The sequence below is a fragment of the Actinomadura vinacea genome (genome assembly GCF_039532545.1).
Taxonomy (GTDB): domain Bacteria; phylum Actinomycetota; class Actinomycetes; order Streptosporangiales; family Streptosporangiaceae; genus Spirillospora; species Spirillospora vinacea.
Genome location: NZ_BAAARW010000020.1, coordinates 622,815 through 677,393, shown reverse-complemented (window position 1 = coordinate 677,393; position 54,579 = coordinate 622,815). Strand labels below are relative to the sequence as shown.

The following is a 54,579-nucleotide window of genomic DNA, read 5'->3' as shown; positions in this document are numbered from 1 at the left end:
CCCGGGGGACGGCACGAGGTAGGGCTCGACCAGTTCGGCCGCGGTGATCGCCCACCAGGCGGCCAGCAGGGCCAGCAGCAGGGCGACCGGCCGCCAGGAACGTTCGAGGGCGTCGCGGGCGCGCTCGCCCGCGGTGGGGCCGCCGCGTTCGGCGACCCCCGCGGCCGGCTTGGCCGGTGCCGCGGTGGTGGTGCCCTGACTCACCATGGGACCTCCGTGGTCGTGGGCGTGGTCTCACACTCAGAAAGCGCATTCTGAAAGCGCTTTCTGATGTACCGTAAGAACAGCGCACGGCGCGGTCAAGAGGGGGGAGCCCCCCAAATGACCGGGAACAGCGGCTCGATCGAGAGGGCGGCGCATGACAGCGGACGACTCACTACCGTCCGACCCGGTACCGGACCGGGCGTCAGGACGCGCGTCACGCGGCCCGGACCGGGCGCACGTGACCCTGCAGGACGTGGCGAAGGAGGCCGGCGTCTCGCTGGCCACCGCCTCCCGCGTCCTGAACGGCACCGCGCAGGTCCGCGCCGACCTGCGCGCACGCGTACTGGCCACGGCCGGCGAGCTGGCCTACACGCCCAACGCGCACGCCCAGGCCCTGGCCAGCTCCAGCAGCAAGGCCATCGGCGTCATCTGCCACGACGTCAGCGACCCCTACTTCGCCGCGATCGCCCGCGGCGTCATGCGCACCGCCGCCGACCACGAACTGCTGGTCATGCTGGCCAGCACGTTCCGCGACCCGGCCCGCGAGATCGAGTACATCGCGATGCTGCGCGCCCAGCGGGCCCGCGCCATCCTGCTGATCGGCTCCGGCTTCGAGGACCGCGACTGGGAGCGCTCGATGGGCGCCGAGCTGGAGCCCTACCAGCGGGCCGGCGGCCGGGTCGCGGTGGTGAGCCGGCACCGCAGCCTCCGGGTCGACACCGTGCTGCCGCAGAACCGCGAGGGCGCGGCGGCACTGGCCCGCGCGCTGCTCGACCTCGGCCACCGCGACTTCGGCGTCCTGACCGGGCCGCGTGAGCTCACCACCGTCAGCGACCGGTTCGCCGGCTTCGCCGACACGCTCGCCGACGCCGGGGTGCCGCTGCGCGCGGACCGGGTGGCCGAGTCGGGCTTCACCCGCGACGGCGGCTACGCGGCCGCCACCGAGCTGATCCAGCGCGGCGACCTGCCCAGCTGCGTGTTCGCCGTCACCGACGTGATGGCGATAGGCGCGCTGGCGGCCTTCCGCGACAGCGGGGTGGACGTGCCCGGCGAGCTGTCGCTGGCCGGCTTCGACGACATCCCGATCGTCCGCGACCTGACCCCGCCGCTCACCACCGTGTCGCTGCCGCTCGACCTGATGGGCGAGCGCGTCATGCAGCTGGCCGTGCGCGAGCCCGCCCCCAAACGCAGCCGCGTGGAACGCATCGAGGGCAAGGTCGTCCTACGCTCCAGCACCGCCGCCCCCCACCCCTCCCACGCCAAATGAGCGGCGTGATTCTGGGCGGGCTTGAGATCGAGCGTGTTGAGACGTTCGCTGTGGCGTTGCCGACGCTGCGGTCGTTCGGTGTCGCGGGCGGGGCGGTCGCCGTGGCGGGGCGGCCCAGCCTGCGCGTGCTGGTCAAGGTGAGTGCCGGCGGAGTGAGCGGCTGGGGCGAGGCGACCCCGATCCCCGCCTGGACGTACGAGACCGCCGAGTCGATCGTCACCACCATCGACCGTTACCTGGCGCCCGCCGTGCTGGGCCGTCCCGCCTGGGACCTCGACGGTGTCGCCGCAGCTTTCGAGCGGGCGGTCAACCGGGGCTTCAGCATCGGCGCGCCGCTTGCCAAGGGCGCGGTCGACATCGCGCTGCACGACCTGCTCGGCCGGGCCGCGGGGGTGCCGGTGGGCGTGCTGTGGGGCGCGCGACGCACGGAGCGGATCGAGCTGGGCTGGATCGTTTCCGGGCAGTCACCGGCGGAGGTCGGCGACAGCGTGGCCGAGGGGCGCGAGCTCGGGTACGGCGCGTTCAAGGTCAAGATCGGCCTGCACGACGAGGCCACCGACGCGGCGGTCGTCGAGGCCGTGCGCGAGCACGCGGGCGCGGCCGCGCCGCTGTGGGTCGACGCCAACCAGGGCTACACCGCGCACGCCGCGCTGCGCATGGCCAGGCGCCTGGACGGGCTCGGCGTCACCGCGTTCGAGCAGCCGCTTCCGGCCAACGACGTCGCGGGGCTGCGCCGGCTGCGCGAGGTCTGCCCCATTCCGGTCGCCCTGGACGAGAGCCTGCGCCACCCGTCCGACCTGGCGACCTTCGTCCGGCTGGAGGCGATCGACATCGCGATCGCCAAGGTGCAGCGCAACGCCGGGCTCACGCTCTCGCGCCGGTTGTGCGCGCTGGCGGAGGACTGCGGGGTCCAGCTGATGGGCTCCGGGCTGACCGACTCCGACCTCGGGCTGGCCGCGTCCCTGCACCTGTTCGCCGCGCACGGGATCGGCACGCCGGTGGATCTGAACGGCCGCCAGTTCGTGGAATCGCCGTACGCCGGTCCGACCGTGCGGGTCGAGGGCGGTACGGCGCACGTCCCGGACGGTCCGGGGCTGGGTGTGGAGGTCGACGAGACCGTCGTCCGCCGCCTCGCCGTGAACGTCCTCGACGCGGGGTCCCCTAAAGCGCGGCGGGAGGGGGTCTAGAGGGGCTGGAGACTGTGTCCCGACCGGCTCAGTCACCGGCCGGAGGTCAGCACTCGCAGGTCCCGCACAGCCGGACGTTCCCGCCGTTCGACCGGGACGGCTCGCAAGACGGCCTTCCCGGTTTCGATGATCATGTGGCTCCGCTGGGCCGGTGGCAGCGCGGCGATGATGTCGACGGCCTGCCGGGTGCCGGTGTCGGCCCCGCCGTTGGCCACGGCGCAAACGGCCTCGTGAAGCCGGACATTGGCGGCGTACTGGTAGTCGGGAGTCCGGGCCAGGACTTGTTCCCGGGCGGTGCCCGCCTTGGCCTCGTCCCCCGCATGCGCGTACACCCAGCTCTGGGCGAAGTAGGTCTGATCGATGTTCCAGAGGGTGGGGAGGATGCTGGTACGGGCGCCATCCCCATCGTGGCCGAGGTAGGTGTTCAGCGCCTGCCTGGCGTCATCATGCCTGCCGAGCAGGGACAGTGCCTTGGCCCGGGTGCCTGCGAGGTCGGCCACCCAGAAAGACAGCGAATCGCCCGCGATCCGTTCCGCAGCTTCGATGAGACGGAGCACGGTCGCCAGGTCGCGTTGTCCGTACACTCCGAACCCTGCCTCCTCCGCGCGGACCAGTAGGCGCAGGTCGAGGTCACCGGAGACGTCGGCGGCGGTGCGCGCGGTACGCCACCAGTGGATCGCGGCTCCGTGGTCGCCCAGTCGGGTAAGCGCGTTGGCGTGGATGGTGGACAGCGCGGCTATCACGCGTTGCAGCTCGGTCGCTTCGTCGGCGTCAGCATCCTGTAGTTGACGCTGGACTGCGATCAGATCGACCACCAGGCCGTCACGGACCTGCGCCGGCGGCCGGGTACGGATCGCGTGCAGGTGGTCGGACAGGGTCAGATGCCAGTCATCGAGGTCACGGGGTTCGCTGTTCAGCGCCAAGTCCAGCAGCTGGCGGACCGGTTCACCGGTCGAGCCGAGTGCGCCGGCGCCCATCCCCAGTGCGGCCAGTTGCAGCAGCGTGCGGCGCTCCAAGTCGTCGCCCCTTGCTTGTGGAGGTGCCGTTGTTCCCACGCTAACGCTCGGAATGACGGATGCGTCCTGCGCGCCGAACAACTCTTGCCAGGTCATGGCGAAAGCCGTGACGTAGGCATCGGCCCAATCGCGCGGAAAATGGTCGCCCTTCTCCCAGTCGAGTATCTGTCGAGCGCGGTTTCGCACGTCTCCGTGCTCGTAGCCCCGGGCCTCCATGAGGCGGCGGGCCATCTCCCACTTGCTCCAGCCGTGGGCTTCCCGTTCGGCCTGGATCCGGGCCGCCCACAGGGGGCGTGGATTCTCAGTCATCAGCGTGGGCCTTCGCTGGACGGCAGGGGAGGTGGAGAGCAGAGTCTCCACCTGTCTCTCCACCCATTCTCCACTCGTCTGTGGCGCGTGACCTGGATTCACTTACATGCGACGGACGTGCGTCGGCACGGTGGGCCGAGCGGGCGCACGTCCCGGCCAAAAGACAGGACGGCCCCAGGACCGGCACGCCCGCCGGATCCCAGGGCCTTGATCCGACAGGAGGCGTCGGACCCGTGGAGGGCGTCGGCAACAGCTGCTGCCCGCCCAACTGCGGAAACTCCGCCCGGCCCTGGTAGAGGAGACACATGACGCGCACCGACCGGACCCGGCTTCCCAGTATCGTCCGGGAAGCGATCGAGGCCCACACCGGCCCGATCAAGAGCATTGAACCGGCGCCGACGGGCAACCATGCCGACATCGCTTCCACGTTCCACACGGCGCGCGGGCCGATGTTCGTCAAGGCCGCCAGGAAGCTGCCCGACGCCGATGGCCCCGAGGTCCGGTCACTGCGCAACGAGGCCGCCGTCAACCCGCACGTGACCGGGTTCGCCCCCCGGCTTCTGTGGCAGGCCGAGGCCGGGGGGTGGCTGGCACTCGGGTTCGAGCAGGTCGACGGCCGCCACGCGGACTTCACGCCCGGGTCTGATGATCTGGAGATCCTCGCCAAGACCGTCCAGGCGTTGCAGGCCGCCCCGTGCCCGGACGTGGTGCGTATGCGAGTCGAGCGGCGGTGGGCGTCGGTCACCGAGGACGTGACCCCGATGGCCGGGGACGCGCTGCTGCACACCGACCTGAACGCCGACAACCTGCTCATCACCCCCGACGGGCAGGCCCGCGTGGTGGATTGGGCATTCGCCGCCCGCGGCGCCGCCTGGGTCGAGTTCGGTCTGCTGATCCCGTGGCTGCTCAAGGGCGGCCACACTCCCGCCCAGGCTGCGGACTGGGTTGCGCAGTTCCCTTCCTGGGCGGGCGCCGACCCTGCGCACATCGATCTGTTCTCCGAGGCGTTCGCGGCACGGTGGCGCCGGCACGCCGCCCGTGAGAACCCTGAGGACTGGGTGACCCTGCACGCCGATCTGACACGGCAATGGGCCGAGTACCGCGCTGGGTGATGCTGTGACCGCATGGACGCAGACGCACCCGACGCAGACGGTGACGACACCGGGCGGGCAGCGGGTCGACATCGACGTTGAGATGGTGACACAGTTGTGGCGGCTCGGGTACGACACTGTGCTGGCCTGCCAGGACGCCGGGGAAGCGATCCTCGGCGGCGGCACCCGTGTTCCGCCGGCCGAGCGGGAGCAGCGCGCCGTCGCGTCGATGGGCCGGGCTTGGCTGAAGATCCGCATGAAGGACGGATCTCGGCTATTGGAGGCGTTGCGTCCGCTGAGCAGCGCCGAGGGCTGGATCCTGCACGCCGGGGAAGCGCGCGGCCGGCCTTGGGTGTCGCTCACCTTCCCCAGACGGGACATCAGCGAAGCGGCCCAACTGGTGGAGCGCGTACAGACATGACTTAAGGGCTGGGGCCGCGGTGGTGCGCGCTGGGCGCCCGCCGCGGCCCCCAGGTCAATGCGCCGTGCCCTGATCGTCGGTCGCGGACGGGGAGGGGTCGGCGGGGACCGCCGGTTCCGGCCGCTGGTCCGGGTGCTCCTGGCTCCGGCTGGGCCAGGAGGCGAGCTGGGTACGACGGGGATTGGCCAGTGAGGTGCTCACGGTGGTAGCCGTCCTCCTTAGAACGATGGGTGCGCGTTGAAACGCGGTCCGGAGGAGTAGATCTTCCCGGATGACCCGCCCCTTTTCGCAAAATGGTCTAGACCGGACGCTCTGGCCGGGTGCGGACGCGGTTCCCTGTCCCCTTGATCTAGCCAGCGTTTGCTGGTGAGGTTTTCGTCTACGGGGCCTTCCGCATCGACCGAGGAGTCGTCCGTGGCCGAACGTCCGAACACCTCCAGTCATCCGTCCCGAAGGCGCGCGATCGGCATGGCGCTGGGCACCGGAGCCGCGCTGGCCGGCGCCGGCGTCCTCGCCCCGCCTGCCGCGGCCGCGGCACCGTCCGGTACGTGGCGGAACGTGCCTGTCCCGGACGGCACGGCACCGCAGATGTGGGCCGTCTCCGCCCCCACCCGCCGCACGGCCTTCGCCATCGGCCAGCACTCCTGGTCCCAGCTGGACGTCACGAGCGTCCTGCACTGGAACGGCCGGGCCTGGAGGCCCGAGCCCGTGCCGCCCATGAAGTGGAACTGGTACATGGACCTCGCCGCGGCGAGCCCGCGCGCCGCCTGGATCGTGGGGTTGGGCCTGAACGACCAGGCCCCCGCCTCGCTCTACTGGAACGGCGTGCGGTGGCGGGTCGCGCCCCTCCCCGTCGACGACTTCGGCCCGCTCTTTCCCAGCGTCACCGCCGAACCCGGCGGCACGGCCTGGACGATCGTCAACGGCGCCCGCGGTGTGTCCGGCTCGACCGCCCTGCTCCGCTTCGAACGGGGCGCCTGGGTTCGCAAGAGCGCACCGCTGGCCGACGGCGATTTCCTCCATGCGGTCGCGGCACGTTCGAGGCGGGACGTCTGGCTCGCCGTCGTCGCCGCGAACAGCCAGACCTTCACCCTCAACTGGAACGGCGTGAAATGGCGCCGCCACGACCTCGACGGGATGTACAACCCCGACAGGGTGAGCCTCCTGCCGGTCTCGCGGACGAGCGTCTGGGCGTATCTGGAGGAGCAGCTGTGGCATTGGGACGGCGCCGCCTGGTCCAAGGTCACGAACGTGCCCCGGCACGGGTGGCTCGTCATGCCGTACTCCGGGTCGCTGGTCTCCGACGGGCACGGCGGCCTATGGCTCGGCCATCTCGCCGAGGCCACTTCGGGTTACGCGGGTTACCTGCACTGGGACGGCAGCACCTGGACGACGTTCCTGGGCCCCGCGCGCGAGTACAACGGGCGGTCTGAGTGGGCGCAGGTCACCGACATCGCCCCCATTCCGGGGACCCGTTCCATGTGGGCGGTCGGGTACGTAGGGACCGGCTTGAGTCCGTTCATCGAACGCTTCGGCTGACGTCAGTCCTGCTCGGTGGCGTGGTCGATGGCCAGCCAGGCGTGGAGCAGCATGTGGAACTCCAGGCGTTGCGCCGGGTCGTAGATGTCGTCGCCGAAGAAGGTCTCCAGCTGCCGGACCCGGTAGCGGATGGTCTGCGCGTGCACCTGGAGCCGGCCCGACACCTGGGTGGCGTTGAACCCGCATTCGAGCGACACCAGCAGGGTCTGGGCGAGCCGGTGGCGCTGCGCCGGTCGGAGCTTCATCAGGGGCGCCAGCCGCCGTGCCGCGGCGCGTTCGAGCAGATCCCGGTCCTGCGTCATCAGCAGGATCGGGATGTGCCGCTCGGACGTCACCAGGCCGTCGTGGACGATCACTCCGGTCGCCGCCAGGTCGAGGGCCTGCCGGGCCCAGCGCAGCGACCTGCCCAGTTCGGTCAGCGCGACGGTCGGGCCGAGCGCGCCGACCCGGTCGCGCAGGATGGAGCGCAGCAGCTGCTGCCGTCCGGGCCCGGACGGATCGGGGACGATCAGGCACGGCCGGTCAAGGTGCAGCCCTGGCAGGATCTCGTCGGGCAGTGAGGGCGGGGGCGCGTCCGGATGCGGTTCCCCGAGCGCCAGCGCGGCGACCGTGCGGGGCAGGTGCCATTCCGCGCGGCGGGCGGGTTCGCGCAGGTCGGCCGGGCGGGGCGCGGGTTCGGCGAGCAGCAGGTCCAGCAGCGCGCGGCGCCGGTTGTGCCGCTCGCCCACCGCCCGCGCCGCGATCTCGGCGTGCCCTTCGGCGACGACGGCGGCCAGCTGGTCGAGGTAGGACAGCACGGCCTGCGCCACCTGGGCGATCATGCCGGCGGTGACGGGATGGCTGGTGCGTTCCGAGGCCTCGGTGAGCCGCCGTACCGCCACGCCCGCGCCGGTGCGCAGCGCGGTCTGCAGCGGGTCGAGGCCGCGGCCCTCGCGGGCCTCGCCCACCCCGATCTCCCGGAAGAACGCCATGATCTCGGCGGACGGGGGGCCGGGGTCGGCGATGAGGTCGATGAAGTGCCCGATCGACCATTCGACGGCCTGCGCCAGCACCTCCGAGTAGCGGGCGTCGTGCGGGCGGGCGTATTCCGGGACCCCGCGCTCGATCTCCGCCACCGCCTCCTTGACGATCTCCGGCACGTGTTCGCGCAGCGACCTGGCCAGGTCGGGCGTCGCGCCGTCGGGGAAGCGCGACCGGAGGTCGAGCAGTTGGTCGGAAACCTCCATATGCCCCCGCCTTCTCGGAAATATCTATCGAACCACTTGTAACCCATCCCACAGGCGATTGTCGTGGAAGCCGCCGAAGTGTCCCGGGCGGTCGCCGAGGTGTTCATCCCTCTCTTCCGGGTAAAGGCCGGTGCATGGCCGAGTCAGCCGAGGAGAACCTGGCCCTCGCGCGTTCCGTGGTGGACGCCGCGCAGCGTGAGGTGCGGGGCAAGGCGCGGCAGCGCGTGCCCGCGATGCGGTTCGGTGCCGTGGCGGGCACGCTGGGCGTGTTCGCGATGGCCGCCACGTACCGGCTCAACGTGCTGCTGCTGGAGCGCAAGCTGCCGCCGGAGGCCGCGGCGTTCGTCGCCGCCGCGGCGTACACGGGCGGCGCCGGTTGCGCCGCGGTGGTCGCCGCGCGGCGGTGGCGCGGGCTGCCCGCCCCGCTGCCCACCGAGACGGCCCGGCAGGTCGTCGATATCATCGGCGACTCCGCGCGGGACTGATGGGGGCTGACGCGACCCGCGTCCCGTCCGACAAGCCGAGACTTACCCGGAATATCCCGGGTAGGGACGCGTCCATGGAGAGCCCTGAACTCTCGGCGGCCGCGCGCCCGGCCCACGCCGAGATCACCTTGACTGTGAACGGCGGCGCGCACCGGATCCGCGTCGACACCCGCTCTTCCCTGCTGGACGTGCTGCGCGAGCGGCTCGGGCTGACCGGCTCCAAGAAGGGGTGCGACCACGGCCAGTGCGGCGCCTGCACGATCCTGCTGGACGGGCGCCGCGTGAACGGGTGCCTGGCCCTGGCCGTCGCCCATGACGGCGCCGACATCGTGACCGTGGAGGGCCTGGCGGAGGACGGCGAGCGGCTCGCGCCGTTGCAGGAGGCGTTCGCCGATTGCGACGCGTTCCAGTGCGGCTACTGCACGCCCGGCCAGCTGTGCTCGGCGACCGGGATGCTGGACGAGATCGCCGCCGGCGCCCCGAGCGCCGTCACCCCGGATCCGGCCGGGACGCCGGAGCCGACCGAGGCTGAGATCCGCGAGCGGATGAGCGGCAACCTGTGCCGGTGCGGCGCGTACGTCAACATCGTCGCCGCGATCGGCCGGGTCGCCGCCGAGCGGGTGTCCGAGGCCGCCGCCGGAGACCGTGCGGAAGCGGGGGCGCGGGCATGAGGCCGTTCACCTACGAGCGCGCGACCGGCGCCCAGGACGCCCTGGCCCGCCACGGCGGCGACGCCCTCTACCTCGGCGGCGGCACCAACCTGGTCGATCTGATGCGGCTGGGCGTGGTCGAGGCCGAACGCCTCGTGGACGTCACGCGCCTCCCGTACGGCGCGATCAGGGAGGAGCCCGGCGGCGGGCTGGCCATCGGCGCGGCGGTCCGCAACAGCGACCTGGCGGCGCATCGCGCCGTCCGTGAGCGGTTCCCGGTGCTCGCGCAGGCGGTGCTGGCCGGCGCGTCCGGGCAGATCCGGAACATGGCCACGGTCGGCGGGAACCTGCTGCAGCGCACCCGGTGCCCGTACTTCCAGGACATCGCCAAGCCGTGCAACAAGCGGAGCCCTGGCACCGGCTGCCCGGCCCGCGAGGGCGAGCACCGCAACCTCGCGATCCTCGGGCACTCGCCGGAGTGCGTGGCCACGCACCCGTCCGACATGGCGGTCGCGCTGGCGGCGCTCGGCGCGCGGGTGCGCGTCACGGGCCGGTCGGGCGAGCGCGAGATCCCGCTGGTGGGGCCGGGACAGGAGGCGCTCTACCGGCTGCCCGGCGCGCACCCGGAGCGCGACACGACTCTGGAGCCGGGTGACCTGATCACCGAGGTGGTGGTGCCGCCGCCCGGCATGCCGTCCCGGTACCGCAAGGTCAGGGAGCGGGCGTCGTTCGCGTTCGCGCTGGTGTCGGTCGCCGCCGCCGTGGACGTGGCGGCCGACGGCACCGTCCGGGACTGCCGGATCGCGCTGGGCGGCGTCGCCCACCAGCCGTGGCGGGCGTGGCGCGCGGAGGAGCGGCTGCGCGGCGCCGAGGCGACCGAGGAGAACGTCATCCGCGCCGCCGAGGCCGAGCTGGAGAACGCCGAGCCGCTGCGCGACAACGCCTACAAGGTGCGGCTCGCGCACAATCTGATCGTTCGGACCCTGGCCGAGCTGGCGGGCACGAGGAGGGACGCATGACGGCGCTGGAACGCATCGAGGCCCACGACAAGCTCACCGGCGCGGCCCGCTACGCGTTCGAGTACCCGGTCGAGGGCGTGGCGTACGCCTACGCCGTCCAGGCGGCCGCGGGCAAGGGGACGATCAGGTCGGTGGCCGCGAGCGAGGCGATGGCGCTGCCCGGGGTGGTGGCCGTGCTGTCGTGCGAGAACGCGCCCGCGCTGAAGCCGGTCGACGACGGCGAGCTGGCCCTCTTCCAGTCCCGCAGGGTCTCCTATCGCGGGCAGCTCGTCGCGGCCGTCGTGGCGGAGACGCTGGAGACGGCCCAGGAGGCGGCGCGCCTGCTCCGCGTCGAGTACGACGCCGAGCCGCACGACGTGCGGCTCGACGTGGACCATCCGACCCTCTACAAGCCGGACAAGGTGAACCCCGTGTTCCCGACCGACACCGAGAAGGGCGACCCCGAGGGCGCCTTCTCGGCGTGCGCCGTCCAGCTCGACGCGACGTACACGACCCCGGCGCAGCACAACAACCCCATGGAGCCGCACGCGTCGCTGGCGCTTTGGGACGACGGGCGCCTGGTGGTCTACGACTCCAACCAGGGCTCCTCGGCGGTGCGGGACACCCTCGCCGAGCTCTTCGACGTGGAGCCGTCCAGGGTGCGCGTGGTGGCCCCGCACGTCGGCGGCGGTTTCGGGTCGAAGGGGACGCCGCGGCCGAACGTCGTCCTCGCCGCGATGGCGGCGCGGGTGACGGGCCGTCCGGTCAAGTACGCGGTGCCGCGCCAGCAGATGTTCGCCACGACCGGGTACCGGACGCCGACGATCCAGCGGGTGCGGCTGGGCGCCGACGCGGAGGGCCGGCTCGACGCCGTACTGCACGAGGTGGTCGAGCAGACCTCGACCGTGCGGGAGTTCGCCGAGCAGACGGCCACGCCGACCCGCGTCATGTACCGGGCACCCAACCTGCTCACCTCGCACCGGCTGAACCGGCTGGACGTGCCCTCGCCGTCGTGGATGCGCGCCCCCGGGGAGACGCCGGGCATGTTCGCGCTGGAGTGCGCGATGGACGAGCTGGCGTTCGCGATCGGTGTCGACCCGGTCGAGCTGCGGATCCGCAATGAGCCCGCCACCGCGCCGGAGAGCGGCCTGCCGTTCAGCTCCCGCAACCTGGTGGCCTGCCTGCGCGAGGGCGCCGCCCGCTTCGGCTGGGAAGGCCGCGTCCCGGCGCCGCACGCCTCCGCCCCCGCCGGACGGCACGGGCTCGGCGGCCGCGAGATGCGGGGCATGGGCGTGGCCGCGGCCACCTATCCGGGCTACCGCTCGGCCAACCGGGCGGCGGCGCGCCGCGAGCCGGACGGCCGGTTCACCGTGCGGATCGCCGCCGCCGACATCGGCACCGGCGCCCGCACCACGCTGACGATCATCGCCGCGGAGGCGCTGGGGGTGGACCCGTCCCGGGTCACCGTGGAGATCGGCGACAGCGACCTGCCCAAGGCGTCGGTCGCGGGCGGCTCCTCGGGCACCGCGGGGTGGGGCACCGCCGTCTTCCGCGCCTGCCAGGCCGTGCTGGCGGCGCCCGAGGGCGTCGAGGTCACCGTTGACACGGCCGAGGAGGTCCGGGCGCAGGACGACTACGCCCGGCACGCGTTCGGCGCCCAGTTCGCCGAGGTCGCGGTGGACGCCGACACCGGCGAGATCCGGGTGCGGCGGATGCTGGGCGTCTTCGCCGCGGGCCGGATCATCAACCCCCGGACGGCCCGGTCCCAGTTCATCGGGGGCATGACGATGGGCCTGGGCATGGCGCTGATGGAGGAGAGCGTCATGGACGAGCGGTTCGGCGACTTCCTGAACCGCGACCTGGCCCAGTACCACGTGGCCGCCTGCGCGGACGTCCTCGACATCGACGCGGTCTGGATCGCGGAGGACGATCCGCACCTCAACCCGATGGGCTCCAAGGGCATCGGCGAGATCGGCATCGTCGGCGCGGCGGCGGCCATCGCCAACGCCGTCCACCACGCCACCGGAGTCCGGGTGCGGGACCTCCCGATCACCCCGGCGAAACTCCTCCCCGCACTGTGAGGGATCTTGCGGTGCGCAAGATCGCGGCGGTGCACGACGGCGTGCGGACCGGACGGTTCCTCCGCGGCCCCGAGGTCAGGGGGCCGGGACCGGGGTGACCAGCCGCCCCTCCTCCAGGAAGCGGCGCAGGTTCCGGAAGGCCAGCTCGCCCATCGCCTCGCGGGTCTCGCGGGTGGCGCTCGCGATGTGCGGGAGGAGCAGCACCGAGTCCAGGTCGAGCAGGGCGGACGGCACGTTCGGCTCGTCGGCGAACACGTCCAGCGCCGCGCCCGCGAGCCGCCCGCCGGTCAGCGCCGCGACCAGGGCGGGCTCGTCGACGACGCTGCCGCGTGCGACGTTCACCAGGTAGCCGTCCGGGCCGAGCGCCTCCAGGACCGCCGCCGACACCAGGCCGCGGGTGCCCGCGCCGCCTGCCGTCGCGACGATCAGCGCGTCGCTCCACGCGGCGAGCTTCTCCGCCGACTCGGCGTACACGTACGACACGCCCTCGACCGGCCTGCGCGAATGGTAGGCGATCTCGGTGTCGAAGCCCGCCACGCGGTGCGCGATGGCCCGCCCGATCCGGCCGAGGCCCAGGATCCCGATCCGCTTGCCGCTGACCTTGGCCGCCAGCGGGAACTGGCCGCGGGTCCAGTCGCCGCGCCGCACGAACCGGTCGGCCGCCGAGAACCGCCGCATCACGTCGATCAGCCCGCCGACGGCGGTGTCGGCGACGCAGTCGGTCAGCACGTCGGGGGTGTTGCTGACGGCGATCCCGCGCTCGGCCGCCGCCACGACGTCGGTGGTGTCGTAGCCGACGCCGAAGTTCACGATCACGCGGAGCCGGGGCAGCCGGTCCATCAGCGCCCGGTCCACCCCGACCCGGGCGGTGGTGACGACGGCCTCGAACTCGGCGCCGTGCCGGTCGAGGAAGCCGTCCGGCCGGTCGTCGAGCAGCACGGCGTCATAGTGCTCGCGCAGATTCCGCTCAAGGGACGGCAGCAGCGGCCCGACCTGAAGCACACGATTCAAGACTGCTTACTCCTTTTCATTACGGTCCAGGGCGGGTCGTTTGGGGTCGAAGGTCCAGTCGGGGACCAGGTACCGCATCGCCGCGGCGTCATTTCGGGCGCCCAGCCCTTCGGCACGGTACAGGCGGTGCGCCTCCTCCAGCCGGTCGGGGTCCACCTCCACGCCCAGGCCGGGACGGTCCGGCACCGCTATATGGCCGTCGGCGATCTCGAACGGGGCGGTGGTCAGGCGCTGCCCGTCCTGCCAGATCCAGTGCGTGTCGACCGCCGTGATCTCGCCGGGCGCGGCGGCGGCGACGTGGGTGAACATCGCCAGCGAGACGTCGAAGTGGTTGTTGGAGTGCGAGCCCCAGGTCAGCCCCCACGCGTCGCAGAGCTGCGCGACCCGGACCGAGCCGTCCATCGTCCAGAAGTGCGGGTCGGCCAGCGGGATGTCGACCGCGCCCGCGGTGATCGCGTGGCCCAGCTCCCGCCAGTCCGTGGCGATCATGTTGGTGGCGGTGCGCAGCCCGGTCGCGCGCCGGAACTCGGCCATGACCTCGCGCCCCGAGTAGCCGCCCTCGGCGCCGCACGGGTCCTCGGCGTAGGCGAGCACGTCCCGCAGCCCGCCGTCGCGGGCCAGCTCGACCGCCTGGGCCAGCGACCACGCGCCGTTGGGGTCGAGGGTGACGCGGGCGCGGGGGAAGCGCTCGGCGAGCGCGATGACCGCCGCGGCCTCGTCCGGGCCGGGCAGCACCCCGCCCTTCAGCTTGAAGTCGGTGAAGCCGTACCGGTCCTGCGCGGCCTCGGCGAGCGCGACGATCGCCTCGGGCGTCAGCGCCTCCTCGTCCCGCAGCCGGGACCAGGCGTCGCCGTCCTGGCCGGACCGGTAGTCCAGGTCGGTGCGGCGGCGGTCGCCGATGAAGAAGAGGTAGCCGAGCACCGGGACGCGGTCGCGCTGCCGTCCCGAGCCGAGCAGGTCCGCGACCGGCACCTCCAGGTACTGCCCCAGCAGGTCCAGCAGCGCCGACTCGAGCGCGGTGACGGCGTGCACGGTGGTGCGCAGGTCGAAGGTCTGCGCGCCGCGTCCAGCCGAGTCGCGATGCGCGAACCGGTTCCGCACCTCTTGCAGCACCGCGTTGTACGAGGCGACCGGACGGCCCACGACCAGGTCGCGGGACTCCTCCAGGGTGCGGGTGATCGCCTCGCCGCCCGGCACCTCGCCCACGCCGGTGCGGCCGTCGGCGTCGGTGAGCAGGACGATGTTGCGGGTGAAGAACGGGGCGTGCGCGCCGCTGAGGTTGAGCAGCATGCTGTCGCGCCCGGCGACGGGCACCACGCGCAGTCCGGTGACGACGGGGGAGCCGGTCACGTCAGCCGCTCCCTTCCGGCGCGCCGTCGATCCGCCGCGGGACGCCGAGCGGGTCGCCGTCGCGCAGTTCCTCCGGCAGCAGCCCGGCCGGGACGTTCTGGTAGCTGACCGAGCGCAGGAAGCGTTCGATCGCCCGGGTGCCGACCGAGGTGGTGGCGGGCGCGGACGTGGCCGGGTACGGGCCGCCGTGCACCACCGCGTGACCGACCTCGACACCGGTCGGCCAGCCGTTGACCAGCACCCGTCCGGCGATCAGTTCCAGCTCGGGGAGCAGCTCGGCGGCCAGGGCCTGGTCGCCGGGGTCGTCCGGCGCGGCGTGCAGGGTGGCGGTCAGCTGGCCTTCGAGGGAGCCGACGATCGCGTCCAGCCGGTCCCGGTCGCGGCCCCGGACGATCAGCGAGGCGGCGCCGAAGATCTCGTCCTGGAGGGACGGTTCGGCGAGGAAGGTCTCGTCGTCGGTGAGGTAGAGGCCGGGCAGGCACGGGACGGCGATGTCCGGGTCCTCGACACCGCGGGCGAGCTCCCTGACCCCTTCGATGGCGGCCAGGCGGTCGACGCCCGAGTCGTAGGCGGCGCCGATCCCGGTGGTGAGCATCGGCGCGGCCGGGGTGGCGGCGACGGCGGCGACGGCCGCGTCCGTGAACGCCTCGAAGCCGGGGCCGTCCAGCGCGAAGACCAGGCCGGGACTCGTGCACAGCTGCCCGGCGCCGGTGGTGAAGGAGGCGGCGAACGCGCCGCCCAGCTCGGCCCCGGAGTCGCGGAGCGCGCCGGGCAGCACGAACACCGGGTTCACGCTCGACATCTCCGCGAACACCGGGATCGGCACGGGACGGGCGGCGGCGGCCGCGACCAGCGACAGCCCGCCGCCGCGCGAGCCGGTGAACCCGACGGCCTTGATGTGCGGATCGGTGACCAGGGCCGTCCCGAGGTCGTGGCCGTGGCCGAGGAGGACGGCGAAGGTGCCCTCGGGCAGCCCGTGCTCGGCGACCGCCTCGCGGACGGCGCGGCCGACCAGCTCGCTCGTGCCGGGGTGCGCCGGGTGGGCCTTGACCACGACCGGGGCGCCGGCGGCCAGCGCGGAGGCGGTGTCGCCGCCCGCGACGGAGAAGGCCAGCGGGAAGTTGCTCGCCGCGAACACCGCGACCGGCCCCAGCGGGATCCGGCGCTGCCGCAGGTCGGGACGGGGCAGCGGGGTGCGGCCGGGCAGGGCGGGGTCGATCCGGGCGCCGAGCCAGCCGCCGTCCCGGACGACCGAGGCGAACAGCCGCAGCTGCCCGGTGGTGCGGGCGCGCTCGCTCTCGACCCGGGCGCGGGGGAGGCCGGTCTCGGCCATGACCCGGTCGACCAGGGTCTCGCCGAGGGCCTCGATCCGGTCGGCGATGGTGTCGAGGAACGCGGCGCGGGTCTTCAGGCCGGTGCGGCGGTAGGCGCCGAACGCCTCCCAGGCCAGCGCGCAGGCGCGGGCGGCGTCGTCCGGGCCCGCGACGGGGTAGGCCGGTTCGAGCCGGGCGCCGGTGCGCGGGTCGAACCCGTGCAGTTCGGTGGCGCTCATAGGCTCACCTTCTTGATCAGGTCGGTGAGGTCGGCCAGTTCGGCCTCGGTGAGGTCGGTCAGCGGCGGGCGGACCGGGCCGGCGGGACGGCCGATCGCGGTCATCCCGGCCTTGACGATCGACACCGCGTACCCGGCGCTCCGGTTGCGGATGTCGAGGTAGGGCAGCACGAACTCGGCGAGCCTGCCGTACACGCCGGCCCGGTCGCGGGCCTGGACGGCCTCGTAGAAGGCGAGCGCGAACTCGGGGACGAAGTTGAACATCGCCGAGGAGTAGGTGGTGACGCCCAGTTCGAGGTAGGGCAGCGCGAACGTCTCGGCGGTGGGCAGCCCGCCGACGTACAGCAGCGAGTCGCCGAGGGTGGCGTACATCCGGGACATCAGCTCGATGTCGCCGACGCCGTCCTTGAAGCCGATCAGGTTCGGGCACTCCGCGGCGAGCCGCGCGACGGTCTCCACCTCGAACGCGGCGTTGGCGCGGTGGTAGACGATCACGCCCAGCGAGGTGGCCGCGCACACCGCGCGGACGTGCGCGGCCAGGCCGTCCTGGCTCGCCTCGGTGAGGTAGGGCGGCAGCAGCAGGATCGCGTCGGCGCCGGCGGCCTCGGCGTCCCGGGCCAGCTCGCAGGCCAGCGCGGTGCCGTACCCGGCGGGCGCGATGATCGGCATGCCGCCGGGGGCCTCGCCGACGGCCGCGCGCACGACCTGCCCCACCTCGGCGGGGGTGAGGGAGAAGAACTCGCCGGTGCCGCCCGCCGCGAACAGCCCGGCGGCGGGGCGCTCCCCGAGCCAGCCGATGTGCTCGCGGTACGCCCGCTCGTCGAAGGCGAGGCCGGCCGTCATGTGGGTCACCGGGAACGACAGCAGCCCGGCGCCGAGCCCGGACCTCAGCTCGTCGTGGGTGAATCGCGTCATCTGCTCTGAACTCCAGGGTCGGGGGCGGGGGGCTTCCGCTCTGCAGGCTAAGGAGCGGGCATGATGCCTGTCCAAGTTGTATTTGGCATGCGCTGATACCTTTCGTGCATGTACACGCTCGACCAGCTGCGCGGGTTCGTCGCCGTCGCCGAGGAACGACATTTCGGACGGGCCGCCGAGCGGTTGCGGATGACCCAGCCGCCGCTCAGCCGCCAGATCCAGAAGCTGGAACGGGCCGTGGGCGTCACGCTGCTGGAGCGCACCGCGCACGGGGCGGCGCCGACCCCGGCGGGCCGGGCGTTCCTCGCCGAGGCGCGCCGGCTGCTCAGCCAGGCGGACGCGGCGGTGCTGGTCGCGCGGCGCAGCGCGGAGGGCACCACCGGCACGGTCCGGGTCGCCTTCACCGCGATGTCCGCGCTGGCCGTCCTCGGCCAGTGGATCGCCGCCGCCCGCGAGCACCTGCCCGACGTCGACCTGGTGCTGACCGAGATGGTCACCCGGGCCCAGGTGGACGCGCTGCTCGCGGGCGAGATCGACGTGGGGCTGGCGCGCGGGGTGCCGCGTTCGGACGTGCTGAGCGCCCGGCCGGTGCACGCCGAGCCGCTGGTGCTGGCGGTGTCGCGCGGGCACCCGCTCGCCGCGCTCGGCCGCGCGCCCCGTCCCGCCGACATCGCCGCGCACGACCTGGTCACCTACGCGCCGGTCGAGGCCCGCTACCTGTACGAGCTGGTCCTCACCGTCTTCCGGGACGCGGGCGCGGTGCCGCGCTACGTCCAGCAGATGGGGCAGGTGCACAGCCTGCTGGCGCTGGTGGACGCGGGCGTGGGGGCCGCGCTGGTGCCGCGGTCGGCGTCGGTGCTGCGCCTGCCGAACCTGGAGTTCCTCGACGTCGACGGCCTCGCGCCAGACCTTGTGGAAGCGCACGCCGTCTGGCGCACCGGCAACGACGACCCGGCGCTGCACGCCCTGCTGCGCCTGGTCGGGGAGGGTTCCATTTCGGTGCTCGCACGACCCTTGACGGAGGAAGAGCGGTCACTCTAAGGTCCGTCTACCCATAGAGATGACTTTCTTCCTCGTAGACGAGCGTCCGTGAAATTCGCCCGCCCGATCGCGGCCTGCCCGCACGTCTCGCGCTCCGACACGCCCCGTCTGGAGAGGCAATGCCCCCATTCCCACCCTTCACCTCGCCACGGGGCCCCGCATCGCGTGCGGCGGCCCCGGCGGCGGCCCTCCTGGCCGGCCTGCTTGCCGCCACCGGCTGCACCGTCGCCAACAGCGACTCGCTGACCGGCGGCGCCGACGGCGCGCTGCAGATCGTCCTGCAGCAGGAGCCGCCCACCCTCGAACCGTGCGAGTCCTCGCTGACCTCGACCGGCGTCGTGGTGCGCTCCAACATCACCGAGCCGCTGATCGAGCGCGACCCGACCAGCGGCGCGCTGAAGCCGCTGCTGGCGACCCAGTGGAAGGCCACCGACGACCGCACCTGGACGTTCACCGTCCGTGACGGCGTGCGCTTCCACGACGGCTCGGCCTTTGACGCCCAGGACGCCGCGTTCTCCATCACCCGCGCGGTCGGCTCCAAGCTCGGCTGCAACATCGACGGGTACGTCTTCGCCGACAGCAAGCTGGAGGTGTCCGCGCCGGACGCCCGCACGCTCACGGTGAAGACGGCCGAGCCCGACCCGATCCTGCCGCTGCGGATGTCGTTCCTGGAGATCGTCCCGTCCGGGACCAACACACAGGCCAAGGTGCGCGAACCAGTCGGCACCGGCCCGTACAAGATCGAGGACTGGGATGCCGGGATCAGTCTCCGGCTCGGCCGCCACCCCGGCTACTGGGGCACCAAGCCCGACTATCCGGCCGTCAGGTACGTGTGGCGCGCCGAGAACAGCATCCGCGCCGCCATGGTCACCAGCGGCGAGGCCGGCATCGCCACCGGGCTCGGCCCCGAGGACGGCGCCGGCGACCTCGGCGTCCCCTTCCCCAACAACGAGACCACCGCGCTGCGGATGGACGCCAACGTCGCCCCGCTCAACGACGTCCGGATCCGCCGCGCGATCAACTACGCCATCGACAAGAGCGGCATCGTCCAGTCGCTGTTCCTCAAGCTCGGCGAGCCGGCCGGGCAGCTGGTCGCCAACGGCGTCGTCGGGCACGATCCGGCGATCAAGCCCTGGCCGTACGACCCGGCCCGGGCCAAGGCGCTGGTAGCCGAGGCCCGTGCCGCCGGGACGCCGGTGCAGACCCCGATCACGCTGATCGCCCGGAACGCGCAGTTCCCCAAGGTCGCCGAGACCGCCGAGGTGATCCAGGAGGCGCTCGGCCAGGCCGGGCTGAACGTGAAGATCAAGATGCTGGACACCGCCGCGCACCTGGAGTACCAGCTGCGGCCCTTCGTCCGCGACGCCGGGCCCACGCTGCTGCTGATCATGCACGGCAACCAGGCGGGCGACGCCGCGTTCACCACCAGCCAGTACCTGGCGAGCGACGGCCCGCAGAGCCAGTACGGCACGCCGCAACTGGACCAGATGATCGACGACGCCGGGCAGAAGACGGGCGCCGAGCGCGCCCGCGCCTTCGGGCAGGTGCTCGCCTACCAGAACGAGAACGTCGTGCAGTACGCGCACATCGCGCACATGCGCGGCATGCTCGGCATCGCGAGCAACGTCCGGTACAAGCCGGACTCGGCGACCACCGACGAGCTGCGGCTCGCCGACGTCCACCGGGCCAAGTGAGGGAGCGGGGATGCTGACCTTCGTCCGCAAGCGCGTGGTCTCCAGCGCGCTGCCCCTGGTCGTGGTGATCCTGGGCGTGTTCTGCCTGGCCCGGCTCACCGGCGACCCGGCCAAGCTCTACCTGCCGCTCAGCGCGACGCCGCAGATGCGGGAGGACTTCCTGGCCCGCAACGGGTTCGACCGGCCGCTGTGGGAGCAGCTGCTGGACTACCTCGGCGGGGTGTTCACCCTCGACTTCGGGGAGTCGCTCCGTACCGGGCAGGACGCCGCCGGGATGGCGCTGCGCGCCTTCCCCGCCACGCTCCAGCTCGCCGGGGCCACGATGCTGCTGGCCATCATCGGCGCCGTCATCATCGGCAGCTGGGCCGCCTACAGGCCCAACTCGCTCGCCGACCGGCTCTCCGGCTTCCTGTCCATGACCGCCGCCAGCATGCCGGACTTCTGGTTCGCGATCATGGGCGTGCTGGTGTTCGCGGTGACGCTGGGCTGGCTGCCCACCTCCGGCGTCGTCGGCGGCCCCGAGGTGTGGGTGCTGCCGCTGCTCACGCTGCTGATCCGGCCGTTCGGCGTGCTGGTGCAGGTGGTGCGGGGCGCGATGGTGTCGACGCTGTCGGCACCGTACGTGAAGGTCGCCCGGAGCAAGGGCGCCAGCGAGCCGCGGGTGGTGTTCGGGCACGCGCTGCGCAACGCCGCGCCGCCGGTGCTGACCGTCGCCGGCGACCTCACCGTGGGCCTGGTGAACGGCGCCGTGGTGGTCGAGACGATCTTCGGCTGGCCGGGCATCGGCAAGCTGATGATCGACTCGATCCTGCAGCGCGACTTCGCCGTCCTGCAGGCGGCCGTGCTGCTCACCGCGGTGACGATCTTCGCCCTCAACATCCTCGTCGACCTGTGCCACGCACTGCTCGACGCGCGAGTGCGGCAGGTTGAGACCGCATGAGCGATTCACCGGAGAAGGACGGAGCCGCGATGACGGCGACACTCGACACCGCGGACGCGCCGCCCGCCGCGCGGCGCCCACGCTGGTGGAAGCTGCTGCTGCGGGACCGGGTGGCCACCGCCGCAGCCGTCGTGCTGCTGCTGGTGGTGCTGGCCACGACGCTCGGCCGGGTCCTCATCGGCGACCTCGACACCCGGCAGAACCTGCGCGCCACCAACACCCCGCCGTTCAGCCTCGACCACGGCTGGGAGTTCATCCTCGGCAGCGACGCGCTCGGCCGCAGCGTGCTGGCCCGGCTCATCGTCGCCGGCGGCACCACCCTGTCGGTCGCCGTCCCGGCCGTGCTCGTCTCGCTGGTCGTCGGCGGCGCGGTCGGCATGTGGGCCGGCTACCACCGCGGCTGGCGGGAGAACGTGTCGATGCGGATCGCCGACATCATCCTCAGCTTCCCGTCGCTGCTGCTCGCCGTGGTCGTGCTGTACATCTTCTCGCCCAGCGCGGCCAACATCGTCGCGGTGCTGGCCATCGCCCGCATCCCGGTCTACCTGCGCACCGCCCGCGCCGAGTCGGCCGAGCTGCGCGGACGGCTGTTCGTGGACGCGGCCCGCACGTTCGGCACCCGGCCGTCCGCGGTGATCGTCCGGCACATCGCCCCGGTCGTCGCGCCGACCCTGCTGACCGTCGCCACGGTCGACTTCTGCTTCGTGATGCTGGCCGAGTCGTCGCTGAGCTTCCTCGGCATCGGCATCCAGCCGCCGGACGTCAGCTGGGGCCTGATGGTCGCGCAGGGCCGCCAGTACCTGCAGACCGCCTGGTGGACGGCCGTGTTCCCGGGCGTCGCCATCGTCATCACCACGGTCTCGGCCACCCTGCTGGCCGCCTGGTTCCGGCTGGCCACCGACCCCGCCCAGCGCTGGCGGCTGGCGCTGCCCCGCGGCCGCCGGTCCGCGTCCCCCCTCCCGGAGGTGACCAAGTGAGCCCTTCCAGCACGGCACCGGCCCTGGAGGTCGAGGGCCTGTCGGTCGACCTGCGCACCCAGCACGGCACGGTCCGCGCCGTCGACGGCGTCGGCTTCGCCGTGCGGTCCGGCCGGACGCTCGCGCTGCTCGGCGAGTCCGGCTGCGGCAAGAGCATGACCGCGCAGGCGATCGCCGGCCTGCTCGACCCGGTCGCGAGCGTGAGCGGCGGCGCGGTGCGGCTGGCCGGCGACGACGTCCTGAAGATGGACCGGGCCGCCCGCCGCAAGGTCGCCGGACCGCGGCTGTCGATCGTGTTCCAGGACGCGCTCACCGCGCTCAACCCCGTCCAGACGGTCGGCGCCCAGCTCGCCGAGCCGTTCCGCATCCACCGCGGGCTGTCCCGCAAGGAGGCCCTCGGCAAGGCCGCCGAGCTGATGGAGCGGGTCGGGATCCCCGACCCGAAGGCCCGGCTGTCGGCGCACCCGCACCAGTTCTCCGGCGGCATGCGGCAGCGGCTGCTCATCGCGATGGCCGTCGCGCTCGACCCCGACGTGCTGCTCGCCGACGAGCCCACCACCGCGCTGGACGTGACCGTCCAGGCGCAGATCATGGAGCTGCTGCGGGAGCTGCGCACCGAACGCGACATGGCCGTCGTCCTCATCACCCACGATCTGGCGGTCGTCGCCGAGCACGCCGACGACGTCGCGGTGATGTACGCCGGACGGGTCGTGGAGACCGGTCCGGTCGGGGAGGTCTTCGCCGACCCGCGGCACCCGTACACGCGCGGGCTGCTGGAGTCGGTCCCGGCGAAGATCGGGCGCGGCGAGGAACTGCGCTCGATCAAGGGCGGGCCGCCGGAGCTGCACGCCATCCCCGCCGGATGCGCGTTCCGGGCCCGCTGCCCGATCGCCGAGGACGTCTGCCGCACCGAGCGTCCCGGCCTGGTCGGCACCGCGCCCGGACGCGCCGCCGCCTGCCACTTCGCGACCAAGGAGCCGGCCGATGCCTGAGACGACCAACGTGATCGAGGCGCGCGGCGTGGCCAAGACCTTCCGCGTCCCGAAGAAGGACGGCAAGGACCGGCTGCGCGCCCTCGACGGCATCGACCTGACCCTGGGACGCGGCGAGACGCTCGGCCTGGTCGGCGAGTCCGGCTGCGGCAAGTCCACGCTGGCCCGCGTCCTGCTGATGCTGGAACGCCCCGACGAGGGCACGCTGAGCTTCGACGGCGTCGACCCGTTCACTCTCAAGGGCAAGGAGTTGCTGGCCTGGCGGCGCCGCGTCCAGATGGTCTTCCAGGACCCGTTCGCCTCGCTCAACCCGCGGATGACGGCCGCGGAGATCGTCGCCGAGCCGTGGCGGACCCACCGGGACGTGCTCCCGTCCCGCCAGGACCGGCGGGCGCGCGTCCGCGAGCTGCTCGACCTGGTCGGGCTGCGGCCGGGCGACGCCGACCGCTACCCGCAGGAGTTCTCCGGCGGGCAGCGGCAGCGCATCGGCATCGCCCGCGCGCTGGCGCTCAACCCCGAGGTGATCGTCTGCGACGAGCCGGTGTCGGCGCTGGACCTGTCGGTGCAGGCCCAGGTCCTCAACCTGCTGGACGAGCTCCAGCGCGACCTGGGCGTCTCGTACGTGTTCATCTCGCACGACCTGTCCGTGGTGCGGCACGTCGCGGACCGGGTCGCGGTGATGTACCTCGGGCGGATCGTCGAGAGCGGGACGGCCGAGGAGGTCTTCGAGGCGCCGCGCCACCCCTACACGGCCGCGCTGCTGTCGGCCGCCCCCGAACTGGACGTCTCGGGCGCGCCGCGGGAGCGGATCCTGCTGGAGGGCGAGGTCCCGTCGCCGCTGGACCCGCCGTCGGGGTGCCGGTTCCGCACCCGCTGCTGGAAGGCCGAGGAGGCGTGCGCCACCCGGGTTCCGGCCGCCCCGGCGGGCGAGTCCCACCAGGCCGCCTGCCACTTCCCGCTGGAGCCCGCCGTCAGCGGCTGAACGGCCGCGACCGCATAAGGAACGGCACGGCCGATACGCCCGGAGGGGATGCCCATCGGCCGTGCCGCCCTGGTCAGTCCCGGATGGCCAGCACACGCGCGATGGACGCGAGCGCCGCGGGGATGTCGTCGGCGCGGCAGATGCGCTCTCCCCACGACCACAGCAGCCACCACGCGCCGTCGCGGTCGCGTTCCGCGCCGATGTCTTCGACCAGGCGCGCGGCCCCCGTCCGCCTGACGTGCAACTCGGCGGGCCCCATGAGCCGTGCGGTGTAGTCCCCAGTGGCTTCCAACGCTTCGCCGAGACGCCGCAAATGGTCATGGCGGGGAGCAACGCCGGTCACCCGTTCACTCCGCCGAGTTCGTGTTCGATCGCCCGGACCGTTCCCGTGATGTCGTCGACCGGAGCGATCGTCGTGCCGTCGGTCAACCGCACGAACCACCATGCGCCGTCGCGGAAGTCGCACCCGATGTCGAGCGTGCGGCGCGGCGACCAGTACCGGACGAGGTTCAGCCACGGCACGCCGCGCCGCTCGACGAGCCCGCCCCCGATGCCGGGGCGCGCGTCGATGGCCGCCCGCAACTCGTTCAGGTGCTCGCGCCGGTCGTTGCGCGGCCTGCGCGTGTTGATGGTCGCCGCGTGCCGTCCCCTGCCGAAGCTCATGCCTTCACCTCACTCGCTCACTGGTGTGCGATCACGGTCCCGACCGCGACGCGCGCGCTCGGCTTCTTCGACCAGCGCCGCACGCAACGTGTCCGCCGTCGGACACATCACGGTCGGATCGACTCCCGCGCGCGGGTTGTGCAAGGTCGCGACCCATTCACCGAGAAGCCCGTCACGACGAACTGCCCGCCAAATTCGATAACCATCAAAATCGGCCCGAAGTCGGGCAAGATCCTGATCGTCGGGATGCGTGCCCGGCGAATCCGGTAGTGCTTCCAGCGCCCCTGTCGCGGGTGCGCCGCCTCCTTGGCGAAAGATCACCTATTCCCTCCGTTCCGAGTTTGGCGGCTGGGCCTCCATCGTGCGGCTGGTCGCGTTATATTCGCTACGTTCTAGAAGCGTTCGCAACAAAGGAGATCTTGGATGGTCGCGAGAGATGATCTGAACCCTGACCGGTCTATCTGGCACTTCATCGCAGTTCACCTGCGCCGCTACCGGGAGATGCATGGACTCTCGGGGCAGGCGCTAGCGGACAAATTGGACTGTGATCGATCGACTGTTTCGAGATATGAATCGTCGACCCTCAAACTCCCTCGAAAGCATGCGAAGATCATCGATCGCCTGTGGCAGACGGATGGCATGTTCATGTGCCTGATCGGCTTCGCGGAGCAGGCCGCGGACGGGGACTGGTTGATCGGCCTGGCGGAGTACGAGAAGCGCGCAACGCGCATCCGTCTCTGGGAACTGCTTCTCGTCCCGGGACTCCTCCAGACAGAGGACTACGCACGAGCCGCGATCATGCGCGGGGTGTCAGAAGATCCGGAGGAAACGCTGCGCGTTCGCATGGCCCGACGGGCTGCCGTGTTCGACAAGCCGAAGCCGTCGCGCTTCACCGCCTTCCTCAACTGGACGGTCCTGGAACAGCCTGTGGGCTCTTCCGAGGTGATGCGCGGGCAACTGGAACACCTCATCGCCATGAGCGAGCTCCCGACCGTCAGCATCCGCGTAGTGGAGAAACACGCCGGAGCGCACCCCGGGCACGACGGCTCGTTCCAGATCGTGACGGCCGACGGTCGGGATCTGGCCTACCTGGAAGCCATGACGCGCGGGCGGATCCTCATGGACCCGTATGACCTCCAAGATGTCGCAGTAAGGTACGACATGGTGAGCGACATCGCCGCCCCGGTGGGCCCCTCTCGGGCTCTGCTTGAGCAAGCATTGGAGAGTTGCAGATGACTGAATGGCGCAAGTCCAGTCGGAGCAGTCCGTCGGGTGGGAACTGTGTGGAGGTTGCGAACCTCACGGGAAACATCGGGGTACGGGACTCCAAGGACCCCGACGGCCCCAAGCTGTTCCTCGATGCTGGCGACTGGCGCGCGCTCATGCGCCGGATCAAAGCGAGCGAGCACGACCTGGCCTGACGGCCCAGCAGAGGTCATGTGTGACTGGCGAGACACAAGCAGCCCCCGGCCTCGATCGGGGGCTTTTGTGTGGACACGGATGCTTTCTTCATGGCCGTGACGGTCTCAAGGTTTGAGGCTGCCCTAAAGGGGGTTGGCTTCCCCGCTCGCGCTGACTGTGACAACCTCGACGATCGGAACGGGGAGGCAGTCAATGGGGAAGCACAAGAAGGAAATGGACTGCGGGATGTGCGGCGGCACGGGGAAGATCAAGGCAGGAGGGCTCGAACGGCGAGCCGGGTAAGAGGCCCCAAGAAGTTACCTGCACCGGCTGCAACGGCAGCGGGAAGCAGTGAACGCACATGACGCTCTGAGGCTGGTTCCCCGGGAACTGTTCATCCCTGAGACGATCTGGGTCCGGGGCGACGATCTATGGATGACCCCTCTACGCCGTGGCGATGCTCCTGAGGAGTGGGCACGGCTGGTGGCCCTGGATGATGAGGCGATCATTACTCAGGTAGACGACGGCGCGATCGACAAGGGGCTTCGTCCCACCAGTTCCAGCAGCGCTCCGTCCGTCATGGCGAAGATGATCGATGCCTTGAAGCTTCGGCCCGGCATGGGCGTCCTGGAGATCGGCGCAGGCACGGGATACAACGCGGCGATCATGGCTGCCATCACAGGTGTGGATGTCACCACGGTGGAAGTCGATCCTGACGTGGCAAGCCATGCCCGTCTCGCGGTCGAACGCGGGGGGTATCCCGTCACTGTGATCACCGGTGACGGGAGGGACGGATGCTCTGATCGCGCGCCGTATGACCGCGTCATCGCGACGGTCGGCATTGCCGATGTTCCATATGCATGGGTGGAACAGACCCGAAGCGGTGGGCTCATCCTCATGCCGTGGCGAAATGACCTGGAACAGGGCGGTCGCATGCTGACACTCACTAAGCAAGGAGACGGGTCCGCCGTTGGCAAGTTCGGCCAGGGCCTCTCCTTTATGCACCTTCGCCAGCAACGACCGTCACGGTTCGTATCGTGGGTGAGTGACCACGAGGACGGGCGATACGACCAGACCATCACTCAGGTCAATCCGAGCGAGGTGCTCGACGGCGGAGCCTACGACGCGAAGTTCGCCATTGGCCTAATGCTCGCTAATTTTACGGATGGGTACACTCGCAACGAGGACGGCAGCCACACATTCCGGCTCTCCCACTACGAATCCGGCTCATGGGCCGGATTCACCCCGTCTGACACGGGCGAACACCTCGTGCGGCAACATGGCCCGCGCCGGTTGTGGGACGAGCTTGAGTCCGCCTACCACTGGTGGATCGAGTCCGGTAGGCCAGGGCCGACCCGGTTCGGCCTGACCGTGACCCCCATGGGACAGCGCATTTGGCTTGATGAGCCCGACAACCTCGTGGATCCGGCTCCGGGGACATAAAGGACTTGCACGGCGGTTCCAGATCATGATGTGAGGGTGGGTGTCGGGTCTGTTCGGGAATGTGTGCGGGCCCGGACGAGCCAATGCGCGGCGACCAATGAGATGACGCCGACGGGGTACCAGGCGACATCAATGAGGTCGAACTGGGCGCCCAGCAGCTGGCGCGCGAGCCAGCTGCGTTGGGAGAGTGCCGCGGGTACGGGGGTGAGCTGTGCGAACTCGATGAACCAGCAGTATGCGATCGCGGCGCTGCCGGCGGGCAGTGGGGAGATCAGCGGCGATATGAAGATCACTATCGTGTAGACGATGGCCCCGGACAAGGCGGCGCCTGAGTACTGTTCGATGGGCCCGTCCATCGTGGCGCGGATTGCGTAGGCCGCGCCTGCAAAGCCGGCTGCCGATACCACCATCAGCAGCCGAGTCCAGCGCACTGCGAGCGACATCGCGCAAGCATAAGTGGTAGCGCAGCCAAGGTGGCAGCTGGTCTGCCGAGCTTGGACGGACCGCAGCTGCACCGCTTCTCTCAGTTGGCGCGAAGGTCGCCATGCGGCACGTCCAGGCCGGCTGCTCGACGAGATCCTGACGTTCCTCGCCCTGGTCCTCATCGAACACCTGCCGGCGGCGGGGGCGGCTCGCCAGGTCCCTTCACCGGCCCCGGCCTCACCTAACCGATCTTGGAACGGCCGTGTGAAGACCTTGAGGTGAACCCTCGGCCTTCGGCTTCCAGGCCGGGGGCTCTTTTCAACGGATGACGTTGTGGAGGGGACGGCCCTCGGCGAGGGCCGCGATGTTCGCGGCGATGTCGCGGGCGCGGCACTCGAACGTCTCCACCGTGTGACCGGAGTTGTGCGGCGTCAGCACGACATTCTCCAGCTTCTCGAATGGCAGCGTGCTGCCGCCCCTTGCAACGCCCTCGGGGGCGGGCCACCAGACGTCGATGCCTGCGCCGGCTATCCGGTCGGCGGCGAGTGCCTCGTACAGGGCGTGCTCGTCGACGACCGGGCCGCGGGCGACGTTGATCAGGATCGCCGTGGGGCGCATCCTGGCCAGTTCCGCGGCGCCGATCAGGCCGCGGGTGCGCTCGTCCAGCGGGACGGTCACCACGACCAGGTCGGAGGTCGCCAGCAGCTCGTGCAGCCCGTCCTGCGGCAGGACGCGGTCGAGGCGAAGACCCTCCTCCAGGGGCGCGGCGGGGTCGCGGCGCACGGCCTGCACGCGCAGGCCGAACGCCGCCGCCAGCCGCGCCACCTCGCGCCCAGTCTCGCCGAGTCCGAGCAGCCCGAGCGTCCGTCCGGCCAGGGTGTCGCCCAGCGGGAGCGAGGGCTCGGCGGCGACCGACTCCCAGACGCCCTCCCGTACCAGCCGGTCGCGCCGCAGCACCTTGCGCGACAGCATGAGCGCGACCATCAGCACGTGCTCGGCGATGGAGCGGCCGTGGTGGAAGGTGTTGCAGACGGCCGTGCCGGGCGGGAGCGCGTCGATCGCGATGCGCTCGTACCCCGCCCCGGTGCACTGGACGAGTCGCAGGTCCGGCCCGGCGGCGCGGGCCATCTCCTCGGTCATCCGAGCGCAGACCAGCACGTCGGTGCCGGGCAGGGCGGCGACGATCTCCTCGTCCGGACGGCCGGGGAACAGCACGATCTCGTGCCCGCCGCCCTCCAGGAGTGGGGTGAACCGGGCGATGATCGGGTCGGTGACCAGGACCTTCACCAGCGCGGCTTCGTCAGCTTGAACGACGGGTCGACGCGCTTCATGTAGCCGGTGTCGTCGCGGTCGCGGATTCCGCACTCCAGGTACTGCTCGTGCAGCCGGGCCAGCTTGTCCCGGTCCAGGGTGACGCCGAGCCCAGGCCCCGTCGGGACGGCCAGCGCACCATCGGCGAAGGTCAGCGCACCGTCGGCGATCACGTCCTCGTCCGCGTCCTTCCACGGCCAGTGCGTGTCGCAGGCGTAGGTGAGGGCCGGGGACGCGGACGCCAGGTGCGTCATCGCGGCCAGGCTGATCCCGAGGTGGGAGTTGGAGTGCATCGACAGGCCGAACCCGAACGTCTCGCAGATCCCCGACAGCAGCCGGGACCGGTTGAGGCCGCCCCAGAAGTGGTGGTCGGACAGCACGACCCCGACCGCGTCCCGCTTCACCGCGGACTCGATGTCGGCGAAGCTCACCACGCACATGTTCGTGGCCAGCGGCATCGGGACCTTCCGCGCGACCTCGGCCATCCCCTCGACGCCCCCGGTCGGGTCCTCCAGGTACTCCAGGACGCCGTCCAGCTCCTGCCCGACCCGGACGGAGGTCTCGACCGTCCACGCGGCGTTCGGGTCGATCCGCAGCGGGTGGTCGGGGAACGCCTCACGCAGCGCCCTGATCGCGGCGATCTCCTCGTCCGGGGGGAACACCCCGCCCTTGAGCTTGATCGCGGAGAAGCCGTAGGCGTCGATCATCCGGCGGGCCTGCGCGACGATGCCGTCCGGGTCGAGCGCCGCGCCCCACGCGTCGGGCTCCCGGCCGGGGTGGGCGTCCCACTTGTAGAACAGGTACGCCGAATAGTCGACCCGGTCGCGGACGGCGCCGCCGAGCAGCGCGCTGACCGGCAGGCCGACCGCCTGGCCCTGGACGTCCAGGCAGGCCACCTCGAACGGGGACAGCACGGCGTCGGCGGTGCTGCTGTTGGTGACCATCCCGGCCATCCCGTGCCCGCCGGTGCCGGTGTCGCCGGCCAGGCTCGCCCGGACCCGGCGGGTCAGCTCGTTGACGTCCCAGACGTCGGCCCCGGTGATCTCCGCGGCGGCGCGGCGCAGCCGGGCCAGGTGTGCGGTGTCGGCGTAGGTCTCGCCGAGCCCGGTCAGGCCCTCGTCGGTGCGGACCTCGACGATCGCGCGGATGGCGTACGGCTCGTGCACGCCGACGGTGTTGAGCAGCGGCGGGTCGCGGAAGGCGACGGGGGTGACGGTGACCTCGGCGATCCGCTGCCGGGTGCGGTTCGGGGGCGGCTTGGGCATGGGGACGGCACCTCACAACACCGGTCGGCTCCAACGTTCGGCTACGTTAGCAGACCCTGTTTTTATATGTAGATGCCCGTCTCGGATGTACGGGGTCAGATCTCCCAGGAGTCCTCCGTGATCGGCGGGGCGCTGCGCTCGATCCGCTCCCGGGCCTCCCGCATCGCCGCCACGATCTCCGCCTCCCGCTCCGGCGTCAGCCGCGCCAGCGGCACCGAGCAGCTGATCGCGTCCCGCGGCGGCCGGCCCTCCGGCGTGTACCGCAGCGCGAAACCGAAGCAGTGCAGGCCCAGGCTGTTCTCCTCCACGTCGATCGCGTGGCCGCGCTCCCGGGTCCGCACCAGGTCGGCGGCCAGCGCGTCCCGGTCGGTGATGGTGCGCGGGGTCGTGGCGGCCAGCTCGGCCGGGACGTGCCGTTCCAGCTCGTCGCCGTGCCGCTCGGCGAGCAGCGACTTGCCCAGCGCCGTGCAGTACGCCGGGAGCCGCCGCCCCACCCGGCTGTAGGCGCGCAGGTACTGGCTCGACTCCCGAGTGGCCAGGTACACCACGTCGAACTCATCGAGGCGGCCGAAGTGGAAGGTCTCGTCGAGCTTCTCGCCCAGCTCGTCCAGCATCGGCTTGACGATCCGCAGGTGCGGATCGGTGTCCAGGTAGCTGGTGCCGACCAGCAGCGCGCGGATGCCGATCCCGTACATCGTCCCGGAGGCGTCGGTGCGCACCCAGCCGTGCTTGGTCAGCGTGCGCAGCAGCGCGTACAGGCTGCTGCGCGGGACGTTCAGCGCCTCGGTCAGCTCGCGCAGCCGGGCCGGGCGGTTCTGCCGGGACGCCAGCAGCTCCAGCAGCTCCAGGGTCCGCGCCGCCGACTTGACCTCGCGGACGCCGGAGGTCTTTTCGTCGATGCCCGGTGACTCGTCGGACGAAGCGGCCATGGTGCGGGCCTCCAGAGATCCTGCGGAACGATGGGTGGGACTCGATTGTGGAGTGCGGGTCGCGCCAGCCTAATAGATGGGGAGGCACTGTCTACAATGGAAGATCTCCCGGGTGGAGGGGTGCGGTTCGTCTTCCAGGCTGCCGCGCGGGGGCCGGCACGGCCACGGCTACGGGTCGAGATAGCCGGCCCTGGCCGGTTCTGGCTCCGGCAGGACGAGCGATCGGTGCTGCTAGCGCATGTCGAACGCACCAACTACGGCGTCCACTTCATGCGCCTGGACGGGGCCAAGCCCGTGCTGCCGCCCATAACGGCCCAGGAGGCGCGCGAACCCCCCTCTTGGCCGCATCGCTACGTCACCTGGCTCGCCGACGGGCCAGGCCCCTTGTATCCCGGTTGGTGGACGCTCCAACCCTGGCGGCCCCCTGGCCCCTTGGAACTGGCCACCGGCCACCCGTCCGGCTACCTGGACTGGCTTGAAGGCTGGCAAGGCATCGTCCCGCTGCGTCCTTTGCCCGACCCCGGCGAAGGGCGTGTGAAGGCGCACCGCAAGCTCGTCCGGGACGGCCTCTTGCCGCCGCTCCTGCTCTGGTGGGTCAGCGGCCTGGACGGCTGGGTGCTGCTCGACGGGCACGCCCGCCTGGCCGCCGCACTGGCCGAGGACCAGATCCCGCCTTCGCTCGCCCTCGCCCTGGCCCCGTCCCCGGCCCAGATGGAGGAGAGCCTCGGATACGCGACGCGCGCCCACGCCCTCGTCCAAACCCAGAACGAAAGCGCCAAGCGCGCACAGCAGTGGCACTTCGGCTCGGTGTACGCGGGCATTCCGGGCGAGCGCCTGCGCACCCGCGCGTGGCCCCTGACCGGGGACTCCTGGCAGGAGGCCGCACCGCCCGGCTGGCCGCCCACAGGCGTCCAATGACAAAGGGGCCTGCGCCACAATCAGCGCAGGCCCCTCGACAGGCGATCCAGGGCCTGTCTCGAAGCGGCCTCAAGTACCGCGCGAGCGCGTTACCTGGCCGGTGGGGCGATGCCGAAGGCGAGCCCCACCGGCCAGGTCGCGAAGCGATGTCGCGCTCGCACTAAGCACGGTCAGGGTGCGAGCCGCCAGGCGAGCATCCTGGGCCGGGGTTGAATAAACACAGCCCGCTGGGCGAGCACCTGGGCCGGGGTTGAAATACGCGTCAGCCGGTCACGGGCAGGTCACCCGGGATGGGCGTGGGCGCCGGCGCCTGGCCGGGCGGCGGGGTGGCCGACGGCGGGGTCGGCGACGGCGACGGCTTCTCCGGCGTACCCGGGCCGCCGGGGCCACCGGGGCCGCCCGCGTCCTTGCCGCAGGTGGCGGACGCGATGCTGATCGTCTCGCTCTTGCCGGGCCCGATCGGCAGCGTCAGCTCGATCGCGGTGACGGTCAGCCGCCCGTCGGAGCCGCGGACCTGCTTGTTCAGCACCAGCGAGGCGGTGCCCAGCGTGTCCAGCGGCACCGCGACGCCGCTGTTCGGCCGGGCCTCCGCCTTGATCGTCTTGCCGTTCAGCTGCACCTTGACGAGCTGGGAGCTGCCCTCGCCCTTGACGCACTTGGCCGTGACCAGGCTGGCGGTCAGGCGTGCCTTGGGCACCTTCAGGTCGACGACCGAGGCGCGGGCCTGCGCCTTGCCGGCGGAGGCGTTCAGCACCCGGGCCTGCAGCACCGGGTTGGCCGGGACCTGGGCGACGCTCCGGCTGGCGGTGGCCCCGGCGGACGTCACGGACGGGGTCGCCGGGATGCTCACCGGCCCGGTGGCGTTGACGGCGAACGCCGTGCTCGCCGGGGTGGTGGCGTGAGCGGCCGGGACGACGGCCGCCAGTGGCAGGGCGGCGGCCGCGCCGGTGATCACGGCGGCCCGGGTCAGATGCTTCAAGCGCATGTGCGTGTCTCCTTGAACAGGGGTTGGAACTACTGGGAGTGCCGGCGGGAGGCGCCCGTCAGTCGACGATCTCGACGGTGCTGCCGAGCGGGGCCTTGGACAGGCGGGTCAGCGCGTCCGACGGCACCCGGACGCACCCGTGGCTGACGGCCTTGCCGAAGTCGGACTTTTTGGGCCAGCCGTGGAAGGCGACGGTCCCTGGGCCGCCGCCGTAGGTGTCCAAGGTCTCGGAGTGGGCGCCGACCGGCAGGATGAGCGGGCTGAAGGTGGCCTTGGGCGGCGCCAGCGAGGCCAGCAGGAACGTCCGCCCGGTCGGGGTGGGCGTCTTGGCCTCGCCGACCGCGACCGTCCAGGAGCCGGTCTTGCGGCCGGACTCCAGCAGGGTGAGACGGCGGTCGCTGATGTCGACCTTGATGGCGTGCTTGCTGCGCGCGGTCTCCACCTTGTCGGCCGCGCCGGGGATCCAGCCGGAGACCCGGTTGGGGCGGCTGGGGAGCAGCACCCGGTTCCAGCCGGGTTTGCTCTCCACGACAGGCACCCAGGTGGGCCCGCCCAGCTGCTTGTCCGGCAGCGTCGCCAGCGCGGGACCGCCCGGCTGCGCCGACACGGGGAGCGGCGCCTTCGGGCGGACGACGGTGCCGTCGGTCTTGCCGAACGGGTCCTGGTCCTGCGGCAGTCCCTTCAGCGTCGTGTGCGTGGTGGCCTCCGGCAGCTTCCCGCCGCCCGGCGCGCCACCGCCGGACGTGGCGGTCGTTTTCCCGCCGCCCCCGCAACCGGCCGCGAACACGGCCGTGGCGGTCGCCGTGACCGCCATGAATCTCCGACCAGGCGTGGACATGTATCGCCCCTTCTCTCCCACCGGCCTTGCTGTGCACGACACATACGCACGGGGCGTGACGGAGGTTGCACGCTTTCCTCAAGAACTCTCCAAACCGCCCCGTACGCGTTTACCGCGGGGACAGGGGGAACTGGCTCTCAAGTCCCGAAAAACGCGCCTACCTCGGCCAACTAGACGGGAGGGGCTGGTTCGATGAGCACCGTACGGCCGCAGGAGAGCGGCGAGAGGACCACCGGCGACGCTCAGGCGACCGCCGTCCACCGGCCGCCCGAGCAGCGGCCCCCCGAGGTGCCGCCCGCCCATCGGGAGACCGTCCCGCCCCGGGCCGCCGACCGGGAGGGCGAGGGCATCGCCGAGCTGGTCACCCGCGGAACGCAGCAGGTCTCCGAGCTGCTCCGGGCCGAGCTTCGCCTGGCCGTCATGGAACTCAAGGACAAGGGCAGGCACGCCGGGACCGGGGCCAAGCTGTTCGGCGGCGCCGGTCTCGTCGCCCTGTACGGCGCCGGCGCCGTGGTGGCGGCGGTGATCGCGGCGCTGGCGCTGGCGATGCCGCTGTGGGCCGCGGCGCTCATCGTCGGCGTGGTGCTGCTGGTGATCGCCGCCGTGCTCGCGCTGCTCGGCCGCGCGCAGACCCGGCAGGCCGTGCCGCCCAGGCCCGAGCACGCCATGGACAGCGCCCGCCGGGACGTGTCCGAGATCAAGGAGAGGGCGCACCGATGACGCAGCAGCGATCGAGGGACGCGGCGGCGCCGGCCGGGACGGCGGAACTGCGCGCGGAGATCGAGCGGACCCGCCGCGAGCTCGGCGACACCGTGGAGGCACTGGCCGCCAAGACCGACGTCAAGGCGCGCGCCAGGGAGACCGCGGACCGGATGAGGACGCAGGTGTCCGATCGCGCGCGGCGCGTGACCCGGAAGACCAGGGCGGCCGGTCCGCAGGGCGAGGAGGGCGCGCGGCCGTCCGGCACGATGGCGCGCCGCGGTGCGACGGTCGCGGTCTGCGGGGCGGGCGTAGCGGTCGCCGTGGTGCTGGTGCGGCGCCGCCGAGCGGCCCGCCGGCGCCCGTTCTGGCAGCGGATGATGCCGGCGCGCGTCCGCTGGACGCCGCCCGCCCGCATGTACGCTCCGCGCCTTCCGGCCCGGCTGGGCGACCGCCGTACGCGCCGCGTGCTGGACCAGATCAGGGCGAGGGCCGTCCGCCGGTAATTGCGTTGCGGGGCTGTTCGAACCGCTCCTACTGTTCTGCACGCGACAGCGTGTAGCTCAGCAGTAGAGCACCGGGCTCTAACCCCGGAGGGCGCGGGGGCAGAACCCGCCACGCTGGCATGAACGGTGGCGACGCGAAGCCGCAGGTGGGGATCGCCTACTCGCACGCCCAGCTGGCGAAGGCGTTCAGCACGGCCCTGACGCACGAGGACGAGTCCGTGCGGCGGCGCGCCGAGGAGCGGTTCGGACGCTGGGAGAAGGTCCTGCGCGGCATGGCCGACGGGACGCTGACGATCGGGTCGCGGGCCCCGGTGTCGGGACTGCCCGCGTGGGTGACGCCGAAGGTCGTCCGCGGCGGGTTCGCCACCGGGGACGCCGCCGCGGCCGGGCCGCCGGAGCCGTACGAGATCGAGGCCGCCCGGCGGGCGGGCATCGCCCCCGAACGCCGCGCGCTGTTCGCGCATTACCTGACCGACGCGGGCCTGGCCGAGCTGAACTCCCTCCTCGACGACGGCCACTACGACATCGCGCTCCCGGAGGAGGCCGCGCTGCTGGTGGTGGCCTGGCTGCTGCGCGCAGGGGACGCGGACGCGGCGTGGGGCGTGCTGGAGGAGATCGAGCCGTACGCCGGCCGGCTGCGGTTCGCGCCGCGCCCGAGCCGGAGCGCGCCCGGCGAGGCGGAGATCGTCCACCGGGAGAGCGTCGGCGGCGTGCGCGAGGCGCTCGCCGCGCGGCGCCCCAACCGGGCCGTCGCCGCGATGAACGAGGCGCTGGCGGTGTGGAACCCGTTCGCCGACGAGCTGCTGGCGCACTGGCTGGAGACCGCCGACCCGGAGACGGGACGCGTCGCCGTCCAGGAGCCGGACGGCTGGCGGGTGCGCGGCGCGGCCCTGCTGGTGCGCTACCGGGCACTGGCCGCCGAGCACACGCTTTGCGGCAAGCACCGCGGGCCGAAGGAGAACCTGGCGATCCTCCGGTCGGCGCTGGAGGACGTCTCCGAAGGCGGCGGGACGCCGACCCGGCCGGGGCTGCTCCAGCACGCGGTGGACGCGATGGTCCGGCGGCGGGGCGCGCCCGGGACGGCCGGGCACGCGGCGCTGCGCGAGCGGCAGGCCGCGGACGCGTCCAGGCACACCCATCACGCGCTCGCCCAGGTCCTGCTCGCCCGCCTGTCGGAGTTCCCGCCGGAGGCCGGGCTGCCGCTGCCCCTGCCGGAACGGCTCACCGGACCGGTCACCGCGGACGAGGCGCGCCGCGCGACCGGTCTCGCCGCGGGCGCGGTCATGCCCGCGTCGCTGCGCCGGACGGTCGAGGCGGCGACCGCCGCCCCGATCGGCACGCTGGTCGAGCGCGGCGTGGTGCCGTCCGCCGAGGTGATGGCGCGGCTCGTCCCGCAGCTGGTGGCGTGGACGACCGCGCAGGCGTACGCGGACGAGCCGCTGCGCCGGCTTATGGCGGGCCTCTACCGCGCGTTCCGCAACCGGCGCTCGCTGCTGCTGCTGAACCTGGAGCACCAGGTCCAGCTGGGCGAGCTGCCGTGGGTGCGCGCCGTCCACCGGCACCGTGTCCCGGGGCACGGCTCGGTCACCGGCGCGCGGACCGCGCTGGTCCGGCTCGGCGAGCTGGCGCTTCAGGGCTTCCCGGGAACCATCCTGCCGAACCCGCTGGTCAGGGAGCTGGCCACGCTGAGCCGGGCGGCGGACATCGAGGTCCCGTTCGTGGAGGAACTGGCCGCCGACATCTTCGAGGGGACCTTCTCCGGCAAGTTCCTGAAGGCGACGCAGGTGGCCGGGGAACTGCTCGAAGGGACCCTGTACGAGCGCTACTACGGCATCCGGTACGCCCCGTTCCGCGACGTTCGCGACATCGCGTGGAGGGGCCTGGCGGCGCAGAACTCGGCCTCCTTCGCCGCGCTGTGCGCCGACCGTGCCGGGGTGCGGCTCGGCGGGTACGTGCCCGCGATCAACGGCATGGTGATCGAGCAGGCGCAGATCCTCACCACCCACAACCTGGCGGCGCTGGTGCACCCGATCGGCGTGGACCCGTCCCCGGGCTGGGGCGATCTCGCGCGCCGCGCGTTCACGGCGGTCTGCCGGCCGGTGGTTCGCCTGCACAACAACCCGAGGCCGTTCGGCATGGTCAAGGACGCGGCGTACGCGTGGCGGCAGATGATGTTCTTCCTGGCGCTGTGCGGGCTGGAGGAGCAGATCGCCGTCATCGCGTGGGTCCAGGACGAGGCCGGGCGCCACCCGGAGCATGTCGCGCGCCGCTTGGCGCCCGCGCTCGCCGGGCTGCGGCACGTGCTGACCGGCGGCAGCCTGGACGACGGCGGCGCGCCCGGGGCGCGGCGGTTCACGGGCTGGGCGCGGGACGGGCACTTGCACTGGATCCTGGCGCCCGCGGACGGCTCGTCGTTCGCGCCGCGTCGCTCCTGAGACCGGGCCCGGCCGCACCCGGGCCCGGATTTGTGAATTTTATTCGGGTGTATCCAATGGTTTCGGCCTAGGCCGATCATCGGCGATGTGCGGGATCCCTTGATGGACCGGGTTATGCGCTTCCCCGAGGCGTGATTCCCCCGATGTCCGACGTGCCAGGGCAAATCGGTTGCGGTGATCACGGAGCGTCGGCAGACTCGGCGGCATCGTGAGGGAGGCGCCGGTGACGGGCGAGGGCAGCAACACCTATCTCGATCAGGTCGTCGCACAGCAGGCCGTGCTGGAGGACGACCTCAAGGCCAAGCGCGGCGCACCCCAGGGCGCGCCGGGCTCCGCGGCCCCGCGCGGCCGGCAGTCCGCCCTGCGCAAGCGGGAGCGGGCGCTCGGCGCCGCTCCCGGCGGGCCGGCGCAGCCCGCCGACCGCACCGCGCCCGGCCCGGTGGACGTGCGGATCAGCGGCTTCTGGCGGTGGAAGAACGTGCTCGTCCCGCCGAACGCGTTCGTGGTGCACACCCGGCGCGGCCGGGACGCGCCGCTGCACATCGGGCTGGGCGTCTCGTTCCGGTTCAACCCCGCGACCGACTCGTTCCTGGTGGTGCCGGGCGCGACCCAGACGATCCTGATCAACGCGTACTGCATCTGCCAGGAGCTGCAGGGCGTGCTGGTGCAGGGCTACGTCCAGTGGATCATCCAGGACTTCGGCGTCGCCTACCGCAAGCTGGACTTCGGCGACGACGAGGACCCGATGCGGCTGGTGAACCTGCAGCTCAAGGAGCAGGCCGAGGCGGCGATCAAGGACAAGGTCTCCACCATGGGCGTGCGCGACGTGCTCAGCGACAAGCAGCCGATCATCGAGGAGCTGACCGCCCGGCTGCGCGCCGTCGCCGAGGGCGAGGAGCACGGCGACCAGGGCCTGGGGCTGCGGATCGTCACCGTGCAGATCAAGGAGGCGGTGGTCAGCTCGTCCCGGCTCTGGGAGAACCTGCAGAAGCCGTACCGGTCCGAGCAGGCGCAGATCGCCCGGCTGGCCGAGCTGCGGGCCGAGGAGGCGATCGCGCAGCGCGAGATGGCGGCCAAGCGGGCCAAGGAGACCCAGCGGCTGGAGTACGACCAGGAGCTGGCCGAACTGCGCGCCCGCAACGACGCGGAGCGGTTCGACACCGAGACCGCCGAGCGGCTCCGCCGTACCCGGCGCGAGCAGGAGGACGCCCGCGAGGTGGCCGAGCTGGAGACCGAGACCACCCGGCACGCGTTGCGGATGGAGCGCGAGCGGCACGCCGAGGAGGCCGAGACCGGGCGGCTGCGGATCGAGCGCGAGCAGGAGCTCCGGCGGCTGGAGCGGGACGGCGAGCTGGCCGCCGCCCGGGACCGCGCGCAGGCCGACCACGAGCAGGGGCTGCTGGGGCTGGAGCGGGACCGGGCCCGTGCCGCCATCGTGAACGAGCGCACCCCCGCCGGCGTCCAGGCCGAGCTGATCGGCGCGCTGCCGGAGATCGTGGAGAAGCTGCCCAAGCCCGCCGAGGTCCGTTCGGTGAACGTGGGCGGCGCCGACCCGACGAGTTTGGCCGGCCTGATCGCGCAACTGGCCGCGGTGGTCGGCGCGCTGCGCGAGGCCGCCGGCGAGGGCCGTCCAGGCGATCGGGCGCGCTGACCGCCCGGCCACCGGTAGCCACCCCTTTTGGCCGCCCGCGCGGCTATCATCACCACGGGTCCGACGGACGAAACCGCTGGACACAGCCCCTTACCGGGCTGACGGCCGGGTCTGACCAAGGGGACGCCATGGACGGCGCGGAGGGTGCCGCGGGACGGCGGGTGACCGCGGTCGACGTGGCGCGTCTGGCCGGGGTGTCGACCGCGACCGTCTCGCTCGTCGTGAACGGCAAGGCGCGGGGCCGGGTGTCGGCCGGCACCCGCGAGCGGGTGCTGGCCGCGGTGGACGAGCTGGGCTACCGGGTCGACGCGGTCGCCCGCGATCTGGCGACCGGGCGGCGGCACAGCGTGGCGCTGGTCGTCCCGGACATCGCCAACCCGTACTTCTCCCAGCTGACCAAGGGCGTGGCCGACCGGCTCGGCACCGGCTACCAGCTGTGCCTGATCATCGCCGATCCTGGGCGCGACCCGCGTTCGGCGGGGCTGGACCGGATCGTCGCCGAGCGGGTGGACGGGGTCCTGGCCGAGGCGCCCGCGGTGAAGCTGATCCGCGAGCTGGACGGGCGGTCGCCGGTGGTGGTGCTCGACCACCCCGCGCCCGACACCGACCACCCGTACGTGGGGTTCGCGCTGGCCGAGGGCGCCGCGGCCCTGGCCGACCACCTGCTGGAGCTGGGGCACGACCGGATCGGCTACCTCGACGCCGATATCGGCGGGCCGACGTTCCAGGTGCGGCGGGCCCGGATGGACCGCCGTCTCCAGGACGTCGTCGGGCACGGTTTCACCGGTCCGGTGGTGCGGTCCAGAACCGACATCGACGCGGCGGCCGAGGCGTTCGCGGCGGCTTGGGACGACTGGCGCGCGGCGGGCGTGACGGCGGTGGTCTGCGCGGCCGACGTGCACGCCTACGGGGTGCTGCGGGCGGCGGCCCGGCTCGGCGTGCGGGTGCCGGGGGAGCTGTCGGTGGCGGCGTTCGACGACCTGCCGTTCTCGGCGCTGGTCGATCCGCCGCTGACGACGGTGAAGCTGTCGGCGTCCGATCTGGGCTTCCACGCCGCCGAACTGCTGCTGGAGCTGATGGAGGGCGGGCCCGCGGGCTCGGTCGCCGCGCCGCCGGTGCTGCCCGCGACCCTGCAGGTGCGCGGCACGACCGCATCCCCCAAGGCGGAACGGTGAGATTCTCGGTGAATAGTACGAGATATCAGTAGCGGCGCATCGCGCGATATAACACCTCTTCTGCCGTCATTCCGCCGGTGCCGTCGCCAGGGGCGCCGCCGTTCCCGTCCGCGCCTTTCAATGGAAGGTGATCATCCGCATTCGGGCATCCCTCCGGTATCCCGTCAAGCGCTTTACGTCAGGACGTTCGTCCCGCTACCGTGCGGCCGGTGAGTCGCTCTGCAACCGAAACCGCCGTGATCACTTCCGCCGAGGTCGCGGACGCGCTGGCCGCGGGCCGCCCGGTCGTCGCGCTGGAATCGACGATCATCGCCCACGGCCTGCCCCGCCCCCGCAACCTGGAGGTGGCGCTGGAACTGGAGGACGGGCTGCGCGCCGCCGGCGTCACGCCCGCCACCGTCGGCGTGGTCGACGGCGTCCCGCGGGTCGGGCTGGACCCGGCGGCGCTGGAGCGGATGGCCACCGGGGACGACGTCTCGAAAGCGAGTGTGCGCGACCTGCCCGTCGCCGTGGCGGCCAAGTCCAGCGCCGCGACCACCGTCGCCGCCACCGCCTACCTGGCCCGCCGCGCGGGCGTCCGGGTGTTCGCCACCGGCGGGCTCGGCGGCGTGCACCGCGGCGCCGCGGCCACCTTCGATGAGTCCGCCGACCTGCCCACCCTCGCCCGCACCCCGATCACCGTGGTCTGCGCCGGGGTCAAGTCGATCCTGGACGTCGCCGCCACCCTGGAACGGCTGGAGACCCTCGGGGTGACCGTCGTCGGGTACGGCACCCACCGGTTCCCCGGCTTCTACCTGACCGAGTCCGGGCACACCGTCGACGCGCGGGCGGACGACCCCGGGACGGTGGCCGCGATGATGGCCGCCGCCGACGACCTCGGCCTCCCCTCGGCGATCGTGGTCGCCAATCCGCTGCCGCCCGCCGAGCAGCTCGACCCTGAACTGCACGACCGGGTCCTGGACGAGGCGCTCGCCGAGGCCGCCCGGCGCGGCCTGCATGGCAAACCGGTCACCCCGTTCCTCCTGGACTACTTCCAGCGCGCCTCCAAGGGCGCCAGCTTGGAGGCCAACATACGGGCCGTGCGGTCCAACGCGGCCCTGGCGGCGCGGATCGCGCAGGTCTGGTCGCCGGGCCGATGACGACGGTGCTGGTGGTCGGCGACGTCATCGACGACATCGTCGTACGGCCGCTGGCCAGGGCCACCGCCGACAGCGACACCCCGTCCGCGATCACCGCGTGCCCGGGCGGCTCGGGCGCCAACCAGGCCGCCTGGCTGGGCGTGCTGGGCACCGGGGTGCGGTTCGCCGGACGCGCCGGGGCCGCCGACGTCGACGCGCACGCGGCGGCGCTGGCCGCGGCCGGGGTGGACGCCCGGCTCGCCGCCGACCCGGGCGCGCCCACCGGACGGATCGTGGTGCTGGCCCGCGGCGGGCGCCGCGACATGTACACCGACCGCGGCGCCAACCTCAACCTCGTCCCTGCCGACCTCCCCGACGATCTCCTGGACGGGGTGGGGCTGCTGCACGTGTCCGGCTACTCGCTGTTCCATCCCGCCGCCGGCGCCGCGGTCGGCGACCTGATGCGGCGGGCCCGCGAGCGCGGCATCGACACCTCGGTCGACCCGGGCTCGGCCGCGTTCCTGGCCCGTACCGGCGCGGCCGCGTTCCGCGGCTGGGCCCGCGGCGCCCGGCTGATCTTCCCGAACCTGGCAGAGGGCCGGCTGCTGACCGGCGCGCGCGAGCCCGCCGCCGTCGCCGCGGCGCTGCTCGCCGACCACCCGGTGGTGGCGCTCAAGCTCGGCGCGGACGGCGCGCTGATCGCCGCGCGCGACGGCACCCGGCTGCGGCTGCCCAGCGCTCCGACCCCTGTGGTGGACCCGACCGGGGCGGGCGACGCGTTCTGCGCCGGCTTCCTCACCGCCTGGGCCGCCGGGCACGACCTGGACGGCTGCGCCCGCGCCGCCGTGCGGACCGCCGCCCGCGCCGTCGCCGCGGTCGGCGCCCGGCCCGCCGCTATCGGGCGAGGGTGCGAACCGCGTCCAGCATGAGATCCCAGAACCGGCCGGCGTCCAGCCCCATCGCGACCCGCGCGTTCGGGGCCGCACCCGTCACACGGTGCAGGTCGACCACCGTCGCGCCCCGGGTGTGCGCGCCGTCCAGCTCGACCACCACGGGCGCCTCGACGCATTCCACGACGTCCGGCTCGACGATCGCCGCGATCGCCACCGGGTCGTGGACGGGCGGGTCGGGCATCCCGTACACCTCTTCATAGGCGCCGGCGAAGAACCGCAGCAGCCCTTCGCACGTCGCGGGCAGCGTCCCGCCGATGGCGCGCAGCCGCGCGAACACCTCCGGCGTCGCGAGCGCCTGATGGGTGACGTCCAGGCCGCACATCAGCAGCGGCAGCCCGCACCGCAGCACCCTGTCGGCGGCCTCCGGGTCGACGAACACGTTGAACTCGGCGAGCGGCATGGTGTTGCCCCGGCCCGCGCTGCCGCCCATGAACACGATCCGCTCGATCCGCCGCGTCAGGTCGGGACGGCGGTCCAGCAGCGTCGCGACATTGGTGAGCGGCCCGGTGGCCGCGATCGTCACCGGCCGCCCCGCCTCCTCCAGCAGCCGCGCCATCACGGTCACCGCGTCGTCCGCCGCGAGCGGGACGGCCGGCTCGGGCAGGTCGGCGCCGTCCAGCGCGCTCTCCCCGTGGATGTCGGGCGCGGTACGGCGATCACCGCGCAGCGCCCGGTCGGCCCCGGCCGCCACCACGACATCGTCCAGCCCGGCGAGCGTGCAGATCCGCAGCGCGTTGGCGGTGACGGCCTCCAGCGGCCCGTTCCCCGCGACGGTCGTCACCGCCAGCAGCTCGATCCCCGGATGCGCCGCCGCGAGCAGGATCGCGAACATGTCGTCGTGCCCCGGATCGCAGTCCAGGATGACGGGAACCGTTCGATCTTCACCCATGGTCCCATTGTGGACCGCGGGGCCCGAGGCGTACCGGGGGACGGCCGCCGGGGGCTTCGTGGGTGGCGTTGACCTCCTCCCCCTCCCTGAAGCTGAAGAAGGGGGATTCCAACCCGTGGCCTCAGGAGAGGGGGACGAGTTGGGGTTCGCGGTTCGTCCGTCCCAGTACTCCGGGGCGTCCCCGCGCAGCGACCGCCGGTCCGGCGGCCGACGCAGACTGACGCATGCCAGCGTTCCGCACGGTCGCGGGTCACCCGATAGGACTTCACACCCTCCGGCACCGGCCGCGACAACCGGAACCGCACCCACCCCACCTTGGGAACCTGCACCGCACCCCACTTGCGCGACAACCGCCGCACCTGGCAGGACTTGAGCCCGACCTGCCGGAACCCTTCATGCAGCCCGGCCTTGCGCCAGGTGGGCCGCTTGTGGGTTCCGGCGAAGAAGTTCGCCATCGCCTGGTTGAAGTCGCGCAGCGCCTGCTGCTGCACCGTCACACTCCCAGCCGCCAGCCACCCGAACGCCGCGCGCGCCTCGGTCAACTGCCGACACTGTTCAGCGAACCCGGGCGCCCTGCCCCGATACCGGGACCACAACCCCTGCTGCTCGACCGCCAGATTCCACACAAACCGTGCATGTGCGCAATGCCCGAACAGGAGCATCTTCTGCTCGGGAGTGGGGTCAAGACGGTACCGGGGCACGCGACGACCCTACCGTGACCCCTCGAACAAAGGAGCGAAAACATGTCGGATTATGCCTGGTCAACGGCCAGCCTCCGAAGGGCGGATACTCTTTCCCCGCCTTGCTCCGCCAAGGTCCGATTCCTCCCCGGCCTGAAGGTCGGGGCATCCTGGAAGAGTTTCGGTGAACGAGACCGGCAGCGACGCCGGGCAGCGCGTCCACGGGGACGGCTCGAACTCCAGCTCGGCCGGGTCGACGGTCAGCCGCAGGTCGCGCAGGTAGTGCAGCGCGGTCGCGACGGCCGTGCGGGCGATGGTGCGGGCCGGGTCGCGCGCCGGGCAGGCGTGCGGGCCGGCGCTCCAGGCCAGATGGGCGCGGTTGCCGCTCTGCCAGAACGGCTTCCCGGCGTGCGCGCGCTGGTCGTGCGCGACCCCGGCGAGCCCGAGGATCAGCGCGTCCCCGCGGGGGATCGGACGGCCGCCCAGCTCGGTGTCGCGCAGCGCGTACCGGGCCGGCATGTTGATCATCGGCGGGTCGACCGCGAGGACCTCGTCCAGCGCGTCGTCGATGCCCAGCCGGCCGCCCCGCACCCGGCTGGCGAACCGCGGGTCGGTCAGCACCAGCCGCAGCGTCTGCGCGATCCAGCCGATGGTGGTGCGGTTGCCCGCCGACACCAGCACCACGATCGACTGGAGCACCTCCGCCTCGGTGCGCAGATCGGGATGGCCGAGCAGGAGGCTGGTCAGGTCGTCGCGCGGGTCGTCGCGGCGCGCCTCGGCCAGCTCGGACAGCACCGCCTCGAAACGGCGGTCGCCCTCCTGGGAGCCGAACGGCGCGCGCATCGCGTCCAGCAGCTCGCGGCTCTGCCCGGGGGCCAGGCCGATCAGGTCGCCGATGGCCGGCAGCGGGACGGCCGCCGCGTAGTCGGCGACCAGGTCGGCGGTGCCGGTCGCGGCGAACCCGCCGATCAGCCCGGCGCACAGCGACTCGACGGTGCGGCGCAGCCGGCGGTGCTCGACGGAGGCGATGGCGTCCTCCAGTGGCCGCCGCAGCCTGCGGTGCTCCTCGCCGTCGTGGCCGATGACGTCGTCGCGGAAGGACATCATCGGGCCGAGCGGGGAGTCGGGCTGGACCGTTCCGTCCTGGACCGCCTTCCAGTCCCGGGCGTCGCGCGAGAACAGGTCCGGCGTGCCGGTGAGGGTCTTCAGCTCCTCGTACCCCATGACGAGCCAGGCGTGCACGCCTGGCTCCAGTTCCACCGGCGCGACCGGGCCGTGCTCGCGCCACAGCCCGGCGAACACGGGCCCGGGGGCGGGGCAGGCCGTGGTGGCCGTCAGCGGCGGCGGGGTCATCGGCCGTCCTTGCGGCCGTGGACGGCGATGGCGTGCCCGGCCAGCGTCACCAGCGCGCGGATCGAGGAGGCGCGGTCGAGCGCGTTGCAGTCGATGATCGGCGTCTCCGGCAGCAGGTCCAGCGCCTGGCGGAGCTGCTCGTGCGGGTGCGGGTGCGTGTCCGGGAAATGGTTGACGGCGACGGCGAACGGCGCCGGGACCTGCGCCTCGATCTGGTCGAGCACCTCGAAACTGCCCGCCAGCCGCCGCGAGTCCACCAGCACCAGCACGCCCACGGCGCCCTCGGCCAGGCCCGCCCACATGTTCCAGAAGCGCCGCTGGCCGGGCGTGCCGAACAGGTACAGCGCCAGCCGCTCGTTCATGGTGATCCGGCCGAAGTCCATCGCCACCGTGGTGGTGGTCTTGCCGTCCAGCCCGGTCAGGTCGTCCACGCCCTCGCCGGCCTGGGTGAGCGGCTCCTCGGTGCTCAGCGGCGCGATCTCGCTGACCGAGCCGATCAGGCTGGTCTTGCCGACGCCGAGGTCGCCGACCACCAGGATCTTCGCCGTGCGCGTGATCGAGCCGGGCAGGTAGGGGATCCGCTCGACCGGATCCTCCGGTTCGCCGTCGGCGGACGGGGGCCCGGACGCCGGATCAAAGGTCGCGAAGGCCATCGAGCACCTCCTTCAGCAGGTCGAGGCTTGGATCGGTGAAGCTGCCGGCGTGTGTCCGCAGCCGGCCCGCGGCGACGAGATCACCCACGAGTATTCGCACGACGCTCACCGGCAGGTTCAGATGTGCCGCGGCCTCGGCCACCGACAGCACCCCGCCGCCGCACACCCGCAGCAGCGCCCGCAGCTGGGGCGGCGCGGTGACCGACGGCGGGGTCTCGGACGGTACCGCGGCCAGCAGCGTGTCGACGCCGATCCGGGGATCGGACGGGGCCGCGCGGCCGCCGGTGAGCACGTAGGGCCGCAGGGGCGTGTCGCGATACTCACCTGGCGGGCTCATTCCGGGGCGGCGCCGGAACCGCGGGCCGGAGTCGCGAGGATCTGCTCGCCGAGCTTGAGGACCATCGCCTGCATCTCCTGGGCGATCAGCGCCGCGTTGATCACCGGTTCGGTGACCACCGCCAGGCAGGACCGGGCGGCGGCGCTGCGGACGAAAAGGTAGCCGCCCTCGTGCCCGACCATGAGCTGGTAGAGCGCCTTCTCCCCGGTGCCGAACTCGCCGGCCTGGTCGCGGGCCAGCGACAGCAGCCCGCTGCAGCGCGCCGACAGCCGGTCGGCCTCCTCCTGGCCGATGCCCTCCGATTTGGCCCGCAGCAGGCCGTCCACGGAGCACAGCACGGCGTGCCGCACGCCCTGGACGTGTGCGAGCCTGCCGACCGCCCAGTCATGATCAGCCGTCATCGGCGCTCTTCTCCGTTCGGTTCGCGTGGGCCTCGTCGTCAGGGGCGTCGTCGTCGGGGGCGTCGGTCGCGGGGGGCGTGGCCGCGGCCGTGCCCTCGAACAGCGCGCCCATCAGCTCGCCCGCCTCCTCCGGTGTCTCCGGCGACGGCGCGATCATGGGCGGGGCGGACGGCGGCGGGGCGCCCCGGTTCCGGCGGGAGACCCGCTGCGGCAGGCCGTCGCCCGGCGGCTCGACGGGCTCCGGCTCCAGCTCCGGCTCGGGCTCGGGCGGAGCGGCCGGCGGGGGAGCCGAGGATGGCGGATCCGGCACCGGGACCTCCGTGACCAGGTCGTGGGGCACCAGTACGACGGCTTGCAGGCCGCCGTACGGCGACTCGTCGAGCGTGACCTTGAGCCGGTGCCGCTTGGCGTAGCGGGCGACGACGGGCAGGCCCAGCCTGGGCACCTCGCCCATATCGGCCAGGCTGATCGTACGGGTGCCGTCCAGCAGCGCCCGCGCCTGCGACAACCGCGGTTCCTCCAGCCCGGCCCCGTGGTCGTCGATGCGGAACACCGCGCCCTGGGCCGCGGTCGACACGCGCACGGAGACCGGGCTGGCGGTCGGGGAGGACTCGGTGGCGTTGGCGAGCAGCTCGGCCAGCACGTGGATCACCGACTCCAGCGCAACCGGGGCGATGGCGGTGTCGGGGTCGCCCTCGACGGCGACCCGCTGGTAGTCCTCGATCCGCCCCTGCGCGGCCTGGACGACCTCGGCCAGCCGCATGGGGGAGTCCCACTGCTGGCCCTCCCACGTGCCGCAGGCCACCGCAAGACCCTGCGCGAGCCGCGCCGACTGTGCCGCCAGGTGGTCGATGACCTGGCAGGTCGCGTACAGGTCGGGCAGGTCGCGGTAGCGCTCGGCGGTGGTGGCGGCCTCCGCCTGGACACGGTGCATCGCCGACTGGACGCGCCGTGCCAGCGTCACCAGCGTGAGCCGCTGCGACTCCAGGACGTCGGCGTTCTCGCGCGGGAGGTCGGCCGCCGCTTCGAGCGCGCCGTCCCGCAGCTTCACCAGCCGGGGGTCGAGGGAGTCGTCGGGGGTGGGCGGCGGCGGCACGTCCCGGCCCTTCCAGGCGGCGGGGAGCTGCCAGGTGAGGAGGTGCTCGACCGCCGCGGTGACGGTCTCGGTGCGGGCGGCCAGGTCGGCGGCGTGCGCCTGCCATGTCTGCTCGCGCTGCGTCTGCTCCTGCTGGAACCGGTGGAGCGCGGCGGCCTGCCCTTCGGCCTGGGCGCGGTAGCGGGCCAGGCCGGCGAGCGCGGCGCGGTGCCGCGTGTACGTCCACCAGGCCCCGGCCGCCGCGGTGATCGCGAACAGGTCGGCGAGGAACGTCAGGATCCACTGCGAGGTGCCCATCCCGGACCTGAAGGAGAGCGGCACGGCGACCACGAAGACCACCGCGCAGCCGGCGAGGATCGGCACCGCTGGCCGCAGCAGCCGCTCGGCCCGCTCGTCTCCCGCGGGCGCGGGGGCCGCCGGGTGCCCCGCGGCGGGCGGGGAGGGCGGGGAAGTAGTCATGATCGCTTTCGTCGCGTGGAGCGGCCCGGGACGGGGGTGCACGGTGCGTCAGGGCGCGACCGTGCGGCAGGCCCTCCGGCCGGTGGTACGGGCCGGGGGCGGCTCGGGGTTCGGTCCGGGGTCCGGCCGCGCGGGGTGCGCCGGAGGGGGCATGCCGGAACGTCCACGACGAGGCGTCGCGCGATGTGGTGTTCCATGCACCGTCCGGCCCAGACTCTCCATCGCTCGCGGCATCGGGACGCGATCAGCAAATCGCCTGCGCGATCGCCCGTCAAGACGTCGATCAGTAACCGGTGGGCCGCCGTACCCGCTCCGACTTGCGTCTTTTCCGGGCGTTACGCCCTTGACCAGGGAAGATGACGTTCCGTGGATTTCAGCGGGAAGTGCGGGCTATGCGACGCAGGCCCGGCTTGTTGCTTCGGGTACAGTTGGGGCGGCGAAGGGGAGTAGTCCCGATCCGCTGAGTGGTCGACATACTGGCGCGAGCCCGGCCCTCAGGCCGCGAACCGTCCGACCGGCGGTCCCGCGGTGGACGAGACCTTCGGTCTGGTAAGGCGTGCCCGGCTTCCGGCCGGGCGCATCCGCCGTGCCGGGCCGAGCGGTCCTCTCCTCCCTCCGGGTGGCGCGCCATGTGGGCCGTCGAGGCCCGGCCCTGAGGGGAAGGGCCCCGAGACCCGATGTCGTTCGACCTGTCCTTCGATCCGGCGACGTTCGCCACCGCATTCGCCGTGATCTTCCTGGCCGAACTCCCGGACAAGACCATGTTCGCCTCGCTGGCGATGGGCACCCGGATGCGGCCGCTGTGGGTGTGGTTCGGCACCTCCAGCGCCTTCCTGGTGCACGTGCTGGTCGCGGTCGCCGCCGGGAGCGCGTTCTCGCTGCTGCCCAAGCCGGTCGTGCAGGTCGTCGCGGCGCTGCTGTTCGCGTTCGGCGCGTACACCCTGCTGCGCGGCGGCGATGGCGACGAGTCCGAGGACGGCGCCCCCGCCGAACGGGTCGGCGGCCTCTGGCCGACCTACCTGACCGCGTTCACCGTGGTCTTCATCAGCGAATGGGGCGACCTCACCCAGATCACCACGGCCAACCTCGCCGCCACCCGGGGGCCGCTGCCGGTCGCGCTCGGGGCGCTGCTGGCGCTCATCGCGGTGTCCGCGCTGGCACTGATCGCGGGACGCTTCATCGCCGACCGCGTCCCGCTGCGGACGGTGCGGCGGGTCGGCGGCGTGGTGATGGCGGCGCTGGCCGTGTGGTCGCTCGCCGAGGCGGTACTCGGATGAGCGGCCACGGACACGGGCATGGACACGGGCATGGACACGGGCATGGACACGGCCCCGCGCGCGGGGAGACCGATCCCGTCGTCCTGCGGGCCGTCCTGGCGATCATCGTCCCGCTCGCGCTGGCGACGCTGGCCGCGCTGATCTGGATGTGGCCGGGCGAGCCCAAGGCGGCGGCGTCCGGAGGCATGACCAGGATCTCCGGGACGATCGTCGACATCGACCTCAAGCCCTGCCCCCGCCCGGTGGCCCCGCCCCCGGACGCCGAACCGGGCGCCGCGCCGCGTCCGACGGACCCCCGCCGGTGCGGAAACGCCCACGTCCATATGGAGGGCGGCTCGCAGGCCGGACGCGTCATCACCGTGGCGCTGCCCGACGGTCCGGGCACGCAGACGTTCGAGACCGGCGACGACGTGGTGGTTCTGCAGCTTCCCGGCGGCGGCGAGGGCGACGCCGCCAACCCCTACCAGCTCTCGGATCACGACCGCTCCGCACAGCTCTGGCTGATCGGCGCCGCGTTCGCCCTCGCCGTGATCGCCTTCGGCCGGTGGCGCGGGCTGACCGCGCTGATCGGGCTGGCGGTGACGTTCGTCCTCCTGCTGACCTTCCTGGTCCCGGCGATCCTGGCGGGCTCCCCGCCGCTGGCCGTCGCGATCGTGTGCGCGTCCGCGATCATGCTGGCGGTGCTGTACCTGACGCACGGGCCGAGCGTCACCACCTCGATCGCGGTGATCGGGACGCTGGTCAGCCTGGCGCTGACCGGGCTGCTGGCCTGGCTGGCGATCCGGATGACGCACCTGAGCGGCATCACCGACGACAGCTCGCTGAACCTCGACCTCGGCCACCAGATCAGCACCCAGGGGCTGCTGCTGGCCGGCATCATCATCGGCTCGCTGGGCGTCCTGGACGACGTCACGGTCACCCAGGCGGTCACCGTCACCGAACTGGCCCGGGCCGATCCCGCCTACCGCTTCGCCCGGCTCTACCGGGCCGCCGCCCGGGTCGGCCGCGCGCACATCGCCTCGGTGATCAACACGATCATCCTGGCGTACGCGGGCGCGTCGCTGCCGCTGCTGCTGCTCTTCAGCGTCGGCGGGCAGCCGCTGGGCGAGGTGGTCACCGGGCCGATCATCGCGCAGGAGATCGTCCGGGGCGTCGCCGGGACGCTCGGGCTGATCGCCGCCGTGCCGATCACCACCGCCCTGGCCGCGTTCGCCGCGTCCCGCAGCACGGCCGGTTCCGGCACCTGAGCAGGTCCCCGAACCGGGCCCCGGCCCTGGGGTTTTCCGGCAAGATGTCGGCCTATTGGGGCTCGGTACGGGGGAGGTCCGGCACTTGGCGCGCGTCAGCCGGCGTGATCGGATGCGGTACTGGTTCGACAACACCATGGCGCGGGGCACCCCCGCGCTGATCGGCTGGCTGGGCCTGGCGTCGGGCGCGCTGATCCTGGTCGTGGCCACGCTGGCGGTGCTGTTCGCACCCGGCGACTCCGCGCAGAACGGGCACTGGTCGGGCGTGGTGTGGCGCAGCCTGCTGCGCACCCTCGACCCCGGGACGATGGGCGACGACGAGGGCACCGCACCGTTCCTCGCGCTGATGCTGCTGGCCACCGTCGGCGGGATCTTCATCGTCAGCGCGCTGATCGGCGTGCTCACCACCGGGCTGGAAGGCAAGATCGCCGAGCTGCGCAAGGGCCGCTCCCGGATCGTCGAGCGCGACCACACGATCGTGCTGGGCTGGTCCGACCAGGTGTTCACGGTGATCGCCGAGCTGGTGGAGGCCAACCAGAGCCGGCGCCGGTCCTGCGTGGCGATCCTGGCCGACCGCGACAAGGTCGACATGGAGGAGGCGATCCGCGCCCGGGTCGGCGACACCGGCCGCACCCGGGTCGTGTGCCGGCGCGGCGATCCGCTCAAGGTCGCCGACCTTGAACTGGTCAGCCCCGGCACGGCGCGTTCGATCATGGTGGTGTCACCGCCGCTCGCGGACGCCGACAACCATGTGATCAAGGTGCTGCTGTCGCTGGGCGCCCGGGCCTGGGACGACGCGTCCCGCCCGCACGTGGTCGCCGCCGTGCACGACTCGGCCAACCTGCCCGCCGCCCGGCTGGCCGGCGGCGGGGCGGCGCACATCCTGGACGCCGACGACATCGCCATCCAGCTGATCGTCCAGTCGCACCGGCAGTCGGGGCTGTCGACCGTCTGCACCGACCTGCTCAACTACAGGGGCCACGAGTTCTACATGCGGGCCGAGCCCACGCTGACCGGCGTCACCTACGGCCGGGCGCTGAGCGCGTACGAGCTGGGCATCCCGGTGGGGCTGCGCCGCCCCGACGGGACGGTCGCGGTCAACCCGCCCGAGCACACCGTGATCGGCCCGGACGACGAGATCATCGTGCTGGCCGAGGACGACCTGCTGATCCGGCTCGCCCAGGACCCGCCGCCCGTGACAGAGGAGGCGATCACCACCGCCGCAGCACGCGCGCGGGCCCCCGAACGGACCCTGCTGGCCGGCTGGAACGACCGCGCACCGAAGATCGTCCGGCTGCTGGACGCGTTCGTGGAACCGGGCTCCGAACTGGTGGTCGCGGCCCGCTGCGACCGCGACCCCAGCGGCGACTTCACCGGCCTGGCCAACATCAAGGTCGGCTACACCTGGTGCGATCCGACCGACCGGACCCAGCTGGAGGCCCTGGACGTCGGCTCCTACCAGAAGATCATCGTGCTGGGCGACGACACCCGCGACCCCCAGCACGCCGACGCCCGCACCCTCGTCACGCTGCTGCACCTGCGCGACATGGAGGAGAGCCTGGGCGACCCGTTCTCCATCGTCAGCGAGATCAACGACGACGCCAACCGGGAGGTCGCCCAGGTCACCAAGGCCGACGACTTCGTGGTCAGCGACAAGCTGATCAGCCTCATGCTGACCCAGCTCAGCGAGAACCGGCACCTCCAGGACGTCTTCACCGACCTCCTGGACCCGGAGGGCTCCGAGCTCTACCTCAAACCCGCCTCCGCCTACCTGCGCCCCGGCGCCGAGGCCGACTTCGCCACGGTCATCGAGGCCGCCCGCCGCCGCGGCGAGACCGCCCTGGGCTACCGCCTGGGCGACCACTACCACGAGCCACCGTCCTACGGCGTCGTCCTCAACCCGAACAAAACAGCGCCCCTGACCCTCGCCGCCGACGACCAGGTCATCGTCCTGGCCGAGGACTAGGCGGCGGCCCATGGACGGTCGTCCAGCCGGCGCGCCACTCCTGTTCGGGCGGACGGATGCCGACGACGGAAAGGGCCGGCAGGTCGTCGCACAGCTTGCGCCACTGATCGTGGCACACCTCCAGATAGCGAAGACCCGGCAGTTCGGCGATCGTGGCGATGTCGGCGGCCGGAGCGGCCGAAACGTCCAGCGCCCACAGGCGGGGAAGCGTGCGCAACGGCGCCAGATCGACCGGGGCCTTGGAGCGGACCGTCAGCGAACGCACGTGGGCATGGCCGGCCAGCGGCGCCAGATCGACCGACTCCAGTTCGAGTTCGAGGGCCTCGACCGGAAGGGCGCGAAGCGGGGTCAGATCCAGGTGGCCAGGTCCCGAGAAGGCCGCCACCCGCAGGTTGGGCAGGGCTTCGAGGAAGCCGAGGTCCTCAACGCCGGTCAAACCGACCTTTTGAAGATGGGGACGGGACGCGGACCCGGCGAGGCTCCGAGCGTCGGTGTTCAGGCTGCGCGCGTCCTCGGCCTCGTACCAGTCGGGAAGACCCGCCTCGATATGAAGATCGTCCTCATCGCTCGTGTAGTCGCCGCGCTCCAGCGCCTCCACGAGGCGGCGCAGGAACGCGGTGACCGAATCGGCGATGTACAGGGGCGCCTCGCCGTAGTCGACGCCGATGCCGATGACCTGCCCGGGACGTCCGTCAGGGGCGGGGTCCATGTCCACCGCGAGCCAGTTGCCGCCGGTGTCGTGCGCGAACCGGATCCACCCGGGCCGCAGGATCGAGCGCCGGACGGCGTTCGCGGGCACCGCGTCGAGCACGGGGGTCCGCTGCGGGTCGTACTGCCACTCCCGTGCGATCTTCGCCCACTCGTCGTCCTCGTCGCCCACCTCTTCGACCGGGATCCAGGGATGGTGGTCGAACAGCGCGGTGGTGAGGGTGCCGTCGCCGTTGGCGACGCGGTAGAGGGCGCGCAGGTCGGCGGGCAGCACGAAGCCGATGCCCTCCTCCAGGGCGTCGAGCTCCTCGCCGCTCGCGGGAGGCGGCAGCCGTTCCTCGTGACCGAAGATCTCCGCACGCCGCCGCATGAGCTCGTGGAACAGCCGTACCGCCTCCTCCGGATCACCGGCCGGGACGGCGGAGGCGGGCGCGTCCTGCTCGTCGCCTCGGTCAGGCGGAGAGGCTTCGTCGTCGCAGATGTAAAGGATCGGCTTCGCTGTCATGCCGCCGGACCATAGCGGACCATCCCGACACTGCCCGCCGGGCTCGATGATCCCCGCGTCACCCGTCCGAGCCGAGGGCGGCGACGGCCTGGCGGACGGCCAGCCGCCCGGCCTGCTCGAACCCGATCTCGTTGGAATCGACCTCGTGCACGCGCGCCGCCGTCAGCGTGACCCGGACGTCGGTCCGCCCGGCCAGTTCCTGCCGGATGCCCTCCCGGGCGGCCTCTGCGTACGAGGCCTCCAGTTCGTCCTCCCCCACCAGGGTGACGAACTCGAACCCGTCCGGATTCGGCTCGAAGTCCACGGTGATGTCGGCGAACGGCCCGCAGGCCCCGATGTTCTTGCGGTAGATCGCCCGAACGCCCCGG

55 protein-coding genes (2 of these 55 running past the window's edge) are annotated in these 54,579 nt (G+C 72.5%); 29 read left to right on the top strand and 26 right to left on the bottom strand.

Annotation, left to right across the window (positions count from 1 at the left end; genetic code table 11):
• Positions 1–207, bottom strand: the beginning of a protein-coding gene (locus tag ABD340_RS27545) for an ABC transporter permease (RefSeq protein WP_344592757.1). Its footprint begins 663 nt before the window's first position; only the first 207 of its 870 coding nucleotides appear in the window; the start codon lies at positions 205–207; its stop codon lies off the left edge, out of view.
• A gap of 151 nt (positions 208–358) precedes the next feature.
• Between ABD340_RS27545 and ABD340_RS27540 the strand changes: the two genes are divergently transcribed.
• Both ABD340_RS27540 and ABD340_RS27535 read left to right on the top strand, forming a co-directional pair.
• Positions 359–1,471 (top strand): LacI family DNA-binding transcriptional regulator, encoded by a 1,113-nt coding sequence (locus ABD340_RS27540; RefSeq protein ID WP_344592756.1) that lies wholly within the window; start codon positions 359–361, stop codon positions 1,469–1,471.
• Positions 1,468–2,658, top strand: a complete 1,191-nt coding sequence (locus tag ABD340_RS27535) for a mandelate racemase/muconate lactonizing enzyme family protein (protein WP_344592755.1) — start codon at positions 1,468–1,470, stop codon at positions 2,656–2,658. The genes ABD340_RS27540 and ABD340_RS27535 overlap by 4 nt, the downstream gene beginning before the upstream one ends.
• Positions 2,659–2,690: 32 nt before the next feature.
• Here ABD340_RS27535 and ABD340_RS27530 read toward each other — a convergent pair whose 3' ends face one another.
• Entirely contained in the window at positions 2,691–4,034 is a 1,344-nt protein-coding gene (locus ABD340_RS27530) for a hypothetical protein (RefSeq protein WP_344592753.1), read from the bottom strand.
• Between the two features lie 254 nt (positions 4,035–4,288).
• On the opposite strand from ABD340_RS27530, the gene ABD340_RS27525 reads away from it, so the two are divergent.
• A complete protein-coding gene (locus tag ABD340_RS27525; protein WP_344592751.1) occupies positions 4,289–5,095 on the top strand; it encodes a hypothetical protein in 807 nt (268 codons plus the stop codon).
• Between the two features lie 4 nt (positions 5,096–5,099).
• Positions 5,100–5,495: a hypothetical protein gene (locus ABD340_RS27520; RefSeq protein WP_344592749.1), complete on the top strand. Its 396-nt coding sequence runs from the start codon at positions 5,100–5,102 to the stop codon at positions 5,493–5,495.
• 54 nt (positions 5,496–5,549) lie between these two features.
• Here the strand turns inward: ABD340_RS27520 and ABD340_RS27515 are convergent, their stop codons facing one another.
• Positions 5,550–5,696 carry a hypothetical protein gene (locus tag ABD340_RS27515; RefSeq protein ID WP_344592748.1) on the bottom strand — a complete coding sequence of 49 codons (147 nt, stop codon included), beginning with the start codon at positions 5,694–5,696 and terminating at the stop codon, positions 5,550–5,552.
• Between the two features lie 213 nt (positions 5,697–5,909).
• Here ABD340_RS27515 and ABD340_RS27510 point away from each other — a divergent pair, with 213 nt between their 5' ends.
• Complete coding sequence (locus ABD340_RS27510) at positions 5,910–7,034, top strand: hypothetical protein (protein WP_344592747.1); 1,125 nt, start codon at positions 5,910–5,912, stop codon at positions 7,032–7,034.
• A gap of 2 nt (positions 7,035–7,036) precedes the next feature.
• Here the strand turns inward: ABD340_RS27510 and ABD340_RS27505 are convergent, their stop codons facing one another.
• Entirely contained in the window at positions 7,037–8,260 is a 1,224-nt protein-coding gene (locus tag ABD340_RS27505) for a PucR-like N-terminal domain-containing protein (protein ID WP_344592746.1), read from the bottom strand.
• Positions 8,261–8,394: 134 nt separating this feature from the next.
• On the opposite strand from ABD340_RS27505, the gene ABD340_RS27500 reads away from it, so the two are divergent.
• The 4 genes from ABD340_RS27500 (at position 8,395) to ABD340_RS27485 (ending at position 12,474) form a co-directional block, all read left to right on the top strand.
• Complete coding sequence (locus tag ABD340_RS27500; protein WP_344592745.1) at positions 8,395–8,745, top strand: phage holin family protein; 351 nt, start codon at positions 8,395–8,397, stop codon at positions 8,743–8,745.
• 74 nt (positions 8,746–8,819) lie between these two features.
• Entirely contained in the window at positions 8,820–9,416 is a 597-nt protein-coding gene (locus ABD340_RS27495) for a (2Fe-2S)-binding protein (RefSeq protein ID WP_344592744.1), read from the top strand.
• Positions 9,413–10,414: an FAD binding domain-containing protein gene (locus ABD340_RS27490; protein WP_344592743.1), complete on the top strand. Its 1,002-nt coding sequence runs from the start codon at positions 9,413–9,415 to the stop codon at positions 10,412–10,414. The genes ABD340_RS27495 and ABD340_RS27490 overlap by 4 nt, the downstream gene beginning before the upstream one ends.
• Positions 10,411–12,474, top strand: coding sequence for a xanthine dehydrogenase family protein molybdopterin-binding subunit (locus ABD340_RS27485; RefSeq protein ID WP_344592742.1), 2,064 nt, complete (start codon positions 10,411–10,413; stop codon positions 12,472–12,474). The genes ABD340_RS27490 and ABD340_RS27485 overlap by 4 nt, the downstream gene beginning before the upstream one ends.
• Positions 12,475–12,549: 75 nt before the next feature.
• Here ABD340_RS27485 and ABD340_RS27480 read toward each other — a convergent pair whose 3' ends face one another.
• The 4 genes from ABD340_RS27480 to kdgD are packed head-to-tail and all read right to left on the bottom strand — an operon-like array spanning position 12,550 to position 17,301.
• Positions 12,550–13,476 carry a 2-hydroxyacid dehydrogenase gene (locus tag ABD340_RS27480; protein WP_344593253.1) on the bottom strand — a complete coding sequence of 309 codons (927 nt, stop codon included), beginning with the start codon at positions 13,474–13,476 and terminating at the stop codon, positions 12,550–12,552.
• Between the two features lie 15 nt (positions 13,477–13,491).
• Positions 13,492–14,835: an enolase C-terminal domain-like protein gene (locus ABD340_RS27475; protein WP_344592740.1), complete on the bottom strand. Its 1,344-nt coding sequence runs from the start codon at positions 14,833–14,835 to the stop codon at positions 13,492–13,494.
• 1 nt (position 14,836) lies between these two features.
• Positions 14,837–16,387, bottom strand: a complete 1,551-nt coding sequence (locus ABD340_RS27470) for an aldehyde dehydrogenase (NADP(+)) (RefSeq protein ID WP_344592738.1) — start codon at positions 16,385–16,387, stop codon at positions 14,837–14,839.
• Positions 16,384–17,301 carry a 5-dehydro-4-deoxyglucarate dehydratase gene (gene kdgD / locus ABD340_RS27465; protein ID WP_344592736.1) on the bottom strand — a complete coding sequence of 306 codons (918 nt, stop codon included), beginning with the start codon at positions 17,299–17,301 and terminating at the stop codon, positions 16,384–16,386. Before kdgD ends, ABD340_RS27470 begins: the two co-directional genes overlap by 4 nt.
• 108 nt (positions 17,302–17,409) lie before the next feature.
• On the opposite strand from kdgD, the gene ABD340_RS27460 reads away from it, so the two are divergent.
• The 6 genes from ABD340_RS27460 (at position 17,410) to ABD340_RS27435 (ending at position 23,927) form a co-directional block, all read left to right on the top strand.
• Complete coding sequence (locus ABD340_RS27460; RefSeq protein WP_344592734.1) at positions 17,410–18,342, top strand: LysR family transcriptional regulator; 933 nt, start codon at positions 17,410–17,412, stop codon at positions 18,340–18,342.
• A gap of 119 nt (positions 18,343–18,461) precedes the next feature.
• Positions 18,462–20,036 (top strand): ABC transporter substrate-binding protein, encoded by a 1,575-nt coding sequence (locus tag ABD340_RS27455; RefSeq protein WP_344592733.1) that lies wholly within the window; start codon positions 18,462–18,464, stop codon positions 20,034–20,036.
• Between the two features lie 10 nt (positions 20,037–20,046).
• Complete coding sequence (locus ABD340_RS27450; protein WP_344592731.1) at positions 20,047–20,976, top strand: ABC transporter permease; 930 nt, start codon at positions 20,047–20,049, stop codon at positions 20,974–20,976.
• Positions 20,973–21,953: an ABC transporter permease gene (locus tag ABD340_RS27445; RefSeq protein WP_344592729.1), complete on the top strand. Its 981-nt coding sequence runs from the start codon at positions 20,973–20,975 to the stop codon at positions 21,951–21,953. Before ABD340_RS27450 ends, ABD340_RS27445 begins: the two co-directional genes overlap by 4 nt.
• Positions 21,950–22,945 carry an ABC transporter ATP-binding protein gene (locus ABD340_RS27440; protein ID WP_344592727.1) on the top strand — a complete coding sequence of 332 codons (996 nt, stop codon included), beginning with the start codon at positions 21,950–21,952 and terminating at the stop codon, positions 22,943–22,945. The genes ABD340_RS27445 and ABD340_RS27440 overlap by 4 nt, the downstream gene beginning before the upstream one ends.
• The gene (locus ABD340_RS27435) at positions 22,938–23,927 is read left to right on the top strand and encodes an ABC transporter ATP-binding protein (protein ID WP_344592725.1); all 990 of its coding nucleotides are present in this window, start codon (positions 22,938–22,940) and stop codon (positions 23,925–23,927) included. Before ABD340_RS27440 ends, ABD340_RS27435 begins: the two co-directional genes overlap by 8 nt.
• Positions 23,928–24,000: 73 nt before the next feature.
• Here ABD340_RS27435 and ABD340_RS27430 read toward each other — a convergent pair whose 3' ends face one another.
• From ABD340_RS27430 to ABD340_RS27420, 3 genes are read right to left on the bottom strand one after another with little or no spacing between them, the layout of a single operon-like run.
• Positions 24,001–24,219, bottom strand: coding sequence for a hypothetical protein (locus ABD340_RS27430; protein ID WP_344592723.1), 219 nt, complete (start codon positions 24,217–24,219; stop codon positions 24,001–24,003).
• 47 nt (positions 24,220–24,266) lie between these two features.
• Positions 24,267–24,590 carry a hypothetical protein gene (locus ABD340_RS27425; protein WP_344592721.1) on the bottom strand — a complete coding sequence of 108 codons (324 nt, stop codon included), beginning with the start codon at positions 24,588–24,590 and terminating at the stop codon, positions 24,267–24,269.
• 9 nt (positions 24,591–24,599) lie between these two features.
• Positions 24,600–24,911 carry a hypothetical protein gene (locus ABD340_RS27420; protein WP_344592720.1) on the bottom strand — a complete coding sequence of 104 codons (312 nt, stop codon included), beginning with the start codon at positions 24,909–24,911 and terminating at the stop codon, positions 24,600–24,602.
• 102 nt (positions 24,912–25,013) lie between these two features.
• Between ABD340_RS27420 and ABD340_RS27415 the strand changes: the two genes are divergently transcribed.
• The 3 genes from ABD340_RS27415 to ABD340_RS27405 all read left to right on the top strand — a co-directional run bounded on the left by ABD340_RS27415 (position 25,014) and on the right by ABD340_RS27405 (position 27,434).
• Entirely contained in the window at positions 25,014–25,826 is an 813-nt protein-coding gene (locus ABD340_RS27415; RefSeq protein WP_344592718.1) for a helix-turn-helix domain-containing protein, read from the top strand.
• Complete coding sequence (locus ABD340_RS27410) at positions 25,823–26,011, top strand: DUF397 domain-containing protein (protein WP_344593252.1); 189 nt, start codon at positions 25,823–25,825, stop codon at positions 26,009–26,011. The genes ABD340_RS27415 and ABD340_RS27410 overlap by 4 nt, the downstream gene beginning before the upstream one ends.
• 415 nt (positions 26,012–26,426) lie before the next feature.
• A complete protein-coding gene (locus tag ABD340_RS27405; RefSeq protein ID WP_344592716.1) occupies positions 26,427–27,434 on the top strand; it encodes an rRNA adenine N-6-methyltransferase family protein in 1,008 nt (335 codons plus the stop codon).
• Between the two features lie 23 nt (positions 27,435–27,457).
• Here the strand turns inward: ABD340_RS27405 and ABD340_RS27400 are convergent, their stop codons facing one another.
• From ABD340_RS27400 to ABD340_RS27385, 4 genes are all read right to left on the bottom strand, one after another.
• Entirely contained in the window at positions 27,458–27,877 is a 420-nt protein-coding gene (locus tag ABD340_RS27400) for a ribosomal maturation YjgA family protein (RefSeq protein ID WP_344592715.1), read from the bottom strand.
• A 298-nt stretch (positions 27,878–28,175) separates the two neighbouring features.
• The gene (locus tag ABD340_RS27395; RefSeq protein ID WP_344592713.1) at positions 28,176–29,144 is read right to left on the bottom strand and encodes a 2-hydroxyacid dehydrogenase; all 969 of its coding nucleotides are present in this window, start codon (positions 29,142–29,144) and stop codon (positions 28,176–28,178) included.
• Positions 29,141–30,433 (bottom strand): glucarate dehydratase family protein, encoded by a 1,293-nt coding sequence (locus ABD340_RS27390; RefSeq protein ID WP_344592712.1) that lies wholly within the window; start codon positions 30,431–30,433, stop codon positions 29,141–29,143. Before ABD340_RS27390 ends, ABD340_RS27395 begins: the two co-directional genes overlap by 4 nt.
• A gap of 95 nt (positions 30,434–30,528) precedes the next feature.
• Positions 30,529–31,362 carry an IclR family transcriptional regulator gene (locus tag ABD340_RS27385; RefSeq protein WP_344592711.1) on the bottom strand — a complete coding sequence of 278 codons (834 nt, stop codon included), beginning with the start codon at positions 31,360–31,362 and terminating at the stop codon, positions 30,529–30,531.
• 225 nt (positions 31,363–31,587) lie between these two features.
• Here ABD340_RS27385 and ABD340_RS27380 point away from each other — a divergent pair, with 225 nt between their 5' ends.
• Complete coding sequence (locus ABD340_RS27380; protein ID WP_344592709.1) at positions 31,588–32,280, top strand: hypothetical protein; 693 nt, start codon at positions 31,588–31,590, stop codon at positions 32,278–32,280.
• A gap of 262 nt (positions 32,281–32,542) precedes the next feature.
• Here the strand turns inward: ABD340_RS27380 and ABD340_RS27375 are convergent, their stop codons facing one another.
• On the bottom strand, positions 32,543–33,265 hold the full coding sequence (locus ABD340_RS27375; protein WP_344592708.1) for a choice-of-anchor P family protein: 723 nt from the start codon (positions 33,263–33,265) through the stop codon (positions 32,543–32,545).
• Positions 33,266–33,323: 58 nt separating this feature from the next.
• Positions 33,324–34,079, bottom strand: coding sequence for a L,D-transpeptidase (locus tag ABD340_RS27370; protein ID WP_344592707.1), 756 nt, complete (start codon positions 34,077–34,079; stop codon positions 33,324–33,326).
• A 216-nt stretch (positions 34,080–34,295) separates the two neighbouring features.
• Between ABD340_RS27370 and ABD340_RS27365 the strand changes: the two genes are divergently transcribed.
• The 7 genes from ABD340_RS27365 (at position 34,296) to ABD340_RS27335 (ending at position 42,616) form a co-directional block, all read left to right on the top strand.
• A complete protein-coding gene (locus ABD340_RS27365; RefSeq protein WP_344592706.1) occupies positions 34,296–34,823 on the top strand; it encodes a phage holin family protein in 528 nt (175 codons plus the stop codon).
• A complete protein-coding gene (locus ABD340_RS27360; protein WP_344592705.1) occupies positions 34,820–35,308 on the top strand; it encodes a DUF3618 domain-containing protein in 489 nt (162 codons plus the stop codon). The genes ABD340_RS27365 and ABD340_RS27360 overlap by 4 nt, the downstream gene beginning before the upstream one ends.
• Before the next feature lie 119 nt (positions 35,309–35,427).
• On the top strand, positions 35,428–37,743 hold the full coding sequence (locus ABD340_RS27355) for a transcriptional regulator (RefSeq protein ID WP_344592703.1): 2,316 nt from the start codon (positions 35,428–35,430) through the stop codon (positions 37,741–37,743).
• Between the two features lie 223 nt (positions 37,744–37,966).
• A complete protein-coding gene (locus tag ABD340_RS27350) occupies positions 37,967–39,394 on the top strand; it encodes an SPFH domain-containing protein (RefSeq protein WP_344592702.1) in 1,428 nt (475 codons plus the stop codon).
• A gap of 128 nt (positions 39,395–39,522) precedes the next feature.
• Complete coding sequence (locus tag ABD340_RS27345; RefSeq protein ID WP_344592700.1) at positions 39,523–40,569, top strand: LacI family DNA-binding transcriptional regulator; 1,047 nt, start codon at positions 39,523–39,525, stop codon at positions 40,567–40,569.
• A 209-nt stretch (positions 40,570–40,778) separates the two neighbouring features.
• Positions 40,779–41,708 carry a pseudouridine-5'-phosphate glycosidase gene (locus ABD340_RS27340; RefSeq protein ID WP_344592699.1) on the top strand — a complete coding sequence of 310 codons (930 nt, stop codon included), beginning with the start codon at positions 40,779–40,781 and terminating at the stop codon, positions 41,706–41,708.
• Positions 41,705–42,616 (top strand): carbohydrate kinase family protein, encoded by a 912-nt coding sequence (locus ABD340_RS27335; protein ID WP_344592697.1) that lies wholly within the window; start codon positions 41,705–41,707, stop codon positions 42,614–42,616. The genes ABD340_RS27340 and ABD340_RS27335 overlap by 4 nt, the downstream gene beginning before the upstream one ends.
• On the opposite strand, the gene ABD340_RS27330 is transcribed toward ABD340_RS27335, so the two are convergent.
• The 7 genes from ABD340_RS27330 to ABD340_RS27305 are packed head-to-tail and all read right to left on the bottom strand — an operon-like array spanning position 42,582 to position 48,508.
• The gene (locus tag ABD340_RS27330) at positions 42,582–43,529 is read right to left on the bottom strand and encodes a nucleoside hydrolase (protein WP_344592695.1); all 948 of its coding nucleotides are present in this window, start codon (positions 43,527–43,529) and stop codon (positions 42,582–42,584) included. The genes ABD340_RS27335 and ABD340_RS27330 overlap by 35 nt on opposite strands.
• The gene (locus tag ABD340_RS48085; RefSeq protein WP_425547442.1) at positions 43,418–44,230 is read right to left on the bottom strand and encodes an RNA-guided endonuclease InsQ/TnpB family protein; all 813 of its coding nucleotides are present in this window, start codon (positions 44,228–44,230) and stop codon (positions 43,418–43,420) included. Before ABD340_RS48085 ends, ABD340_RS27330 begins: the two co-directional genes overlap by 112 nt.
• A gap of 60 nt (positions 44,231–44,290) precedes the next feature.
• On the bottom strand, positions 44,291–45,562 hold the full coding sequence (locus ABD340_RS27325) for a cytochrome P450 family protein (protein WP_344592694.1): 1,272 nt from the start codon (positions 45,560–45,562) through the stop codon (positions 44,291–44,293).
• Entirely contained in the window at positions 45,559–46,215 is a 657-nt protein-coding gene (locus ABD340_RS27320) for a GTP-binding protein (protein WP_344592692.1), read from the bottom strand. Before ABD340_RS27320 ends, ABD340_RS27325 begins: the two co-directional genes overlap by 4 nt.
• Positions 46,196–46,552, bottom strand: coding sequence for a DUF742 domain-containing protein (locus ABD340_RS27315; RefSeq protein WP_344592691.1), 357 nt, complete (start codon positions 46,550–46,552; stop codon positions 46,196–46,198). Before ABD340_RS27315 ends, ABD340_RS27320 begins: the two co-directional genes overlap by 20 nt.
• Positions 46,549–46,953, bottom strand: coding sequence for a roadblock/LC7 domain-containing protein (locus ABD340_RS27310; RefSeq protein ID WP_344592690.1), 405 nt, complete (start codon positions 46,951–46,953; stop codon positions 46,549–46,551). Before ABD340_RS27310 ends, ABD340_RS27315 begins: the two co-directional genes overlap by 4 nt.
• Positions 46,943–48,508, bottom strand: coding sequence for an ATP-binding protein (locus ABD340_RS27305; RefSeq protein WP_344592688.1), 1,566 nt, complete (start codon positions 48,506–48,508; stop codon positions 46,943–46,945). The genes ABD340_RS27310 and ABD340_RS27305 overlap by 11 nt, the downstream gene beginning before the upstream one ends.
• A 677-nt stretch (positions 48,509–49,185) precedes the next feature.
• On the opposite strand from ABD340_RS27305, the gene ABD340_RS27300 reads away from it, so the two are divergent.
• From ABD340_RS27300 to ABD340_RS27290, 3 genes are all read left to right on the top strand, one after another.
• Complete coding sequence (locus ABD340_RS27300) at positions 49,186–49,785, top strand: TMEM165/GDT1 family protein (protein ID WP_344592687.1); 600 nt, start codon at positions 49,186–49,188, stop codon at positions 49,783–49,785.
• Entirely contained in the window at positions 49,782–51,032 is a 1,251-nt protein-coding gene (locus ABD340_RS27295; RefSeq protein WP_344592685.1) for a YibE/F family protein, read from the top strand. The genes ABD340_RS27300 and ABD340_RS27295 overlap by 4 nt, the downstream gene beginning before the upstream one ends.
• Before the next feature lie 85 nt (positions 51,033–51,117).
• The gene (locus ABD340_RS27290; RefSeq protein ID WP_344592683.1) at positions 51,118–52,998 is read left to right on the top strand and encodes a CASTOR/POLLUX-related putative ion channel; all 1,881 of its coding nucleotides are present in this window, start codon (positions 51,118–51,120) and stop codon (positions 52,996–52,998) included.
• On the opposite strand, the gene ABD340_RS27285 is transcribed toward ABD340_RS27290, so the two are convergent.
• A complete protein-coding gene (locus tag ABD340_RS27285) occupies positions 52,976–54,211 on the bottom strand; it encodes an SMI1/KNR4 family protein (protein WP_344592682.1) in 1,236 nt (411 codons plus the stop codon). The genes ABD340_RS27290 and ABD340_RS27285 overlap by 23 nt on opposite strands.
• Positions 54,212–54,269: 58 nt before the next feature.
• Positions 54,270–54,579, bottom strand: the 3' portion of a protein-coding gene (locus ABD340_RS27280; RefSeq protein ID WP_344592681.1) for a hypothetical protein. 29 nt of this gene lie beyond the right edge of the window; 310 of the gene's 339 nt are visible here — the last part of the coding sequence; its start codon lies off the right edge, out of view; the stop codon is at positions 54,270–54,272.

Bases quoted from the DNA above. Each gene is read 5' to 3' on its own strand.
- ABD340_RS27540 (WP_344592756.1), top strand. From the start codon at position 359: ATGACAGCGGACGACTCACTACCGTCCGACCCGGTACCGGACCGGGCG.
- ABD340_RS27535 (WP_344592755.1), top strand. From the start codon at position 1,468: ATGAGCGGCGTGATTCTGGGCGGGCTTGAGATCGAGCGTGTTGAGACG.
- ABD340_RS27525 (WP_344592751.1), top strand. From the start codon at position 4,289: ATGACGCGCACCGACCGGACCCGGCTTCCCAGTATCGTCCGGGAAGCG.
- ABD340_RS27505 (WP_344592746.1), bottom strand. From the start codon at position 8,260: ATGGAGGTTTCCGACCAACTGCTCGACCTCCGGTCGCGCTTCCCCGAC.
- ABD340_RS27500 (WP_344592745.1), top strand. From the start codon at position 8,395: ATGGCCGAGTCAGCCGAGGAGAACCTGGCCCTCGCGCGTTCCGTGGTG.
- ABD340_RS27495 (WP_344592744.1), top strand. From the start codon at position 8,820: ATGGAGAGCCCTGAACTCTCGGCGGCCGCGCGCCCGGCCCACGCCGAG.
- ABD340_RS27490 (WP_344592743.1), top strand. From the start codon at position 9,413: ATGAGGCCGTTCACCTACGAGCGCGCGACCGGCGCCCAGGACGCCCTG.
- ABD340_RS27485 (WP_344592742.1), top strand. From the start codon at position 10,411: ATGACGGCGCTGGAACGCATCGAGGCCCACGACAAGCTCACCGGCGCG.
- ABD340_RS27470 (WP_344592738.1), bottom strand. From the start codon at position 16,387: ATGAGCGCCACCGAACTGCACGGGTTCGACCCGCGCACCGGCGCCCGG.
- kdgD (WP_344592736.1), bottom strand. From the start codon at position 17,301: ATGACGCGATTCACCCACGACGAGCTGAGGTCCGGGCTCGGCGCCGGG.
- ABD340_RS27460 (WP_344592734.1), top strand. From the start codon at position 17,410: ATGTACACGCTCGACCAGCTGCGCGGGTTCGTCGCCGTCGCCGAGGAA.
- ABD340_RS27455 (WP_344592733.1), top strand. From the start codon at position 18,462: ATGCCCCCATTCCCACCCTTCACCTCGCCACGGGGCCCCGCATCGCGT.
- ABD340_RS27450 (WP_344592731.1), top strand. From the start codon at position 20,047: ATGCTGACCTTCGTCCGCAAGCGCGTGGTCTCCAGCGCGCTGCCCCTG.
- ABD340_RS27445 (WP_344592729.1), top strand. From the start codon at position 20,973: ATGAGCGATTCACCGGAGAAGGACGGAGCCGCGATGACGGCGACACTC.
- ABD340_RS27435 (WP_344592725.1), top strand. From the start codon at position 22,938: ATGCCTGAGACGACCAACGTGATCGAGGCGCGCGGCGTGGCCAAGACC.
- ABD340_RS27425 (WP_344592721.1), bottom strand. From the start codon at position 24,590: ATGAGCTTCGGCAGGGGACGGCACGCGGCGACCATCAACACGCGCAGG.
- ABD340_RS27415 (WP_344592718.1), top strand. From the start codon at position 25,014: ATGGTCGCGAGAGATGATCTGAACCCTGACCGGTCTATCTGGCACTTC.
- ABD340_RS27410 (WP_344593252.1), top strand. From the start codon at position 25,823: ATGACTGAATGGCGCAAGTCCAGTCGGAGCAGTCCGTCGGGTGGGAAC.
- ABD340_RS27405 (WP_344592716.1), top strand. From the start codon at position 26,427: ATGACCCCTCTACGCCGTGGCGATGCTCCTGAGGAGTGGGCACGGCTG.
- ABD340_RS27400 (WP_344592715.1), bottom strand. From the start codon at position 27,877: ATGTCGCTCGCAGTGCGCTGGACTCGGCTGCTGATGGTGGTATCGGCA.
- ABD340_RS27390 (WP_344592712.1), bottom strand. From the start codon at position 30,433: ATGCCCAAGCCGCCCCCGAACCGCACCCGGCAGCGGATCGCCGAGGTC.
- ABD340_RS27385 (WP_344592711.1), bottom strand. From the start codon at position 31,362: ATGGCCGCTTCGTCCGACGAGTCACCGGGCATCGACGAAAAGACCTCC.
- ABD340_RS27375 (WP_344592708.1), bottom strand. From the start codon at position 33,265: ATGCGCTTGAAGCATCTGACCCGGGCCGCCGTGATCACCGGCGCGGCC.
- ABD340_RS27370 (WP_344592707.1), bottom strand. From the start codon at position 34,079: ATGGCGGTCACGGCGACCGCCACGGCCGTGTTCGCGGCCGGTTGCGGG.
- ABD340_RS27365 (WP_344592706.1), top strand. From the start codon at position 34,296: ATGAGCACCGTACGGCCGCAGGAGAGCGGCGAGAGGACCACCGGCGAC.
- ABD340_RS27360 (WP_344592705.1), top strand. From the start codon at position 34,820: ATGACGCAGCAGCGATCGAGGGACGCGGCGGCGCCGGCCGGGACGGCG.
- ABD340_RS27355 (WP_344592703.1), top strand. From the start codon at position 35,428: ATGAACGGTGGCGACGCGAAGCCGCAGGTGGGGATCGCCTACTCGCAC.
- ABD340_RS27345 (WP_344592700.1), top strand. From the start codon at position 39,523: ATGGACGGCGCGGAGGGTGCCGCGGGACGGCGGGTGACCGCGGTCGAC.
- ABD340_RS27335 (WP_344592697.1), top strand. From the start codon at position 41,705: ATGACGACGGTGCTGGTGGTCGGCGACGTCATCGACGACATCGTCGTA.
- ABD340_RS27330 (WP_344592695.1), bottom strand. From the start codon at position 43,529: ATGGGTGAAGATCGAACGGTTCCCGTCATCCTGGACTGCGATCCGGGG.
- ABD340_RS27325 (WP_344592694.1), bottom strand. From the start codon at position 45,562: ATGACCCCGCCGCCGCTGACGGCCACCACGGCCTGCCCCGCCCCCGGG.
- ABD340_RS27320 (WP_344592692.1), bottom strand. From the start codon at position 46,215: ATGGCCTTCGCGACCTTTGATCCGGCGTCCGGGCCCCCGTCCGCCGAC.
- ABD340_RS27315 (WP_344592691.1), bottom strand. From the start codon at position 46,552: ATGAGCCCGCCAGGTGAGTATCGCGACACGCCCCTGCGGCCCTACGTG.
- ABD340_RS27310 (WP_344592690.1), bottom strand. From the start codon at position 46,953: ATGACGGCTGATCATGACTGGGCGGTCGGCAGGCTCGCACACGTCCAG.
- ABD340_RS27305 (WP_344592688.1), bottom strand. From the start codon at position 48,508: ATGACTACTTCCCCGCCCTCCCCGCCCGCCGCGGGGCACCCGGCGGCC.
- ABD340_RS27300 (WP_344592687.1), top strand. From the start codon at position 49,186: ATGTCGTTCGACCTGTCCTTCGATCCGGCGACGTTCGCCACCGCATTC.
- ABD340_RS27295 (WP_344592685.1), top strand. From the start codon at position 49,782: ATGAGCGGCCACGGACACGGGCATGGACACGGGCATGGACACGGGCAT.
- ABD340_RS27285 (WP_344592682.1), bottom strand. From the start codon at position 54,211: ATGACAGCGAAGCCGATCCTTTACATCTGCGACGACGAAGCCTCTCCG.